This window comes from Gemmatimonadaceae bacterium, from assembly GCA_020852815.1.
GTDB lineage: Bacteria > Gemmatimonadota > Gemmatimonadetes > Gemmatimonadales > Gemmatimonadaceae > SCN-70-22.
Genome location: JADZAN010000017.1, coordinates 1 through 57671, shown reverse-complemented (window position 1 = coordinate 57671; position 57671 = coordinate 1). Strand labels below are relative to the sequence as shown.

At 69.0% G+C, this 57671-nt stretch carries 46 protein-coding genes (1 of these 46 running past the window's edge); 19 read left to right on the top strand and 27 right to left on the bottom strand.

Features of this window, described 5'->3' with window-relative positions; all coding sequences use genetic code 11:
- Positions 1-136, bottom strand: partial view of an HNH endonuclease gene (locus IT359_10040; protein MCC6929318.1) — the beginning only. The gene continues 602 nt to the left of window position 1, outside the view; the window shows 136 of its 738 coding nt (coding positions 1-136); it begins with the start codon at positions 134-136; the stop codon falls past the left edge of the window.
- Between the two features lie 193 nt (positions 137-329).
- Complete coding sequence (locus tag IT359_10035) at positions 330-590, bottom strand: DUF2442 domain-containing protein (protein MCC6929317.1); 261 nt, start codon at positions 588-590, stop codon at positions 330-332.
- 182 nt (positions 591-772) lie between these two features.
- Here IT359_10035 and ggt point away from each other — a divergent pair, with 182 nt between their 5' ends.
- Positions 773-2452, top strand: coding sequence for a gamma-glutamyltransferase (gene ggt, locus IT359_10030; protein MCC6929316.1), 1680 nt, complete (start codon positions 773-775; stop codon positions 2450-2452).
- A gap of 63 nt (positions 2453-2515) precedes the next feature.
- Here ggt and IT359_10025 read toward each other — a convergent pair whose 3' ends face one another.
- A complete protein-coding gene (locus IT359_10025; GenBank protein MCC6929315.1) occupies positions 2516-2737 on the bottom strand; it encodes a DUF433 domain-containing protein in 222 nt (73 codons plus the stop codon).
- A gap of 116 nt (positions 2738-2853) precedes the next feature.
- Here IT359_10025 and IT359_10020 point away from each other — a divergent pair, with 116 nt between their 5' ends.
- Both IT359_10020 and IT359_10015 read left to right on the top strand, forming a co-directional pair.
- Positions 2854-3102 carry a GlsB/YeaQ/YmgE family stress response membrane protein gene (locus tag IT359_10020; GenBank protein MCC6929314.1) on the top strand — a complete coding sequence of 83 codons (249 nt, stop codon included), beginning with the start codon at positions 2854-2856 and terminating at the stop codon, positions 3100-3102.
- A gap of 301 nt (positions 3103-3403) precedes the next feature.
- Complete coding sequence (locus IT359_10015) at positions 3404-5515, top strand: cation:proton antiporter (protein MCC6929313.1); 2112 nt, start codon at positions 3404-3406, stop codon at positions 5513-5515.
- Between the two features lie 12 nt (positions 5516-5527).
- On the opposite strand, the gene IT359_10010 is transcribed toward IT359_10015, so the two are convergent.
- The 3 genes from IT359_10010 to IT359_10000 form a co-directional block, all read right to left on the bottom strand.
- Positions 5528-7270 (bottom strand): DUF885 family protein, encoded by a 1743-nt coding sequence (locus tag IT359_10010; GenBank protein MCC6929312.1) that lies wholly within the window; start codon positions 7268-7270, stop codon positions 5528-5530.
- A 98-nt stretch (positions 7271-7368) separates the two neighbouring features.
- Positions 7369-7851, bottom strand: a complete 483-nt coding sequence (locus tag IT359_10005; protein ID MCC6929311.1) for a nuclear transport factor 2 family protein — start codon at positions 7849-7851, stop codon at positions 7369-7371.
- Positions 7852-7936: 85 nt separating this feature from the next.
- Positions 7937-8470, bottom strand: a complete 534-nt coding sequence (locus tag IT359_10000) for a DinB family protein (protein ID MCC6929310.1) — start codon at positions 8468-8470, stop codon at positions 7937-7939.
- A 105-nt stretch (positions 8471-8575) separates the two neighbouring features.
- Here IT359_10000 and IT359_09995 point away from each other — a divergent pair, with 105 nt between their 5' ends.
- On the top strand, positions 8576-9370 hold the full coding sequence (locus tag IT359_09995) for a carbon-nitrogen hydrolase family protein (GenBank protein MCC6929309.1): 795 nt from the start codon (positions 8576-8578) through the stop codon (positions 9368-9370).
- On the opposite strand, the gene IT359_09990 is transcribed toward IT359_09995, so the two are convergent.
- The gene (locus IT359_09990) at positions 9367-9969 is read right to left on the bottom strand and encodes a GNAT family N-acetyltransferase (protein ID MCC6929308.1); all 603 of its coding nucleotides are present in this window, start codon (positions 9967-9969) and stop codon (positions 9367-9369) included. The genes IT359_09995 and IT359_09990 overlap by 4 nt on opposite strands.
- Before the next feature lie 5 nt (positions 9970-9974).
- Positions 9975-11120, bottom strand: coding sequence for a DUF2911 domain-containing protein (locus tag IT359_09985; GenBank protein MCC6929307.1), 1146 nt, complete (start codon positions 11118-11120; stop codon positions 9975-9977).
- A gap of 232 nt (positions 11121-11352) precedes the next feature.
- On the opposite strand from IT359_09985, the gene IT359_09980 reads away from it, so the two are divergent.
- From IT359_09980 to IT359_09965, 4 genes are all read left to right on the top strand, one after another.
- On the top strand, positions 11353-13515 hold the full coding sequence (locus IT359_09980) for a beta-galactosidase (GenBank protein MCC6929306.1): 2163 nt from the start codon (positions 11353-11355) through the stop codon (positions 13513-13515).
- 5 nt (positions 13516-13520) lie between these two features.
- The gene (locus IT359_09975; GenBank protein MCC6929305.1) at positions 13521-14051 is read left to right on the top strand and encodes a twin-arginine translocation signal domain-containing protein; all 531 of its coding nucleotides are present in this window, start codon (positions 13521-13523) and stop codon (positions 14049-14051) included.
- A complete protein-coding gene (locus IT359_09970) occupies positions 14048-15649 on the top strand; it encodes a GMC family oxidoreductase (GenBank protein ID MCC6929304.1) in 1602 nt (533 codons plus the stop codon). Before IT359_09975 ends, IT359_09970 begins: the two co-directional genes overlap by 4 nt.
- A 251-nt stretch (positions 15650-15900) precedes the next feature.
- Positions 15901-16482, top strand: a complete 582-nt coding sequence (locus IT359_09965) for a hypothetical protein (GenBank protein ID MCC6929303.1) — start codon at positions 15901-15903, stop codon at positions 16480-16482.
- A 45-nt stretch (positions 16483-16527) separates the two neighbouring features.
- On the opposite strand, the gene IT359_09960 is transcribed toward IT359_09965, so the two are convergent.
- The 3 genes from IT359_09960 to IT359_09950 all read right to left on the bottom strand — a co-directional run bounded on the left by IT359_09960 (position 16528) and on the right by IT359_09950 (position 19900).
- A complete protein-coding gene (locus IT359_09960; GenBank protein ID MCC6929302.1) occupies positions 16528-17202 on the bottom strand; it encodes a hypothetical protein in 675 nt (224 codons plus the stop codon).
- Positions 17203-17432: 230 nt separating this feature from the next.
- Entirely contained in the window at positions 17433-19256 is a 1824-nt protein-coding gene (locus IT359_09955; protein ID MCC6929301.1) for a sulfatase, read from the bottom strand.
- Between the two features lie 230 nt (positions 19257-19486).
- Positions 19487-19900 (bottom strand): DUF488 family protein, encoded by a 414-nt coding sequence (locus IT359_09950; protein MCC6929300.1) that lies wholly within the window; start codon positions 19898-19900, stop codon positions 19487-19489.
- 73 nt (positions 19901-19973) lie between these two features.
- On the opposite strand from IT359_09950, the gene alr reads away from it, so the two are divergent.
- Positions 19974-21242: an alanine racemase gene (alr, locus tag IT359_09945; GenBank protein MCC6929299.1), complete on the top strand. Its 1269-nt coding sequence runs from the start codon at positions 19974-19976 to the stop codon at positions 21240-21242.
- 55 nt (positions 21243-21297) lie between these two features.
- Here alr and IT359_09940 read toward each other — a convergent pair whose 3' ends face one another.
- On the bottom strand, positions 21298-22302 hold the full coding sequence (locus IT359_09940; protein MCC6929298.1) for an alpha/beta hydrolase: 1005 nt from the start codon (positions 22300-22302) through the stop codon (positions 21298-21300).
- Between the two features lie 282 nt (positions 22303-22584).
- Between IT359_09940 and IT359_09935 the strand changes: the two genes are divergently transcribed.
- Positions 22585-24240, top strand: coding sequence for a hypothetical protein (locus IT359_09935; protein ID MCC6929297.1), 1656 nt, complete (start codon positions 22585-22587; stop codon positions 24238-24240).
- A gap of 75 nt (positions 24241-24315) precedes the next feature.
- Here IT359_09935 and IT359_09930 read toward each other — a convergent pair whose 3' ends face one another.
- Together IT359_09930 and IT359_09925 are read right to left on the bottom strand one after the other, a co-directional pair.
- A complete protein-coding gene (locus IT359_09930) occupies positions 24316-25557 on the bottom strand; it encodes a response regulator (GenBank protein ID MCC6929296.1) in 1242 nt (413 codons plus the stop codon).
- Positions 25554-28373, bottom strand: coding sequence for a PAS domain S-box protein (locus IT359_09925; GenBank protein MCC6929295.1), 2820 nt, complete (start codon positions 28371-28373; stop codon positions 25554-25556). The genes IT359_09930 and IT359_09925 overlap by 4 nt, the downstream gene beginning before the upstream one ends.
- A gap of 251 nt (positions 28374-28624) precedes the next feature.
- Here IT359_09925 and IT359_09920 point away from each other — a divergent pair, with 251 nt between their 5' ends.
- A complete protein-coding gene (locus IT359_09920; GenBank protein ID MCC6929294.1) occupies positions 28625-30331 on the top strand; it encodes a M28 family peptidase in 1707 nt (568 codons plus the stop codon).
- 35 nt (positions 30332-30366) lie between these two features.
- Here the strand turns inward: IT359_09920 and IT359_09915 are convergent, their stop codons facing one another.
- From IT359_09915 to IT359_09905, 3 genes are all read right to left on the bottom strand, one after another.
- Positions 30367-31053, bottom strand: a complete 687-nt coding sequence (locus tag IT359_09915) for a peptidylprolyl isomerase (GenBank protein ID MCC6929293.1) — start codon at positions 31051-31053, stop codon at positions 30367-30369.
- A gap of 23 nt (positions 31054-31076) precedes the next feature.
- The gene (locus tag IT359_09910; GenBank protein MCC6929292.1) at positions 31077-34352 is read right to left on the bottom strand and encodes a PD40 domain-containing protein; all 3276 of its coding nucleotides are present in this window, start codon (positions 34350-34352) and stop codon (positions 31077-31079) included.
- 84 nt (positions 34353-34436) lie between these two features.
- Positions 34437-35711, bottom strand: a complete 1275-nt coding sequence (locus IT359_09905; GenBank protein MCC6929291.1) for a hypothetical protein — start codon at positions 35709-35711, stop codon at positions 34437-34439.
- 401 nt (positions 35712-36112) lie between these two features.
- Between IT359_09905 and IT359_09900 the strand changes: the two genes are divergently transcribed.
- Both IT359_09900 and IT359_09895 read left to right on the top strand, forming a co-directional pair.
- Entirely contained in the window at positions 36113-37591 is a 1479-nt protein-coding gene (locus IT359_09900) for a right-handed parallel beta-helix repeat-containing protein (protein ID MCC6929290.1), read from the top strand.
- A gap of 148 nt (positions 37592-37739) precedes the next feature.
- Entirely contained in the window at positions 37740-39353 is a 1614-nt protein-coding gene (locus IT359_09895; GenBank protein ID MCC6929289.1) for a serine hydrolase, read from the top strand.
- A 97-nt stretch (positions 39354-39450) separates the two neighbouring features.
- On the opposite strand, the gene IT359_09890 is transcribed toward IT359_09895, so the two are convergent.
- Entirely contained in the window at positions 39451-40029 is a 579-nt protein-coding gene (locus IT359_09890; GenBank protein MCC6929288.1) for a hypothetical protein, read from the bottom strand.
- Positions 40030-40167: 138 nt separating this feature from the next.
- Positions 40168-41187 (bottom strand): hypothetical protein, encoded by a 1020-nt coding sequence (locus IT359_09885; GenBank protein ID MCC6929287.1) that lies wholly within the window; start codon positions 41185-41187, stop codon positions 40168-40170.
- 174 nt (positions 41188-41361) lie between these two features.
- On the opposite strand from IT359_09885, the gene IT359_09880 reads away from it, so the two are divergent.
- On the top strand, positions 41362-42462 hold the full coding sequence (locus tag IT359_09880) for a succinylglutamate desuccinylase/aspartoacylase family protein (protein MCC6929286.1): 1101 nt from the start codon (positions 41362-41364) through the stop codon (positions 42460-42462).
- A gap of 364 nt (positions 42463-42826) precedes the next feature.
- Entirely contained in the window at positions 42827-46807 is a 3981-nt protein-coding gene (locus tag IT359_09875) for a hypothetical protein (protein MCC6929285.1), read from the top strand.
- Here the strand turns inward: IT359_09875 and IT359_09870 are convergent.
- The 8 genes from IT359_09870 to IT359_09835 all read right to left on the bottom strand — a co-directional run bounded on the left by IT359_09870 (position 46761) and on the right by IT359_09835 (position 53764).
- The gene (locus IT359_09870; protein ID MCC6929284.1) at positions 46761-47546 is read right to left on the bottom strand and encodes a TIGR00730 family Rossman fold protein; all 786 of its coding nucleotides are present in this window, start codon (positions 47544-47546) and stop codon (positions 46761-46763) included. The genes IT359_09875 and IT359_09870 overlap by 47 nt on opposite strands.
- A gap of 3 nt (positions 47547-47549) precedes the next feature.
- The gene (locus IT359_09865) at positions 47550-47948 is read right to left on the bottom strand and encodes a hypothetical protein (GenBank protein MCC6929283.1); all 399 of its coding nucleotides are present in this window, start codon (positions 47946-47948) and stop codon (positions 47550-47552) included.
- On the bottom strand, positions 47945-48253 hold the full coding sequence (locus IT359_09860; protein MCC6929282.1) for a hypothetical protein: 309 nt from the start codon (positions 48251-48253) through the stop codon (positions 47945-47947). The genes IT359_09865 and IT359_09860 overlap by 4 nt, the downstream gene beginning before the upstream one ends.
- A 52-nt stretch (positions 48254-48305) precedes the next feature.
- Positions 48306-49070 (bottom strand): VOC family protein, encoded by a 765-nt coding sequence (locus IT359_09855; protein ID MCC6929281.1) that lies wholly within the window; start codon positions 49068-49070, stop codon positions 48306-48308.
- 66 nt (positions 49071-49136) lie between these two features.
- A complete protein-coding gene (locus tag IT359_09850; GenBank protein ID MCC6929280.1) occupies positions 49137-49487 on the bottom strand; it encodes a PIN domain-containing protein in 351 nt (116 codons plus the stop codon).
- Between the two features lie 26 nt (positions 49488-49513).
- Entirely contained in the window at positions 49514-49801 is a 288-nt protein-coding gene (locus tag IT359_09845) for a type II toxin-antitoxin system prevent-host-death family antitoxin (protein MCC6929279.1), read from the bottom strand.
- A 23-nt stretch (positions 49802-49824) separates the two neighbouring features.
- Positions 49825-50637, bottom strand: coding sequence for a hypothetical protein (locus IT359_09840; GenBank protein MCC6929278.1), 813 nt, complete (start codon positions 50635-50637; stop codon positions 49825-49827).
- Positions 50615-53764, bottom strand: a complete 3150-nt coding sequence (locus IT359_09835) for a CHAT domain-containing protein (GenBank protein MCC6929277.1) — start codon at positions 53762-53764, stop codon at positions 50615-50617. Before IT359_09835 ends, IT359_09840 begins: the two co-directional genes overlap by 23 nt.
- A gap of 193 nt (positions 53765-53957) precedes the next feature.
- Here IT359_09835 and IT359_09830 point away from each other — a divergent pair, with 193 nt between their 5' ends.
- The 4 genes from IT359_09830 to IT359_09815 all read left to right on the top strand — a co-directional run.
- Positions 53958-54974: an oxidoreductase gene (locus IT359_09830; protein ID MCC6929276.1), complete on the top strand. Its 1017-nt coding sequence runs from the start codon at positions 53958-53960 to the stop codon at positions 54972-54974.
- A 1177-nt stretch (positions 54975-56151) separates the two neighbouring features.
- On the top strand, positions 56152-56538 hold the full coding sequence (locus tag IT359_09825) for a hypothetical protein (protein ID MCC6929275.1): 387 nt from the start codon (positions 56152-56154) through the stop codon (positions 56536-56538).
- 41 nt (positions 56539-56579) lie between these two features.
- On the top strand, positions 56580-56921 hold the full coding sequence (locus IT359_09820) for a transposase (protein MCC6929274.1): 342 nt from the start codon (positions 56580-56582) through the stop codon (positions 56919-56921).
- Between the two features lie 11 nt (positions 56922-56932).
- A partial coding sequence (locus IT359_09815; GenBank protein MCC6929273.1) for a transposase occupies positions 56933-57671 on the top strand: 739 nt, incomplete at its 3' end.

The window sequence follows — 57671 nt, the reverse complement described above, 5'->3', positions numbered from 1 at the left end:
TCGTTGTCACCCGCCCCGGCATCGCGTATTGCGCGCGAAGCATTTCGATGATCGATGGCGCGATGCCGCGCTCGATGAAGGTGCGAAGTACCGCCTCGTATTGCGCGACCGTGGCGCGTTCAGGTGTAGGACGCATTCGCTCGATCTGGTGTCGCATTGTCTTGGGCAACCCCCGAAGACCCAACCTCCCAGCGGCATCAACCGGTCACATCGCGGGGGGGGGAGGCGATGCGACGTCCCGATGTACGACACGGCGGGACCGGCCGCTAGTTACGGTCGGCTACGCTTTCGTCACCCACCTTCGCTCGACGGTCTGCTACAGCGCCGGGTTAAGCGGCACCGTGCGCGGACAACCAGCGTTTGAGCGACGCCTGGCTCTCGAGCGAGCGGCGTCCGGCGACGAGCGCGTCCACACTGATGTCTTCGTCGAGGGCCGGCCAATGAATGCCCTCACCGTGGCCGATCAGGCGCCAGGCGGCCCGCTCCTCGGGAGTCGCGCCGAAGAAGTCATGCCACGCTCCGAGTAGGGTGTCGCGATGCTCTCGGCCTTCTTGGGAATAGAAGAAGAAGCGGTAGGGGCCGACCCGCAGGACCGTGGGCTGCCCGCAAGGTGCCGGCGCCGGGGCGAATCAGGCAAGCGCTCCGTGGGAGCGGCGGGAGCGGCGGGCGCGGCGCGCGTCGCCAGTGCAGCGCGCTCGGGCGTCGCGGCGTTTCAGGCGATAGAATCTCCTCGTCGCACCGTATCGCCCCCGCCCCCCATCGTCTCCGTCGCATGACCTCTCGCATCCTGTCGTCCCGTCGCGCCGTCGTGTATCGCTCCGTGGCGCTCACGTTTGCCACCGCAGTGCCGCTCGCCGCGCAGGTCCCGTCGATGCGCCCCGACATCATGGGACCGCACGCCGCGGTCTCGTCGGACCACGCGCTGGCAAGCGCCGTCGGCGCCGACGTCCTCAAGCGCGGCGGGAACGCAGTCGACGCGGCGATCGCAATGGCGGGCGTGCTCGCGGTGGTGCGCCCGCACATGAACGGCGTGGGAGGCGACAACTTCATGCTCATCCGCGACGGCAAAACCGGGAAGGTGTACGCCCTCAACGGCTCGGGGCGCGCGGGGAGCAAGGCGACGCCGGCCTTCTTTGCGGCGCAGAAGCTGGATCGCGTCCCGGGTTCAGGGATCCTCTCGGTCTCGGTCCCGGGCGCGGTGCGGGGATGGGAAGATGCGCTGCGCCGCTTTGGGACGACGACGCTGCGCCAGGCGTTGCAGCCGGCGATTCGCTACGCGGACGAAGGGTTCCCGGTCTCGACGCGCCTGTCGCTCGACATCGGCGCCGAGTTGAAGAAGGTCGCGGCCGACTCCGCCCTGGCGCGTACCTTCCTGGTGAACGGCGCGGCGCCGGCGCCGGGGACGCTCCTGGTGCAGAAGGAGCTGGCGGCGACGTTGCGCGTGATTGCGGCTGGCGGCGCGGGGGCGTACTACACGGGGGCGCCGGCGCAGAAGATTGCCGCCTTCATCAGCCGCGAAGGCGGACTGGTCACGGCGGCCGATCTCGCGAAGCACACGTCGACGTGGCAGGAGCCGATTCGCACGACGTACCTCGGCAAGCAGGTGCTCGCCTTCCCACCCAACACGCAGGGAGCAACCTTCCTCGAGATGCTCAACATCGCCGAGCATGAGGATCTCACGGCGATGGGGCGCGGCTCCGCCGATTACGTGCACACGCTGGTGGAAGGAGCCAAACTGGCGTATGCCGATCGCGACCGCTACATCGCCGACCCGGCCTTTGCCAAGGTCCCTGTGGACATGCTCCTCTCCAAGGAGCACGCGCGCACGCTGGCCTCGCGCATCAGGCGCGACACGATCCTCGCCGCGTCAGGCGACGACTCGCGCCACGGCACGGGCGACACGGTCTACCTCACGGTGATCGACAAGGACGGCAACGCGGTCTCGATGATCCAGTCGCTCTTTGCCTCGTTCGGGAGCGGGCGCATGGTCCCCGGCACCGGGATCGTCCTGCACAATCGCGGCTCGCTCTACTCGCTCGACCCCAATCACCCGAACATCATCGCCGCGGGGAAGCGCCCGTTCCACACACTCTGTCCGGCGATGGCGCTCAACGAGGACGGATCGCTCTTCGCAACGTTCGGCTCGCCGGGCGGCGACGGTCAGCCGCAAACGCTCATCCAGGTGCTCAACAACGTCCTCCGCTTCGGGATGACGCCGCAGCAAGCAGTCGAGGCGCCGCGCTGGCGCGTGTTCGGCGCCGGACGTTTAGGGGTGGAGCCGGGACTCAGCGACGAGGTGCGCGCCGAGCTGTCGCGTCGCGGCCAGAAAGTCGCCGTGCAGCCGCCGAGCGCGGAGTTCGGCGGGGCGCAGATGATCCTCGTCGATCCGCGGTCCAAGGCGCGCCTGGTGGGGTCGGACTATCGGCGCGAGGCGTATGGGTTGGCGTGGTGAACGGCGCGCGGCGAGTGGGGTGAGAGCCGGCAGCGCATTCCGCGGCGCTCGCGGCACGCCTCGCTACGCCGCCGGCGTGACAAGCGCGCGCTTGGCCAGTTCCAGCATCGCGATGGCGTGGGCCCGAGTCACAGCCGGGAACTCCTCGAGGAACTGATCGAGAGGATGCCCGGCCTCGAGATAATCGATCAGCGTCTGAACTGGGACACGAGTCTCGGCAAGGACCGCCGCCCCCCCGAGGCGTTCGGTCGAGGCGGTGATCGGAGGGGTGGGCAGGGATTCCACCTCATTTCCCCCCAGTTCACCTTGCCTTGAATCAAGCCGGGTGTAGCGTCCGTAGAGATGGTGCGACGGCGCGACGGCCCGGTCGCACGACCCTCAATCACGCTCGGGAGATCGTCATGGGACTCATCTTCGCCGCCTGCTTCGGCCTCCTTGTCGGTATCGTCGCCCGCCTCTTCTATCCGGGGCGCCAGGACATGGGGATCTTCAAGACGATGCTCCTGGGGCTGGGTGGCGGCTTCATCGCCGGCTTCCTGGGACGCGTGGTGGGATGGTACCCTCCAGGCCAGGGCGCTGGACTCATCGCCTCGGCGCTGGGCGCCATGCTCCTCATCTGGCTGTTCGGGAAGTCCAAGCAGGGGATCTGACGCAGGACCTCTGACACAGGGCGCCTGACGCAGCGCCACGCGCGCGACCCACACGTCGCGCGCGGCTTCCCGGGTGTTCGGGCGCCTCTGGCCCCGGACACCCGTTTGCGTCGCACCACGCCCCGTTCGCATTCGGCGTGACGCACTCCCGGTAGCGGCGAGCGGCGCGCGAGGCGGCGCAGCGTCCGCGCGAGGCAGCACCAACCCGCGATAAAGCGGTCGCCCAAGGTGCCGATCGGCTGCGCGGCGGATCATATTCGGACTCCAGCTCATCCCCCCTACACGCGTTCCCCCCAGACACGTGCAGGAAAGCCACGCCTATCTCCGCGACCTCGCCGTAGTGTTGTGCGCGGCGGCCGTTACGACGGTCGTCTCGCGCCGATTGCGGCTGCCGGGGGTCTTTGGCTACGTGTTGGCCGGGCTGGTGGTGGGGCCGCATGTCCCCATCCCGCTCTCGGTCGACCAGGAGATGGTGACCGAGTTTTCCGAGCTCGGCGTCATCCTCCTGATGTACGCCCTGGGACTCGAGTTCCGCCTGGGGCGCGTGATCCGCGTGGCCGCCACCTCGGGGCTCGCCGCGCTGGCCGAGACGAGCGTGATGTTCGCGCTCGGCTTCACGGCGGCAACGCTGTTCGGGTGGGCGTCGATGGAGGCGCTGGTGGCAGGTGCAATGGTCGCCATCTCGTCGACCACGATCGTGGCCCGCACCTTCGCCGAGCAGGGGGTGACGGGGACGGTGAAGGAGACGGTCTTCGGCATCCTGATCGTCGAGGACGTGATCGCGATCCTGCTCATCACGCTCCTCTCGACGCTGGCCTCGGGGAGCGGGCTGTCCGGGCTCGAGCTGGCGATGACCGGCGTGCGCCTGGTGACCTTCCTCGTCGTCCTCATCGCCGTGGGACGCATCGCGGTGCCGCCGTTCATGCGGGCGGTGAATGCGTTAGGCAGCCCGGAGACGACGGTCGTGGTGTCGATCGGCATCTCGTTCGCCGCGGCACTCCTCGCGCTGGGCTTTGGCTACTCGGTGGCGCTGGGCGCCTTCATCGCCGGGTCGCTGGTGGCCGAGTCGGGGCTGGGGGAGGAGATTGCACACCTCATCTCCCCGGTGCGCGACCTGTTCGTCGCCATCTTCTTCGTCTCGGTGGGGATGGCGATCGACCCGGTTGTCGTGCGCGAGCTGTGGATCCCGATCCTCGTCTTCTCGGCGGTAGTGGTGGCGGGAAAGGTGTTCGGCGTCTCGATCGGTGCCTTCCTCACCGGGCACTCGCTGCGCAACGCGGTGCAGTCGGGAATGAGCCTGGCGCAGATCGGCGAGTTCTCGTTCATCATTGCCGGCGTTGGTGCGGCCAACGCGGCGACGCGCCCATTCCTCTACCCGGTGGCGGTGACGGTGAGCGCACTCACGACGCTCGCGACGCCGTGGCTGGTGCGGCATTCGGGGCCATTCGCGGCGCGCATGGAACGCGGGCTCCCGCCGGCGCTGCAGACATTTGTGGCGCTGTACGGCTCGTGGTTCGCCGGGCTGTCCACGGGACGCGCGAGCGAGGCGCCGTCGCTCAAGCGTTCCATCTGGCTCATCGTGGTCGACGTGGCGCTCATTGCCGGGCTCATTCTCGCGGCGTACGCGGAGATGGGGCGGTTGGCGGTGATGGTGGAGGGGTGGTTCGGCTGGCAGCCGCCGGCGGGGCGCCTGGCGGTGATTGCGCTGTCATTCGTTGGAGCGGCGCCGTTTGCGGCGGGGCTGTTGCGGGTGACGCGCGCGGTGGCCTACGCGCTGGCCCGTCGCGCGCTCCCCACACCGGCGCGGGGGAAGCTCGACCGCGCCTTTGTCCCGCGTAACGCCTTCGTGGTGACGTTGCACCTGGCGCTCCTCGCGACCTGTTCGCTCCCCATCGTTGCCATCCTCCTCCCACTCCTCCCCGGTGCGGTCACGGGCGCCACGCTGGTGCTGATTGCGGTGGCGCTGCTGTTTGGCGTGTGGCGCAGCGCGCGCACGCTGTACGGTCACGCGCGCGCCGGCGCCGAGGTGATCGCGATGGCGCTCACGCAGCACGACCGCACGCGCGGGAGCGAGGAGGAGCTGGCGACGGCGATGGACCGCGTGGCCGACATGCTCCCCGGCCTTGGCGACCCGGAGTCGATTCGCCTCCTCCCTGGCGACCCGGGGGTGGGGAAGACGCTGGCGCAGCTCGACCTGCGCGGCGACACCGGCGCCGAGGTGCTCACCATCCTGCGCCCGGACGGCGGGACGCTGGTGTCGGTGATGCCGACCGGCAGCGAACGGTTGGAGTCTGGCGACGTGCTGGCGATTGCCGGGTCGCCGGAGGCGCTGCGCGCGGCGCGGAAGCGGCTGGCGCCGCGCGCGCTGCCGAAGGCGGGCGGGCACGGCCATGCACCGGCCACCGGGAGCTGACGGGCGCCATGCCTAACGCATTGGCGGGAGCGGACGCCCCTCCTTGAGTTCGCGCACCATCCGGTCGTCGCCCGTCACCTCCCAGTAGATCATCGACACGGGGATCATCCCGGCGGCATTGATCTCGTCCATCACGCGCTGCAGGGTGAACTGGTCGCCGAGCTGCCGCGCGCGCAGCGCTATCGTCTCTTCCATCAAGCGCCCGCCGGTGATGTACGAGGCACCATAACCCGGTTGCCGCAGGTACAGGTGCTGCTCGAAGCCGAGGAGGGGGTCGCGGCGCATCCAGCCCCGCGGCGTCCAGTTCATGTGGATGTCGCCGGCCTGCGCCATGGTGAGTTCGTTGGAGTGGGCGTAGAGGTTCCCCAGCCCGCGCGCGGCGCGATTGACCAGCATGATCCAGACAATCTCGCGCGAGCGCGGCGAGTCGTCGTACAGCCCGGCGTGCATCATCCACTCCTCGAACGACGTCGCCATCCCCTCGGCGCGACTCATCCAGACGTTGTAGAGGAGCGGCGTGCGACGGATGGGGCTCGCGTGCGGCGAGACGCGCATGCGCATGTTGTCCCACCAATGCGAGAGGTGCGTCCAGAGCGGGAGCGGGTCGCGCTGCGTGGCCTGCTGGAAGAAGTTGCGCGATGCCGCGGGGGCGAAGCCGGCGGTACGTTCGCGCAGCGCGCGCTCCATCCACGGCTCATAGGTGAGGATGCGGTTGTCGGCGATCCACTTGAGGTACCTGGGGATGGCGCGCGCCTGCAGTGCGGCGTAATCCTCGGGCGTGTCGGCTATCGGGAGTTGGGGGAGGTTGCGATTGCGGTTCTCCTCCAGCCGCAACGCGGCGCTCCCGCGCATCAGCTCGCGCCGGGTGATGGCCACCTCATCGTCCCACGAGAGGGGGACGAGGAGGACGTTGCGCAGGTACCACGTGTACTGCTCCTTTCCGATCCCCGAGGGGCCGGTCTTCTTCTTCGCCTCGGCGGCGACCCAGGAGGCGAAGTCTTCGCTGGCGGTGCGCGCCTCGCGGATGGACTGCGCCAGCGCGGCGTCGCCGTCGCCGACCTTCTCGCCGAGTTCCTTGAGCGCCTCGGCCTGTTCCTCGAAGGCGCGCGAGCCGCCTAACCAGAGGTCGCGCGCGTTGCCGGCGGCCAGGTTGCGCCTGGCGGCTTGCAGGAGCGGGGGAATGGTGCGCAGCTTCTTCGCCAGGTCGGCGCCCTGTTCGGTGGTGAGCGCCCTGGCGGTGTCGAGGCGCGTGCGCGGCCAGATGGGGTACTCGAAGAGCCTGATGGCGCCGTGGATGAGCGGCCCTTCCTTGGCCGGCGTGTCGCTCTCCTCGGTGACGACGGACGCGTAGTACGCCGGGTCGCGCGCCCACGGCTTGAGCACACGCTGGAAGTACTCCATCCCGTTCATCTCGGCGCGCACGAGGTGCCAGTCCACCTGCTCCTTGACCGACCACCCGGTGGTGTCGATGGCGGCGAGGCGCGCTTGCAGCCGGCGGAGAGCGGCGAGGCGGTGCGCGTTGGTGGCCGGCGAATAGTCGGGGATGCCGCTGGCCAGGCGCGGCGCGTCCTCGAAGGTGCGCCACTCGGTAAAGAGGCGCAGGAGCTGGTCGTAGGCGCGCGCTTGCGCCTGTGCGGAGTGCGAGGCGAGAGGGAGCGCGGCGAGGAGCGTCGCTGTGAGGAGGGCGCGCGCGACGGGAGCGCGGCGCGTGGCGGTGGCGATGCTCGAGGTGCGTGACGTGCGGTCGGGGCGCATGCGACGGAGAGGCGGGGAGAACGAAGGGCGGGGGCAGCGCGAGAATAACACGCGCCGCCCCCGCCTGCGAGTCGCCGGCTGCCGAGACCCGGCCGGGGCTACGAGAACTTCACGTTGTCCAGGTGCCACCCCGTGTGGATCCACCTTCCGTTGCGCTTGACGAAGACCTCCGTCCCGCGCCCGTAGGTCTCCTGCTTCTCGCCTTTGGGCCCCCGCAGGGCGACGTGGAAGTTGCTGTAGAGGATGATCACGTCGCCGTACTGCTGCCAGGCGTTCTTCACGAAGTGCAGCTCATCGAGCTTGAGCCCCGACTTGGCGAAGTCGGCCATCCCCTTGATGGTCTCGGCGCGGTCCTGCCAGGGGCCGCCGTCCCAACCGATGGCGAGAAGTTCGGCGGGGACCACCGCCTTGAAGCCCGCGGTGTCGTTGCTGAACCAGGTGCGCCAGGCGCGCTCGCGCAGCCTGAGAATCTCCTGCTGTGTTGCCGCGGCAGGGGACGGGCCATAGGCCGCCTGCGCCGCCGCGCGCGCCATGGGGACTGCCGAGAGGGCGAGTGCAACGGTAAACAGGACAGGACGCATGGAGGAACCTCGCGAATGAGGGGAGACGCGAATGGTGCGCATCTACAGGATGCGCCAGAATCGGAGCGGACGCGACATGCGTTCGTCACACCCTGGGCGACCCGAGAATGGAGAGGTACGCGGTCCACGGCCCCACGGCGGCTCGATACTGCCGCGCCATGACGCGCGCCACCTGGGCCACATGCCCAAGGTCGTGCGCCACCCACGTGGCGAGCAGCTGCGACAGCGTCACCACCCCCAGATCGGGATGCTCTCCTTCCAGCGCGAGCTGCGCCGGCGTTAGGCGCCAGCCGGCGAGCGTGGCCACGTTGGCGGCGCGCAGCTCGGCGAACTCGCCGAGGAGTTGGGCCAGCGACTTTCCCCTGGATTCGTGGAACTGCGCGAAACGATCGTACGGGGTGAAGCGACGGTTGTCGCCCTGCGCGAGGATTATCTGCGCGCGCGCAATCCAGTCGGTGCGCTCGCCGTGGTTGAGGTGCCCGACGATGGTATACGCGCTCCACGACTCGCCCCCCTCGGTGGCATCGGTCCATGCGGGAGAGAGTCCGTCGAGCATGGCGCGCAACGTATGCGGCGTCCGCTCGAGAACGGCCATGGCATTTGCGAGATCGAAATCCATCGGAACCATCGCGGTCGGGGGAGAGAGAACATTGCACCGCGCGATGGCATGCGCGCACCCCCTCGTTCCCTTGAGGGAGGAGCGCATGGCCGGCACATTTCCACCATGTCCACGCTCCGCATCACCCTCGCCAACCTGCGCCATCCGTCGTCGCCAGAGGAGTCGGTCGAGCTGGCCACGCAGGCCATCGCCGAGTCTGGGCGCGCCGGCGCCGACATCATCTGCTTCCCCGAGTGCTTTGTCCCTGGGTATCGAGGTTTGGGGTACGCACCGCCCGCTCCCGACAGCGTCTTTCTCGAACGCGCCTGGGGCACAATCGCCGATGCCGCGCGCGAGGCGAACGTCTGCGTGGTGCTCGGAACCGAGCGCGTGCACGACGATCGCCTCCTGATCTCGACGCTGGTGGTGAACCGCGACGGCACGGTCGCCGGTTCGCAGGACAAGGTGCAGCTCGACCCGTCGGAGGAGGGACCATACTCGCCAGGTGCAACTCGGCGCACCTTCACTTGCGGCGAGGCAACCTTTGGCGTCGCGATCTGTCACGAAGGGTGGCGCTATCCGGAAACGGTGCGCTGGGCGGCGCGGCGCGGGGCACAGCTCGTCTTCATCCCGCACTTCCATGCGGCTGAGGGGGATTCGTTTCGCCCCAGGTCGTTTGCCGATCCGGCGAACTCGTTCCACGAGAAGGCGCTGCTCTGCCGCGCCGCCGAGAACACCATCTATATCGCGGCGGCCAACTATGCGAGCGAAGGCGCCCCGACGACGTCAACCGTGGTGCGCCCAGACGGGACGGTGCAGGCGTGGCAGCCCTACGGCGCGGAAGGGCTGCTCGTGGCCGACCTCGACCTCGCCTTGGCCACGGGGTTGCTCGCGCGGCGCTATCGCCCGCTGGAGCCCTAACCGCCGCGTGCCAGCGGCATGGTCCACACCTGCAGCGCCACGGTCCGCTCGTGCGCCAGCACGCCGCTGGTCTCGATGGTCTCGGCCAGGGTGAAGCCGAGCCGCCTGGGGATCGCCACGCTCGGCGCGTTGCGCGCATCGCAGCGGATCTCGAGGTGCTGAAATCGCGCGATCGTCCGCGCAGCGGCGACGAGCGCCCCGACCCCCTCGGAAACCAGCCCCCGCCCAGTTGCGTCGGCGCGTATCCAGTAGCCGATTTCCGCCCGGTCCGACTCGCCTAACGGGACGCGCCCCTGCACCGAGCGCGGGAAGAGCGACAGCTCACCCAGAATGCGACCGCCGCGACCGCTTTCACCGTTGCGCTCGAGCATCGCAAAGCGCCACTCCCGGTCGTCGGCGAACGCCTGCGCATTGCCGACCAGCCGCTCGCGCAGTTCGGGGAGGGGCGAGGGGCTGGCCACGCGCGCCGGAATCCACGGCGACAGGTGCTCCCAGTTGGCCTCGAGGATCGGAAGCAACTCCGCCGCGTCGTCACCCTGCCACGACCGCAGCGCGAGGCGCGCCGTCTGCAGCTCGCGCGGGATCGTGACGGCCGGCATCGTGCCTAACGCCCCGCCGTGACGGCGAACGGCGCCGAGAGCACGCGGTCACCCCACGCCAGTTCCAGCACGCCGCGGTTTGGTGCCAGCGCACGCACGGTGTAGGTCAGCTCCTCCACGTGCGACGGCGCCGCGGCCGACTGCAGCTCGACACGCCCCACGTCCTGCGCGGCATCGTATTGCGTCCCCCACTGCCCAGTCTGCCGGTTGACGATGAGGTAGGACCCCTGCCGCGTGTGCTGCACCCAGAGCGTGTACATTCCGGGGGCGAGCGTGACGTTGCCGAAGGTCAGCGTGCGCGTGCTGAAGAGATGCGTCGCGTCGTTGGCGCCGGCGCGCCACACCGAGTCGAAGGGGACGAGCGTCCCGCCCCACACGCTGCGCTCGCGCACCTGCGGACGCCCGTAGTCGACGACGACGATCCCGCCGGCGCCGAAGCCGGCGCGCACATCCTCACGCGCCGAGAGCGTCCCGGTGGGCTTCATGCGTGCGGCGATCGCCGCCATGTCGAGCCCCCCGCTGCCGCGCTCGGCCACGACCTTGTTGGTGGTCCCGCGACCATCCACCGCCCGCAATCGGTTGTTGGCGTCGAAGCGCAGTACCATCGCGTAAGGATTCCCGCGCAGGCGAAGCGAATCGCCCCCCAGCGCGGTGAGCCCCGAGAAGCCTGGCCCCCCGGCGAGGCCTAACGCGGGGATCGACTCGCTCGCACTGGCCTTTCGTAGCGCGGCAAGCAGCTCGGTGGGGGCGTAGACAAACGTGGGGAAGTTCACTGCGGCGCGCGCCAGCGGGAATGCGCGCCGCTGCGTGCTGTCGGCAAAGACGATCTCGCGCACGGCGGAGTCGGCGCCGAGTGTGAAGCGATACTCGCGCGGGGCACCCGGTGCCGGTGTGCCGTCAGCCTGCGTCCGCGTGAGGCGCACCGCGGTCGCGCGCCCGTCCTTCCCCAGCGTCACCGTGTACGCGACGCGCGATACCGCAGCCCCCGAGCGCTGGACCATCTCGCCGGTGAGCGCGTTGGCGCTGCGCGTAAACTGCTCGATGGCGAGCGTGTCCTTCCCCAGCCGGTAAGTGAGCGACGCCGACTGCGCCGCAACGACCGCGGGGATGGCCAGCGGGAGCAACGCGAAACAACGGACGATCGGGCGCATGGGGAGTGGCAGAAGGAGGGGACGGCTCGGCGCGGACATCGACAGCTAGAGGAACACGCGGGGTGCGACGGAAGTTCGCGCCGCGCGAGTCGTGGCTCGCCTCGGCCAACGCCCCGTTCCGGTAGTTGCTAAACAACACCGGAGGGCGCCGCTCCGCCATCGCCACGTTGACATCGATCCCCGGCGGTCGGTAGCGTCTGCTACGTCACAGTTCTCCCGAACCGTTCCTCGCGTGTCGTCTCGTCCAACTCGTCTCCTGGCCGCGTTGCACCTTCACGTCGCAAGGCCGTTCGTCGCCGCGCGGCTGCTGACGGTCGCCCTCCTGGCGATGGCCCTTGGCGCGCGACTCGACGCCCAGACTCCGTCGCCACAGGGCGCCGCGCTGCTCGGCCAGCGCGAGGCGATGTCCATCGGCGTCTTCTACTACCCTGAGCAGTGGCCGCGCGCCCAGTGGGAGCGCGACATGCAAGGGATGAAGCGGCTCGGCTTCGACTTCACGCACATGGCCGAGTTCAGCTGGACGTATCTCGAGCCCGACGAGGGGCGGTTCGACTTCGCGTGGCTCGATTCGGCGATCGCGTTCGCCGACAAGGCAGGGCTGCGCGTGATCCTCGGGACGCCGAGTGCGGCGCCGCCGAGCTGGATGGGCGACCGTTACCCCGAGGTGTATCGCGTAGACGAGCACGGCGCGCGTCATGAGCACGGGATCCGCGCCGAGGTCTCGCTCGCCAACCCGGCGTACCAGCGCTTCGTCGATCGCATCGTGTTGCAGCTGGCCAAGCGCTACGGAAGTGACCGGCGCGTGTGGGGGTGGCAGGTGGACAATGAACCGGGAACGTTCAACGACTTCTCCCCCAGCGCGCGGCGTGCCTTCCAGCGTTGGCTTCAGGAGAAGTACCGGACCATCGACGCCATGAATGCCGCGTGGGGCGGGAGCTTCTGGTCCACCCGCTATCGCACGTTTGCCGAGGTGCGCCTTCCCAACGCCGTGCTCGCCGCCGAGGACAAGCTGTCGCCGCACGCGCTCCTCGACTTCGCGCGTTTCCAGGCCGATGTCACCGCGCGCTTCCTGGACCGGCAGGCGGCGACGCTCAAGCGTTACGCGCGCGCGGGGCAGTGGGTCACGACGAACTACACCAACATCACCACGAGCACCGATCCGCGCCGCAGCCGCGGGATGGACTTCGTGACGTTCACGCTCTATCCGGTGGCGGGGAACAACATCCTGGGGGGCGACTCCTACGCCGTCGGCGACCCGACACGGCTCATGGAGGCGGCGGCGTACTACCGACCGATTGCTGGAACATTCGGGATCATGGAGCTGCAACCCGGGCAGGTGAACTGGGCGGCGGTGAACCCGCAGCCGATGGACGGCGCGGTGGGGATGTGGATGTGGCATGCGTACGGCGCCGGCGCCTCGCTCCTGTCGACGTACCGCTATCGCCACCCGCTGCGGGGGAGCGAGATGTACCACGAGGGGATCGTGGGTACCGACGGGGTGACGCTGACGCGCACCGGCGCCGAGTGGGTGGCGACAATGCGGCGCATCCGGCAGGTGCAAGGGCAGTCGGCGCCGGGCGCGACGCTTCCCGCCAAGCTGGCGGCGCGCCGCACCGGCATCCTCTGGTCGCACGACAACTACTGGGATGTTGAGCTCCAGCCGCAAACGACCGAGTGGAAGACGTGGAAGCATCGCAACAGCTACACGATGGCGGTGAAGTCGACTGGCGCCCCGATGGACTTCATCGGCGAGGGGGACGACTTCTCGCGCTATCCGTTCCTCGTGGCCCCCGCCTACCAACTGGTGAGCGATTCGCTCGCCGCAAGGTGGCGGCGCTACGTGGAGCAGGGCGGTCACCTGATTCTCACGCCGCGCAGCGGGCAGAAGGACGAACGTGGTCACTTCCGCGAAGGACCATGGGCGCAGGCCGTCGCCGACCTCCTGGGGGCCGACATCCTGGGCTTCGACGCACTCCCCGCTGGCGTCACTCGGCATGTAGTGCGCGGCGACTCATCGTATGCGTGGCACACGTGGGGCGACGTCCTCTCGCCACGTGCGCAGAGCGAACTCCTCGCGCGCTATGCGGACGGCCGCTCTGCCGGGAGCGGGGCCGCGGTGACGCGCGCAGTGGGGCGCGGGACGGTGACGATGATCGGCGTCGCCACGGACGATGGCGCGCTGGAGCGCGCGCTCGTGCGCGACGTGTACCGGCGCGCCGGTGTCGCGATCGAGGAGTTGCCCCCTGGCGTCTTTGTCGAGTGGCGCGACGGCGTGTACGTCGCCGTGAACTACAACCCGGCCCCTGTCACCCTACCGCTCCCGCCTAACGCCGACGTCCTGCACGGGACGCAGCCGCTGGCGCCGGCGCAGGCGCTGGTCTGGCGCGAGCGCTGAGCCGCATGCCCATCACCCGACGCACCTTCATCAAGGCCGGCGCCATTGGCGGCGGAGCCCTGCTGGTCGCCGGCGCCTGGGGAGCCTGGCGCCTGCGCAGTTGCAAGGATGGCGGCAACGGTCTCTCCCCGTCCGGTCGCGCGCTCTTCGCCGCCGTCATCCCCGCCTTCCTCGACGGGGTGGTCCCTGCAGGCTCGTGGACCACCGCCACGATGGACACGCTGCTGGACGATGTGAATCGCACGGTGTCGCAACTCTCGCCGTCGGCGCGCGAGGAGCTGCAGCAGTTCTTCTGCCTCCTCGATAGGGGAGCGGTGCGGTTGCTCCTGGCGGGGACGGCGCTCCCGTGGCGTCGCATCGACGCCGCGCGTGCTGCACGGATTCTCGCCCGTTGGCGCCACGGGCGGACGGCGATGCTGGTGAGCGCCTACCAGGCGCTGCACGACATCACCTTTGCCGCGTGGTACGCCACCCCCGCACACTGGGAGGCGACGGGCTACCCGGGGCCGCCGCGCCTAACGCCGAGCGCCGCATGACGACGCAGCGCTCGTTTCCAGATCCCATCGCCGAGGGTATCGCCCGCGGATGGCGCGTGCACGACGGCGCCACGCTCGCCGACGGTTCGACCTTCGAGGGCGACGTCGCAATCGTCGGGACGGGTGCCGGGGGCGGCGTGACCGCCGAGATCCTCTCGGCCGCCGGGCTCAAGGTGATCCTGATCGAGGAAGGAGGGCTGCGCAGCACGCGCGACTTCCGCATGCTCGAGTCCGAGGCCTATCCCACCCTCTACCAGGAGTCGGCGTCGCGCAAGACGAAGGACAAGGGAATCAACATCATGCAGGGGCGCACCGTGGGCGGGACAACGGTGGTCAACTGGACGTCGTCGTTCCGCACGCCGCCGTCGACGCTTGCGCACTGGCAGGAACGGTTCGGCCTCACCGACCTCACCACCGAGGCGCTCACGCCGTGGTGGGAGCAGATGGAGCGGCGCCTCAGCATTGCACCATGGGGAATGCCTCCCAACCGCAACAACCAGCTTCTGGCCGACGCGCTCACCAAACTCGGCATTGCACCGCACGTCATTCCGCGCAACGTGAGCGGATGCTACAACCTGGGCTACTGCGGGATGGGGTGCCCGACCAACGCCAAGCAGTCGATGCTGGTGACCACGCTCCCCTCGGCGCTCGACCGCGGCGCCGAGCTGCTTTATCATGCACGGGCCGAACGCCTGGTCCTCGCGGGAAGTCGCGTGCAGGAAGTCGTCGTGACCCTCATGGGAAGCGATGGCTTCGAGCGCCGGCGCGACGCAGCGCGCGTCCGCGTACGGCACGTGGTCCTGTCGGGCGGCGCCATCAACACACCGGCACTCCTCCTCCGCAGTCGAGTCCCTGATCCCAACGCCCTCATTGGCACGCGCACCTTCCTGCATCCGGTCACCATCTCGCTCGCCCGCTTTGCGGAGCCCGTCGATGCTTTTGCCGGCGCGCCGCAGTCGGTGTACTCGGATCATTTCAACGAGGGGAGCGCCGACGGTCCTGGCTTCAAGCTCGAGGTGCCGCCGCTGCACCCGGTGCTGACGGCGTCGACGGTCACCGGCATCGGCGAGGAGCACGCCGCGGTGATGAAGCGGCTGCGGCACGCGCATGTCGTGCTGGCGCTGTTGCGCGATGGCTTTCACCCCGAAAGCGTGGGGGGGACGGTCGAGCTGCGCGACGACGGCTCCCCCGTGCTCGATTACCCGGTGTCGCGGTACCTGATGGAAGGCGCTCGCCGCGCGATGGGGGTCATGGCCGAGCTGCAATTCGCCGCTGGAGCGCAGCTCGTGATCCCGTTCCACGAGCGCGCCACGCCAGCGCGCACCCTGGCCGCCGCCAAGGCGCAGATCGCCGCCTTCACCATGCGCTCCCCGCAGGCCAAGCTCGTGAGCGCGCACGTGATGGGTGGGTGCGCGATGGGTGCCGACGACAGGCGCGGCGTCACCGACTCGCTCGGTCGCCTGCGCCACGTCGACAACGTCTCGGTGATCGACGGATCGCTCTTCCCCACGAGCGTCGGCGCCAACCCCCAGCTGTCGATCTATGCGCTGGCGGCGCGTTCGGCGACGGCGCTGGCCAGGACGTTCGGCGGCGGCTGACGCGGTCGAGCGCCGGCACTCGATGGGTCAGGTGACTCATGTGCGGCATCGCGCCCCCTGACATCGTAGAGCGTCGGCGCCCTGGTCCGGGGTGCTGGCCGGTGCGGCCGAGGTAGGGCCGGCGCTGCCCCCTCACGGATCTGGAGCCCTCCATGCGTTTCACTACCTCATTGCATAGCGCGCCCATTGGCGAAGCCCTAACCGCGCCCAGCCGCTCGGCCCTCACCGTGCTTTCGGCGGCACTCTGTCTTTTGTCCGTCGCCCCCATTGCCGCACAGCCGTCGCCGAAGGTCGAGCCGTCGCTCGCCGCGGTGCGCAAGGCCACCGAACGCTTTCGTGACGTGCGCACCGCGCTCGCCGAGGGCTACGTCCGAGATCCCGGCAACATCTGCGACAGCGCCGAGCTCATGGGGCGCCCCGCGGAGCTGGGGGCGATGGGGATCCACTTCTTCCGCCCCGACATGCTGGGGATCACCACCCCGCCATCGCCCAAGGTGAACGGGACGGGGACGCACACCGACTTCAGCAAGCCGGCCGTCCTGATCTACGAACCACAGCGCGACGGTTCGCTGGCGCTGGTCGCGGTGGAGAACCTCGTCTTCATCAAGGCGTGGGAGCAGGCCGGCAACACCGCCCCTCCGTCGTTCCAGGGGGTGCCGTGGGATCGCATGGAAGACGACCCGGCCACTGCAATCGACGAGGCGCACATGTTCGAGCCGCACTACGACCGCCACGTCTGGCTGTGGCGCGACAACCCCAAGGGGATCTTTGCGCAGTTCAACCCAAATGTGAGCTGCCGGTACCACACGCAGCAGGGCGGCCACAAGCACTGACCGCACGGTGCGATGGGGGGCTCACACGCCCCCCATCGTCGTGACCTACCCGGCGTAGCAGTACGAGCAGCCGTGTTCCTGCGCGCGGGCGACCGCCAGCACGCCCGACGGGACGACCGTGATCCCGGGGATGATCCCCGCCTCCCACTCGCGCTTGGCGGTCGCCGCGTCGACGCCCGCCTTCGCGGCGGCGCGCGCGCTCAGCACCGTGAGTGCCAGCCCGCATGCCACGAAGGTCGCCGGCATCGCCATGACCTTCTCGATGGAGAACTGCGGGAAGGGAACGTCGCCTTCGTTGGGCTTCCAGAAGATGTTGCGCCTGGCGGGTGCCTTCGTGGCGGGATCGGTCACGTCGAACATCGACCCGATGGCGTACTTGTTCCAGACCGCGTCGGTGAGCGCCATCGGCATCGCCCAGTGCCGCAGCACGACGATGGCGTGGGCGCCGCCGGGCGCGAGCTGGTACGACTCCGTCATCGTGCGGAGGTACGTCGCCGCGAAGACGGCCGGGAAGCCGCTGTTGTGCTCGGGGGCATCGAAGACCTGCCGGTGCTTGGCCGTGACCTTGGCAAGCCAGGGGTCGGCCGGGGCCTTGGCTTGCTGCGCGTCGGCGATCGCCGGGGTCGCGCCAGCGAGCATTGCCGACGCGGCAGCCAATCGTTGGAGGAAGGTGCGTCGCGGGGTGAGGGACGGATCGGAAGGATGGGCGATGAGGGGCATGCAAGGGCTCCGGCGTGCGAGGGGGGAGTGCAAATCCCGGCCAGGGATGGCCGGGACCGGATCCTCAGGTGCGCATCGCGCGCGCGGGACGACGCGCGACGCGCGGTGCGGTGCGGTGCGGTGCGGTGCGGTGCGGTGCGGGAAGCGGCACACAATGCGGCATTCCCGCGTGCGCGGCAAGCGTGTGGCGCGCAGTCCTCACCCACCCTAACCGCTAACGGCAGGCCCCGCTATCGCGCCCAGCGCTCGGGGCCGGTTGTGCGAAGGATCGAATCCAGCTGCAACGCGAGCAGGCGGGTCAGCGGCATCGTCGACGTTTGCCCTCGATAACTGCGCGTGCCGGGTGCGAGCGTCGAATCGTTTGGCAGGGCGATCAGCTCTTCGCGCCCCCCCTCGTGGCGGATGTACTGCAGGTCGCCGACGAGGAGGGTCCAGAGCTTTTCGTGTTTCGTCGTGATCGCTTCATGGAGCATGGCAACGTCGGCAACCGTATCCGGGATCGTGTCGAGGTAGGGCGCCAACGATTGCCCCGGCATGGGGCGGCGCCCGGACGACCCCGTGTATTCGTCGATAGTCGCCGCGAGCGATCGCGTGTTGACGCGCGCGTCCACGCGGCGCCCCGGCGGGATGCGTCCCGGCATGGAAACGATCAGCGGTACCTTCATCACCGGACGGTACACGCTGTTGCCGTGCACGAAGAGCCCGCGCTCGCCGAACTGCTCCCCGTGGTCGGAGGTGATGATGACGAGCGTGTTCTTCAGCACCCCCAGCGCGCGCAGCGAATCGAGCAACTGCCCGATGGACGCGTCCAGGTACGCGATCGATGCGTCGTAGTTGTCGCGAAGCCTGGCAATCTCGGCGGGCGTCATCGACTGCTTGTCCAGTTGTCGCGCACCGCGCACGCTCTGGTCGGTCACGAATCGATGGAGCGGAACGTTGCTCGCGAAGCGGCGCTCGTAGTCGGCGGGCGGTTCATACGGCTCGTGCGCGTCGTAGTAGTTCACGAAGGCAAAGAACGGGCGTCGGCTCTCCCGCGCCCCGGTGGCAATCCATCGCAGGAGCCGAGCGTTGAGGCTCGGAGCGCGCCGCCGTCCCACGATATCATGGTAGCCCACCAGCTCGCGCAACGACTCCTCGGTGACGAGGAAGCGGCCGAACGACGAGTTGAGGACCGCCTCACCCGGGGTGATGACGTAGTCCTCGTAGTGCTGGAAGCCGCGGTTGAGGCCAAAGTACGTGCTGCCGTAGTGCAGATTCCCGACAAAGCCCGCGGTGCGCCATCCCTTCCGTGACAGGCGCTCGGCGATCGTCTCATCGCGCCCGTCCAGTCGCACCGCAAGCCCCGCGGTCAGTTCATGCGGATAGCGACCGGTGAACATGCTGGCGTGCGACGACAGCGTCCACGACGACGGCGACCATGCCTTCGTGAACTGCACCCCAGTGGCCGCCAGCCGCTCGAGGTTGGGGGTGGTGCTGCGCGCGTAGCCGCTGACGCTCAGGTCGATGTCACGGACCGTGTCGAGCACCAGCAGGAGGACGTTTGGCGCACCGTCCGGCGCCATGGCCCCTCCGGCGGCTGCAATGGCGCGCGCCTCCTTGAACCGTTCGCGGGCAAAGGCGCCGGCGATGACGAGACCGAACAGCGCCACCAACGGAAGCGTCGTCAGCCGCACCAGCCGCAGCACCGCCGGAAGCCGGCGTGAGAGCTGTCGTCCCCCTTCCATGGCGATGCCGGTCGCAAGCATCGCCGCCGCCAGCGGATGAAGGCCTTTCACGAGAAGTAGCAGCGTGAATGTGCCAAAGCCGACAAAGCTGCCGAGCACGACTCCCGCGGGGAGTGCCGCTCGCCCCATGAGTCGTCGTAGCCCACTCACGGCCAGGAGGAGCAGCGCCAGGAGCGTGAACCAGACCAGGTCGGTGAGCGAAGCGAGCCAGGCATTGTGAATGCCCGTCAGCGTCTTGTCGCCGAGTATCAGGCGGCTGTACGTCATCCACGCCCCCTCAGCCAGCCCGAACGCGAGGGCGGTCCAGGGGACGAGCCAGAGCAGCTCCATACTGCGCAGGCGCGGCGCGATGTCGTCGTTTCGCTCAGCCCGTGCGTTCGCACGAGTCGGACGGTGCTCGAGGGCAGTCACGGTCATACGTGGCCCCTGTTGTGCCTGCTTAGCGGTCAAACAACACAATGCGGGAAACGCGGGGAGCTATCCTGCGATCGACCCGACAAAGCCGCAAGCTGGTTGCGCGCACGCCACACCCTTCTTAGCGCGATTCCTTGTGATATGCATCACACGGTGGGCGACGCTCGCGGCGCGGACGCGAGCGCCGCACCGCAATCCCGCAGCAGCTCCCGCAGTACCGAGCGGTGGCAGTGCCCCTCGTCGTCGCAGTAGCATCCCACCGAGAGGTTCGTCACGTGCGACAATGCGGCGAGGAGCTCCAGGTCGTGGCGTGCCGACGGTTCTTTCATCTCGGCGCGGTACTGTCGCGTAAAGCGCCCCCACTCGGCCGGCGTCTTCGCCGACAGCCCGAGCTTTATCGTCTCGGGACTCGGTGCGAGGTTGGGGAACCAGACGTCGTACCAGTTCTCGGCGGCGAAGCGCTCCTTGGGGACGCCGCGCGGAGGGCGCCTAACGGTTCCGATGCGGAGCCCCTCGCCCGGATGGCGGGGCGTACCCAGTTGGACGATGCGAATCGACATGCGCGCTCCGGATGGCGACGGCGGGAGGTTGGCGGTAGGATCCCTGTTTCAAACCTACCGACGGTTCTCGTTCATGTCGCTTTCACGTCGCCGCTTTCTCGCCGCCGCCAGCGCCTCGCCGCTCCTCGCGTCGCCTCTCCTTTCCTCGCCACTGCTGGCGTCGCCACTCCAGGCCGGCGAGGGCGACGACGGCGACATGCATGGGGCGCGCGACCATGCACCGATCGTCGCGCCGGCGCGCTTCGAGCCGTGGGTCGAAGTCACGCCATCGGCCATGCGCCACAACGTGGACGTGTTGTCGCGTCTGGCGGGCGAGCGCCCGATCATCGCCGTCATCAAGAACAACGGCTACGGGCTGGGGCTGCGCGAGGTGGCGCGCATCCTGGAACTCGACGCTCGCGTGCAGGGCTTTGGCGTGGTGAAAGTGAGCGAGGCGCTCGCGCTGCGGGAGGCGGGCATTCGCAAACCCATTCTCCTCCTCGCGCTGTTCGACGACACCGAAGGTGAGGCGTTGGTGCGCGGCGGAGTGACGCTCAGTCTCTGCGTCCCCGATGCCGCGGCGCGCGTTGCCCGCGCGGCGGCGCGCGCCCGTCGCGCGGCGACGGCACAGCTCTACATCGACACAGGAATGAGCCGGATGGGGGTGCCGTATCACCGCGCCCTTCCCATCATGCGCGAGATGGCGGGGGCGCCGCGCGTGACGCTGCGCGGGATGTTCACCGAGCTCACCGAGGACCGTGCCTTCGATACGGAACAGGTGGGGCGGCTCACGTCGCTCGCGGCCGAGGCGCGAAGTGCGGGGGTCACGATCGGCGGCCCGTTGCACGCGGCCTCGTCGCACGCGGTGTTCAACCACGCCGACACGCTCCTCGACGCCGTGCGCCCCGGCATTTCACTGTTTGGCGGCTACCCCACGGACGACGGGCGCGAACGGAGCATCGCCGCATTGCAGGTGGCGCTGGCCGTGCGCGCGCGCGTGGTGCGCGTGGAGCGCCTGCGCCCGGGTGACTCGGTGAGCTATGGGCGCCGCTTCACCGCCGAATCGCCCACGTGGACCGCCACCATCCCCGTGGGTCACGCCGACGGCTATCCACGCGGCGCCGTGAAGGGGTCACGCATCCTCATTGGCGACAGGACGTATCCCGTGATCGGTGCGGTGAGCGCCTCGCACTGCGTGGTGAACCTGGGGAGCGAGACCACGGTGGCGGTGGGGGACGTGGCGACGCTCATTGGCCCAGACCACCCCGATGTGCATCCCAACCAGGTGGCCACGGCGGCCGGCGTCTCGGTGTACGACGTCCTGATGCACCTCGGGATGGGGATGCCGCGCATCGTGGTGTGAGCGCGGCGCCAACCGAAGGTGTTCGTGCTGCGACGACGCGCGACGACCCGCGACGCTACGCCACGTGCCGTCGCAACCACGCGACGATCGTCGCCACCCCCTCGGGGTCGAGGACGGCATCGGCGGCGTTGTAGCTGAAGGCCGATTCCGCCGTCAGTTCGGCGCGCGGCCGCGTTTCGTGCTTGAGCACGTGGTTGGCGTCGGGCGGGAAGGCAAACGTCACCTGTTCCCGCCCGGCAGCCGCCAGTTGCAATGGTCCCCCATCGGCCCGCACATCCACCTGGACGTCCTTCTCACCGATGACGACGAGGACGGGGACGTTCACGTCGCGTAGCAGCGGCGCCGAGTCCGCCAGCCACAACTCGCGCGAGAAGGGGAGGTTGGCCGGGCTGGCCAACCCCTGCACGAGCCCGGCGATCCCCGGCGGGAGTGCGGGGTCGGGCGCGACCGGCTCCGACGCGAGGAAGCGCGCGATCGCTGCATCGTACATCGCGAGGATCGCCTCGCCGCCAGGGACGGGGGCAAGCTGCGCCGCGATCTGCGCGCGCGCCACCGCCCCCACGCTCCTCCCCGGTGGCGCGATGAGGACGAGTCCCGCCAGTGAGAGTTCCGGACGTTGCAGCTGATAGTGCAGCGCGTGCAACGTCCCCTCGCTGTTGGCCACCGCAAACAACCGGTCGCGGCGCACGCCGGGCTGCGCGGCGAGCGCGCGCACGGCACCGGCCAACTCGTCCAGGTGGCTCTGCATGCTCACCTTCCCCACCAGGCGCGGCATGTTCTCGCGCGCACGCACCCCAGCGGCGCGCTTGTCGTAGCGGATGGACGTGATGCCTTCCTGCGCCAGGACCTCGGCGAGCAACCGCGCGCTCCCGTTCGTCCCCGGCAGGAGCGGCGTGTTCCAGTCACGGTCGGTGGGGCCGCTCCCGCCAATGAAGACGACGCCTGCACCTGTGGCGTCCACGCCCTCGCGCGCGAACTGGACCGTCGCGTCGACCGTGGTATCGTCGAGCGACCACGAGAGGTCGCGCTGCTCGAGCGATGGCTGTCTCTCGTTCGTCATGCGTGTGGAGGCGGTGAGGCTCGCGAGTAGAACGTGCCGTCGCGCACGGAGCTCAGCGCACACGGCGACCCTGTCGCCGACAAGATGTCGCATGCGTGCGAGCGCGTCAGCCAGCCACGCCATCTTTTTGTGCGCGCATGGCGCCGAGCGAGGTCGCGAAGCTCGAGCTATTGTTGGTGCGACACGGTGAGCGGTGTCGAAGACGAGACCAGTGGACGGCGAGGCGCCATGGAGACGACGGAGGTGGGAGCGGTTCGCCCTTCGCTCGCACGATATGAAGCGATGGCGCAGGCTCTGCTCGACGCGTATCGCAGCGGGACGAGCGAGGCGATGGAGCGCCTGTACGCCTTCACCTGGCACCGGCGCACGTGGGAGGCCATGCGTCGCTACGTGCAGAGTGACCTGGGGCATCGCGAGTCGCCCGACGTGGAGATCGACCTCGACGATGCGCGATGGCTCGTCGCGCGCGAGCACGACTTCGACGACTGGACGGCGCTCGTCACCTTTTGTACCACCCTTCGCGCCGACGCCACGGTGCTGCGAAAGCCAGTCGGTGTCCTCTCGGCAGACGCGTCGGGCGTGCATGCCACCGAGCATTCGGCGCACGACTGGGCCACCGTGCTGGAGCGGCTCGCGTCGCCCACGGCGACGACGTTCGTGGGGAACGGGATGGCCACCGATGCCATGCTCTCCGACCTCGCGCGCTTCCGGCATCTCACGAACTTGCAGCTGGGAGGCTCGGCGGGTGTTTCCGACGACGGCGTGCGCGCACTCGCCGCGCTGCCGGGCCTGCGGCAGCTCGACCTGAGCGGGACGTCGGTCACCGATGACGGATTGCAGCTGCTGGCCTCGCTGCCATCGCTCGAGACGCTGTCGCTGGCGTGGACGCGCGTGACCGACGCCGGCCTGGGCGGCCTGCGCGGCTGCCAGTTGCTGGTTGACGTGAACCTGAGCGGGACGCACACCGGCGACGGCGCGCTCCGCGCACTCGCCGGGAAGCCACGGTTGTCGCAGCTGCACGTGGGACACGACGTGACCGACGATGGGATTCGCGTGCTGCACGAGCTTCCTTGCTTCACGACCTGGCAGGGCGGCGACGTGACCTCCGGGTTTCTGCGCCCAAGCGTGCCACCCAACCACCTCTCGCTGCCGCGCACCGTGACGGCGCGGGGGATCGCCGCGCTGCGCGGGCTCGACGGTCTCTACGCACTCGGCGTTGCGGCTGGCGACGTGCCGCGTGACGGGGCGTCGTTGCGACCGCTCCTCGACCTCCCAAGACTCGGCTGGTTGATGGTCGACATCGATGGCGACGCGATGAGCGTGATCGCCGAGTTGCCGGAGCTGCGCACGTTGAGCTGCCAGGACACGCCGGCCGGTGACGACGGCTGGATGGCGTTGAGCCGGTCGCGCACGCTGGAGTCCATCTGGGGGCGCCGCTGCCACAACCTCCAGCGCCGCGGTTTCGAGGCGCTGTCGCGCCTCCCGGCGCTGCGCGCGCTTTCCGTCAGTTGCAAGAACGTCGGCGACGCTGGGGTCGCCGCGCTTCCACACTTCCCTGCCCTGCGCGAGCTGATGCCGATGGACATCCCCGACGCGGGGTATCGGCACATCGCGCGGTGCACGGATCTCGAGGTGCTGACGCTCATGTACTGCCGCGACACGACCGACGCCGCCACCGAGCACCTGGTGGCGCTCCCGCGCCTCACGCGCTACTTCGCCAGCTACACGCAGGTCACCGACCGCACGCCGGCGCTCCTTGCCACCATCGACTCGCTGGAGTCGGTCACGTTCGACAGTTGTGCGCGCCTCACGAATGCCGGCGTCGCACAGCTGGCGCGACTACCGCGGCTGCGTGAAGTGCGCGTTTCGGGTCGCCGCATCACCGGCGATGTGGTGCGCGCCTTCCCCGACTCGGTCGCGGTGCGCTACGCGCGATGAGCGCATAACGGGCGCGCAACGGGCGCGCGACAGGCACGTGACGGGCGCACGACGGGCGCGTGACGAGCGCGCGCGTCAGTCGCCGCCCTCGAGCGGGATGCGAAAGCGGAACGTCGCCCCCTCTCCCGGCACCGACTCGGCGGTGAGCGTACCTTGGTGCGCCTCGACGATGCCGCGCGCGATCCAGAGCCCGAGCCCCGCGCCGTGGCGGTTGTGCTCACCATCGCGGCGCACGCCGGTCCAGAAGGCGTCGAAGAGGCGCGGAAGGTCGTCAGGCGCAATGCCGGGCCCGGTGTCGCCCACCTCGCCCTCGAGCGTCGCGTCGCGCACGAGGTACCGCACCGCGACGCGCCCGCCGCGCGGCGTGAACTTCACCGCGTTTCCCACCAGGTTCGAGAGGAGCTGCACCATCCGCTCGCGGTCGAGCGACGCGGTCACCCCGTCCGCCCCCGCGTCGCCGGCAACGGTGAGCGTGACCCCCGCCGACACGGCGAGCGGCGCCAGCATTGCGCGCGCACGCTCGAACGCGTCACCCACGCGATGCCGCGTGCGGTTGATTCGCAGACCGTCGCCGCGGATCGACGAGGCGTCGAGCAAATCCTCGACCAAGCGCTGCATCGCCACCGCGTTGGCATGGATCGTCGACAGCGCCGCGCGCCCCCACTCCGCGTCGTCACCGCCCTCGCCAGACCCGTCAGCTGCATCACCGCCCGGGGCGCACGAAACGGCCGGCGCCGCGCGCGCCACACTGGCCGCCGCTCCCGGCGCGAGCCCCTGCAGCAGCAACGTCTCGGCATACATCGAGACCACCGCCAGTGGGTTCCGCAGGTCGTGCGCGACCACCGCCAGCAGTCGCTCGCGCTCTCGCGTCGCCGACTCGGCGCGCTCGCGGGCGGCGCGCTCCGCCACGTGCAGCTGCCGAGTCTCGAGCAGGTTCTCCACCCGCAACAACACTTCGGTTGCATCGAACGGCTTGGTTACGAAGTCGCGCGCCCCCAGCGACAGCGCGCGATCGCGAACCTCCGACGTCACGTCGGCCGTGAGCACGAGGACCGGGCGGTAGTCCCCCGCGGGGGTCGCCGAGCGCAGGTCGCGCAACACGTCGAGCCCGTGCCGGTTGGGCATGTGCAGGTCCAGCAGGATGAGGTCGGGCGCGTGCTGCCTGACGAGTGGAAGGACCTGTCGCGCATCGCCGGTGCGCACCAACGACGTGAAGCCGGCCGACTCCAGCAACCCCTCGAGCAGGTCGAGGTTGGCCACCTCATCGTCGACGAGGAGGATCGTGCTGCCACGCAGGCCGCCGTCGGCGTGACTCACCCGGGCCCTCCGGGGAGGAACCCCTCCACCACCTCGAGGAACTCGTCGACATCGAGCGGCTTGGTGAGGTAGGCGTTCGCCCCCGTCACTCGCAACGTGTCGAGCGAGGCCCTGGTGGCGTCGGCGCTCACCACCACCACCGGGATGCGCTCGGTGCGCGGGTCGCTGCGCAGCCGGCGCAGCACATCGCCGCCAGGGATGTCCGGCAGATGCAAATCGAGCAGGATGACGTCGGGAAGGTGCTCGCGCGCCAGCTCCACGCCCAACTGCCCCTGCAACGCGGGGAGGACCTTCCACCCCGGGCGCGCCTGCAGGATCGCCTCGACCAGCGTCAGGTTGGCGAGGTTGTCCTCGATGTAGAGGAGCGTCGCCTCACGGTGCGCCGCGGAAGGGATGGCGTAGGTGCCCGTCTCATCCAGCCACTGCACCGAGTCGTGCGCGCCGTCCAGCTCCACGCGGAAGGTGCTCCCCTCGGCCGACGTCGACTCGAGAATGAGCGCTCCGTCCATTGCCTCGCACAGCCTCCGCGACAGCGCCAGCCCCAGCCCCGTCCCCTCCACCTCGGTCTGCTCGGCGCCGAGCCGCGCGAACGGGGTGAAGAGCTGGTCCAGTCGATCGGGCCGGATGCCGTGCCCGTTGTCGCGTACGCGGATTGCCCACCGCGCGCGCTCCAGCGGTGCGCAGTCCAGGTGCACGTAGCCGTTGGGGCGATTGTACTTGATCGCGTTGCTCAGGAGGTTCAGGATCACCTGCACGAGCCGCTGCCGGTCGGCGTGGGCAAACGCCCCCTCGGGGAACGCCCCCTCGCGCAGTTGCACCATGTGTTGCTGCGCCAGCGGGCGCACCAGACCAACCGTTTCGTGCAGGAGGGGACCCAGCGCCACCGGCTCCAGCGAGAAGCGCTCGCGCCCCGCCTCGATGCGCGAGATCTCCAGCACGTCGTTGATGAGGTGCAACAGGTGGCGCCCCGCCTTGAGGATGTGCTGGATCCCCTTCTGCTGCGCCGGCGCCAGCTCACCGCGGGCCGCCAGCTGCGCGAAGCCGAGTATCGAGTTCATCGGCGTGCGCAACTCGTGCGACATGCGCGACAGGAACTCGCTCTTGGCGCGATTGGCACGCTCGGCCTCTTCCTTGGCGCGTGCCAGCGCCTCCTCGGCCATGCGCCGGTCGGTGATGTCGCGCCCGAAGGCGATCACCCCCTCGTCCATCGTCGTGTTGGAGATCGTGCGCCCAACGTTCTCGAACACGCGATAGCTCCCGTCCTTGTGCCGGATGCGAAAGGTGGACGTGGTCGGTTCGCCCGGATGATCGCCTAACCATGCAAGGTCGGCCAGCGTCTGCGGCACGTCGTCCGGGTGCAACAGGTCGGTGGGACGCATCCCGGCGAGTTCCTCCGGACGATAGCCCAGCATGCGGAACGACGACGGCCCCACGTACGTCAGCGCCCCAGTAGAGTCGCACATCATCACGAAGTCGGCGGCGTTCTCGATGATCATGCGGAAGCGTTCGTCACCTTCGCGCAGCGCGCGCTCTGCGGTGATGCGCTCCGAGATATCGCGCGCATTGGCGATGAGCCCCTGCTCCACGCCGTGCGGCGACAGCGTGCGCGCCACTCCCTCGAACCAGAGCCACCGACCGTCCTTGTGCCGGATGCGATACTGGTTGGTGAACGACTGTCCCGGTTGGTCGATCACCTTCCCGATCGTCGTCATCACCTCCGGCACGTCGTCGGGATGGATCACGTCGCTCGGGCGCTGCCCGATCATCTCGGCCGGCGTGACGCCGAGGAGTCGCTCCACCGACGGCCCCACGAAGGTCACCGCTCCTGTCGTGTCGAAGATGAAGACCTGGTCGTTCGAGTTCTCGATCAAGCGACGGAAGTGTTCCTCCTGTTCGCGCAGCGCTTCCTGTGCCGCGGTGCGCTCGGCGATCTCCTGCGCCAGCGCCGCCGTGCGCTCCGCCACGCGGCGCTCCAGTTCCTCGTTCGCCTGCTGCTGCGCCAACTCGGCTGCCTTGCGCGCACCGATGTCTCGCGCCGTCGCCACCAGGCAATCGCGCCCGCCGATCGTGATCGCCGTCAGCCGCATCTCCTCCCACACGGGCGTCCCGTTCTTGTGGTAGCCCATCCACTCGAACTGTTGCGGCTCGCCGGCCGTGGCCTTGCGAGCGAACTCCCAGGCACGCTCCTCGGTAAAGCCGCGGTCGGCCGCCGTAAGCCCCGCCATGCCGCGTGCGCGCTGCTCCTCCGCCGTGTAACCGAACAGGTCGATCGCCGCTTCGTTGAGCTCCAGCAGTTCGCCCGTTTGCCGGTCGTGTACCCACATCGCGTCGAAGGCGTACTGGAAGAGGGAGCGATACGCCTTCTCCGACGAACGCAGCGCCAGCTCCGTCGCGCGCCGCTCGGTGATGTCGAGCGATGTCCCGAGGACGCGCGTGAATTGGCCGTTGTCAGCCGCAACCAGGAGGGCATGTGCTTGCAGCAGGCGGGGCACGCCGTCGGGGCGCACGACGCGAAACTCGGCGGTTTTCTGCGTGTAGGGGACGAGCGTCGCCATCCCCTCGTTCACGACGTGCAGGTCCTCCGGATGCACCATGCGGAGGAAGTCCTGGTGTGTCCTGGGCGCCGTGGCTTCCGTCACGCCATGGATCCGGCACTGCTCGCGCGACCAGTTGATGCGGTCGGTGGCGAGATCGATCTCCCAGCTCCCGATCCCGGCGATGCGCTCGATGAGGTCCTGGTGCGCCTCGCGCTCGGGCGAGGGACGATCACCCCCCGACGGCGGGGCGTCGGGGGCGTGGTTGAGCGGTGCGTTCATGCCAAGGCGCGGAGGGGCGCGCGGTTGGAGAGCCCGGTCGAATCAAAAGCCGCCGGTCACACTCCGGTATTCTGACGGGCGGGACGACGTGGCGCGAGGGAGGGTGCGGGGCGACCGATCCACCGCGATGGGTAACGGACCCGGCCCGCCGTTCAAGGGCGAGTTCGGCCCGCCACGCCACGGGTCGTCACGCGCGCATTGCTCGCGATACGTTCGGGGCAGATCGTTCCCCGTCTCTATCATTTCAACGCATGCCGATCTGTCGCTCGATTGTCTTGGTTCTCGCCGCGACCGGTGCGCTTCCGCTCGCCGCCGGCGCGCAGATCCCCCCGAAGCCGCTTCCGAGACGAAGCACCGGCCCCGCTGGGGCAGCGGCACCAGGAGTGACGACACGCGCCATCACGGCGGCCGACATGCGACACCGCCTCTTCCTCATCGCCGACGACTCGATGGGCGGGCGGGCGACCGGGTCGTGGGGGAACTATCAGGCGGCCAACTACATCGCCGCCGAGTTCAAGCGCCTCGGGCTCCGAGCTGCCGGAGAGAACGGCGGCTGGTTCCAGGTGGTCCCGTTCTTCCGCCAGGCCGCAGATCCCAAGGGGACGCTGGTGACGGGGAGCGCGACGCTGCGCATCGGGCACGACTACATAGTCGCGACGTCAAGCACGATCCCGCGATCGCTCGAGGGGAAGCGCGTGGTCTTCGGCGGATCGATGACCGACTCGTCGACCTGGATCAGCGCCGACAGCGCACGCGACCGCGTCGTGGTCCTATCCGCACCGCCGCGGACCAACTTCCTCGTCGCGCTGAGGGTCGCCCGCGAGGCGCGCTTCGCCGGGGCGGCAGCCGTCGCGCTCCCGGTCCTCGAGTCGCTCCCCGCCGAGTTCGCGGCGGCGCTGATGGCCGGGCGGGTGATGACCGACACCACACGCACGGCCGAGGGTCCGGGGCGTCTCTTCGTCTCTGCGCGCGCCGTCGAGCAGCTGCTCGGCCGTTCGCCCGAGGGGCTCACCCCGGGCACGTTAGGCGATGTGGTGCATGGCGCGGGGACGGTTGCCTTTACCCCGCTCCCCTATGCGGCGCGCAACGTCGTCGCCATCCTCCCCGGGCGCGACCGCAAGCTCGCCGGAAGCTACGTCGCCCTCACGGCGCATAACGATCACGTCGGCTTCGACTTCTCGCCGGTGGATCACGACTCGCTGCGCGCACGCAACCTCGTCGTGCGCCCCATGGGGGCCGACTCGCCCGAGCGCGAACCGACGGCGCTCGAGTGGGTGACGATCCGCCAGTCACTCGACTCACTGCGCCGCTTGCGTCCGCCGCGCCTCGACTCCATCCGCAACGGCGCCGACGACGACGGGAGCGGGACCGTGGCCCTCCTCGAGGTGGCGGAGGCGCTGTCGTCGGGGGCGAGTCGTCCGCGCCGATCGATCCTTTTCGTCTCGCACGCCGCGGAGGAGGAAGGGCTGCGCGGGAGCCAGTGGTTCACCGATCACCCCACCGTGACGCGCGACTCCATCGTCAGCGAGTTCGACATGGACATGGTCGCCCGCGGCGGCATTCGCGATGTAGAGGGCGGCGGCCCGGCCTATCTCGAGGTTATCGGGATGCGCCGCCTGTCCAGGGAGTACGGCGACATCATCGAGGCGGCCAACGCCAGGCAACCGCTCCCGTTCGCCTTCAACCGCACCTTCGACGCCCCGGGGCACCCGCTGCAGTACTACTGTCGCGCCGATCACTACAGCTACGCGCGCTACGACATCCCCTCGGTGGCGGTCTCACGCGGCGAGCACGCCGACTACCACCAGGTGACCGACGAGGCGCAGTACGCCGACTTCGACGGCATGGTGCGCGTGGCGAAGCTCGCGGAGTCGGTGATGCGCGCGGTGGGGAACCTCGACCATCGTCCGCGCGTCGACTTCGCGCGTCACGATCCCAAGGCACCGTGCCGGCAGTGATCTCCTGGCCTAACGCGTGATGTGGCGGGCGAGTGTCAGTCGCGCACGCGTTCGAGCGTCACGCGGATGATGCGGTCGAGCCTGGGATACGTGCGATCCATGTACGCATTCCCGCCGCGCTCGAGCGCCCCCTGCTTCCCCTGTCGCACGCCGCCTCCCGACTCCTCGCCATAGCCGGCGTACAGCGCGTCGACCACCGCCATCCCCTCGATCACCGTCCCCAGCACGGTGAACGGCTCGGCGTCGTTGCGCGCGTTGTCGCCCAGGTTGATATAGATCTGCGTGTTGCGGGTGGCGGGCTTGCCCGGCCCCTCATAGGCAAAGGCGAACGTACCGCGCCGGTTGTGCGATCGCGGCGGGTCATCGGCGAGGTAGCGCCCCTTCCACGCCGCGTTCACCGCCGAGTCGCCGTGCAGCCCAAACTGCGCGATGTAGCCGGCGCGCACGCGATGCAGGCGCGTGTCGTCGTAGTATCCCAGGCGCGCCAGGTTGTAGAGGCGGTCGGCGCCGATGGGCCCCCACGCGCGGTGCAGCTCGAGCGTGAAGTGCCCCTTGGTGGTCTCGAAGCGCAGCCGAGACACGGCAGGCGCCGGGCGCGTCCACTCGGCGTTGGCCGGGTCGAGGAGGAGCGCGCGCGACGCTGTCGCCAGCTGCACACCGTTGGAAGTCGTGCGCGCGCAGGCGACGGACATTGCCGCCGCCAGCGCCCAGCGCGCACTCACGGTCACCCTTCGCCGGACGAGCTTCACTGTTTCCGCAGCGCCTCCAAGCGCTCGCGCTCCTGCACCCAGTATGGCTTGGGGAACGGCCTTGCGCTCGGCCACACGCGGTTGAGCGTCGCCCCCTCGTACACCTCGCCGTTCTTCACCACGTAGCGGATGTCGAGCGAGTTCTTGATGTTGTCCAGCGGATTGGAGTTGAGGACCACGAGATCGGCCAGCTTTCCGGGTTCGATCGACCCCAGGTCCTTGCCGTATCCAATCGACTCCGCCCCGTAGATCGTTGCGATGCGCAGCGCTTCCATCGGCGTCATGTCGCCGCTCTGCAGCATCCACAACTCCCAGTGCGCGCCGATTCCGTCCTGCTGCCCGTGTGAGCCGAGGCCGGCGCGCCCGCCGGCGCGCACCACGTCGCGCACCCCGCGCGCGATGGCTGGGAAGTTGTAGTCCTCCTCGATGATCAACGGCCGGCGACGTGCCTGACGAGTCAGGATATCGCTGGGCGTGAAGTACGACGTCTTGGGATCCTTGTCGAGGTCCGTGCGGGCGCGCCAGTAGCCGTCGCCGCCGGGGGCGCCGTAAGCCACCACAAGCGTTGGCGTGTAGGTGATGCGCGCGTCGGCCAGCACCGTGATCACGTCCTTGTACAGCGGCACCTGCCCGATGGAGTGTTCGAGCGCCGTGTAGCCGTCGATCGCCATCGTGATGTCCGCCTTGAGGTCGGCGGCCCCCTCGTTCGTCGCGTTGATCCCCTCTGCCTCGGCGGCTTGCAGGATCCACTGCCGCTGGATGCGGCGCGGCTGCAGGTACTGCTTGAGCGAGTTGACCCCTTGTCCCTTGTAGCGCCGCACCACGCTGAGTGCGTCCTGGTACGAACGAATCGGCGTGTTGTTGCTGGTGAGCGGGAAGCCGGTGGCGTAGATGCGCGAGCCAACCATCTCGCCGGCGTCGATCAGTTCGCCCCAGGCCACATTCCACCGCGTCCCGCTGGGGCTGCGCGTGGTGGTGACGCCATAGGCGAGGTTGGAGGCGATGGACCATTCCTGGTCCGGCGCCATCTCGCGCCCCGTTCTCGGGTGGGCGTGCACGTCGACGATACCGGGAATGATGGTCTTCCCCGCCGCATCGATCACTGTTGCGCCTGGCGGCGCGGCGATGCTCGCCCCCACTTGCGCGATGCGATTCCCGGTGATCAGGACGTCGCCGCGCTCGAGCACCTCGTCCCCCTTCATCGTCACCACGCGAGCGCCCTTGAGCAGGACGCTCCCTTGCGGCGCACTGCGCGGGACGGTGAGCGTCACCACGGCGTGCGACGTCCCCCACTTCGACGGCTCGGCGTACTTCATCACCGTGTCGAGCGGGGCGCGGTAGTAGTGGTTGGCGAACGACCAGGTGATCGTCTTCCCGCCATCGGCGAAGCCGGCATAGTTCGCCCCTTCCGTGGTGAGGCGGCGCAACGGGACCGACGGCGCGGCGAAGTTGATCGTCAGCCCGTCGCCTCCCACGTCCACCAGCGGGAAGGCGTAGAGGTCGTCGCGGTCGAGCACCACCGCGTGCTTCCCGTCAGGCGCAACCTGCACCGTGATCCCCAGCGCCTGGTTGGTCGTGACTTTGGCGTGCGTGCGCTTGTCGGTCCCGTCCAGCCGCACCGAAACGAGCGCGCTGGTGGCCGTCGCGTTGAAGCCCGGCGTGGCGTTGGGGACGTTCTCCGTGAAGAAGACGCGCGTCGGTCCTGCGCTGGATGGTGAGACGCCCGCCACCGTTGTCCCACCGGCGCTCGCCAGCGACGTCACCTTCGCCCACGCCCCGCCAGCTGCAGGCACGACGCGCACCTCGGTGATCGCCGCCACATCGTCCGCCCCCAGCCCCACCGCGCGCGGGAGCCAGGTATACACGATGCGATCGCCCTCCGGCGTCCACGCCGGCCCGGTCACCCACCCGCCATCGAGGGTGAGCGCCACCGGCTGCCCGGTGCCGTCGGTGCGCGCCTTCCACAGCGCCCCGCCGGCGGAGTCGGACCAGGTCACGTACGCCACCCACGCCCCATCGGGGGAGAAGGCGGGGAAGAACTCGTGTGCCACCCCCTTCGTCAGGCGCCGTGGCGTCCCGATCGTTGCCCCGTCGCGCGGCGCGACATGGATCCTGCCTAACGCCGAGAAGGCGATCGCCTTCCCGGTGGGCGCCTCGCGCACCGATTGCAGCTGCGTGACCTGCAGCGCCGCGTCGCTTACAGCCATCGGGACAAAGTGGCGCTTCGCCATCCCCAGCTCCACCTCGGCGGTGAATGGGATCACGCGCACCTGCTTCGTGGCCAGGTCCACGCGCTTGATCTTCCCGCCACCGTAGAACACCACGCTCCGCGAGTCCGGCGTGAACGCATACCCCGGAAAGACGTCGTTCGGCGCATAGCCCTCGGCGTCGTCGCGCTGCGTCTCCCCCACCAGCCAGTCGTCCTCCTGCGTGGCAAGGTCGCGGATGCGGAGCGCCGTCTTCGTCCCGGCGCGCGTGGCGTACACCAGCCACTTCCCGTCGCGCGACGCCACGGGACGAAACGCCCCGCCCGCGCTCGCCGTGAGCGCCGTCTCCGTGCCGCTCCGCCGGTCAAAGGCCAGCAGTTGGTACGCCGCGAAATTCTCGCCCGTATAGCCGCCAGCGTGCGTCGACACGTACATCACCGCCCCGTCCGGCGCGAAGGCGACGCCCGTGTTCGTCGACTTGCGTGTTGCGGCTGACGGGAACAGCTGCACCCCGCTCCCCCCGTTCACGTGGTACATCCAGAGCGGGACGTTCGTGAGGTAGTTCTCGGCGCTCGGATAGGGACCGAAGCGACGCACCACCAGGTACTCCCCGTCCGGCGTCCACTGCGGCGAGGAGAGCGCGTTGTCCACTTCCTTCGTGATCTTGTGCGCACCGCTCCCGTCGGCGTTCACGAGCCAGAGGTTGTCGCCGCCGTCGCGGTCACTGATGAAGGCAATCGATCGCCCGTCGGGCGACCAGCGCGGCATCGCGTCCCACGGCATCCCACTCGTCAGGCGCGTCGCCTTCCCGCCGTCGATGGGAATGACATAGAGGTCACCCAGGAGGTCGAAAACGATGCGCGTTCCGTCAGGCGAGACATCGAGCGAGATCCACGTCCCTTCGTCGGTGGTGAAGCGCAGCGTGCGCTCGGCCTGGATGGGGAGGGCAATCGCCGTGTCCGCGGGGACGCTCGTCGATTGCTGGGCTGAAAGCGGACGATGGCCCAGTGCGCCGAGGGCGCCGAGGACGATTGCGAGGGAGATGAGCGAGCGGCTGGCGGACATGTGGGCTCCACACGGGAATGGCGACGAGCAAACGTGCCGCCCGTCGCCATCGATCGCAATTCGCCCGCTCCCGCTTGTCGTCGCCTACGGCGCGACGATCGACAATACCTGCAGGCCGGCGCGTCCCTGCGCCACGAACAACGCCTGGTCATCCGAGGCCACGAAGTTGGCCGAGCCGGGGAGGAGGAGCCGCCCCAGCGGGATCAGCCGCGGCGTCGCGCCACTCTTCGTGGACTTGTAGTCGCTCCACGTCACCGCGATCCCGGCGCCGCCGTCAGCCGCAAGCACGAGATCGTTCGCCAGGCTCACCGCATTCGTCACCGCATCGAGCGACGGCACCCCCGCGACGTTGGGGCGCGGGACCACGGCGCGCACCTGCCCCGCTGGGAGGTCGACCACCTGCACGCCACCGTCACCGGTGGCCACGAAGCCCCAGTCGTTGAAGAGCGCAACCGCCGACTTCGAGTCCGGAATCGTCCCCCCCTGCATCGGGACGCTGCTGGTGAGGACGCCGCTCTTGGCGTCGTACAGGCGCAACCGCGCGGGCCCGCCCTGCGACACTCCCACATACTTCCCCGCCGCACCGGTGACCGCGCGTGCATCGAGGAAAACATCCGTCGTCACCTTCGTGAGCGAGTTGCGTTCGAGGATCGTCAGTCCGCCAACGCCTGCGCCGCCGCTGCCCGACGTCACGTAGATCCATTTCGATGACAGGTCTACGCCCGTCGCCGCGTAGCTGGGGAGTGCCACGCGCGTCGTGGTCGTCGTCAGGCGCCCGGACTTGATCCCGATGCGCACGAGCATCGCCCGCTCGCTCTGCGCCGGGTCGTCGCTCGACGTCGCCAGGTACACGTAGCTGTCATCGACGGCGAGGGCGAGCACGTCGGACGTCTTGAGCAGCGCCTGCGATACCAGCCGCGGCGCGGACGGCACGTTGATGTCGAAGACTTCAACCGCCCCCTGCGTCGCTTCGCCCAGCGTCATGTAGCCCACGTAGGCGTAGCCGTCCTTGACCACCACGTGCGAGGCTTGCAGCACGCTGCCGTTCATCGTGGGGGGCGACACCACCGCCGAGCGAATGAATGTCGTCGCCGACGATGGGTTGGGCGACACCGAGGCGAAGGCGCGCGCGCTGGACGCTTCGGACGCGCTGTCCTGCGCCAGCGGAATGGTGTCGCTGCCGGTGATTTGCACGCGCCCTGCGAAGTCGGGCGAGTCGTTGATGACCTCGATGCGCTCATCGCTCGCTGGAGGGGCGAGCGCGTTGCCCGCGGAATCGGCGCCGGAGCACGCCGCCAGAGTGGCGATGGTCGCGATTGTTGCGCACGTGACGAGGGTGCGTGTCGATGGGCGTAGCATGGTCACTCGGCGAAGACATGTGGGGCGACAGCGTCACTGGCGGAGGCCAGCCTCCGCACGGCCGCAACGTCTCCTCGAGGTGGCAATCGAAGTGCCCGCACACTGCCGGTGGTGCAACCCGCGTGACACCAACGACTTGGCCCACGCGCTCGGCAATGATTGCCGGAGGCTTTGACGCGCGCGCCCTCGCAGCGCGCCGCGCTCGTGGCGCTCTGCGCAACCGACTGGCTCGGAAAGTGAATGAACCAGCGGGTACCGCCGCCCTCGCCGGGGGGTAACTCTAGGCAGCTCCTGATCCGTCCCCGTTCGGTTCACGCATGTTCGCAACGAGAACGTTGTTAGTCGCCCGTCGCATCCGCTCCGGAGCGCACGTGGTATCGCGAAACGCTCGAGCGCTCACCGTGGCATGCGTCTTCGCTGCTGCGACTTCGCTCGCCGGCGCTCTCGCGCCCTCGCTCGCCGCGGCGCAGGGCGCGCCCGAGCTTCCGCGCGCCGTCCCGCGCGTACCGGCGACGCTCGCCATCGCCGCCTGCACGCAGAAGGTGTCGGGCTCGGGGCTGCAGTCGGCGGTGCGGCGTGCGAAGGGCGGGGCGGTCCTCTGTCTCGACGCGGGCGAACGCTTCTCCGGGCAACTCCTCCTCCCCAATCGTGGCGACGAGGGGTGGGTCGTGATCAGGACAGCGCCGGCGTCGGCGCATCCCGCTCCCGGCGCACGCGTGCGGCCGTCGCAGGCGGCGTCGCTGGCCCAACTCGTCACAGCAGGCGGCGCACCGGCCCTGGCGACCGAACCTGGCGCGCGCGGGTGGTACCTGGCGCTCCTCGACATCACCATCGAACCCAGCGTCACGAAGGTCACCTCGACCATCGTGAACTTCGCGCGCGGCGCGCGCGACCTCGTCCTCGACCGCACCTACATCCACGCCGGGACCGAGCAGAACGTACAGCGTTGCGTGGTCGTCAACAGCGCCAGCACGAGTATCGTGTCATCGTGGCTCGACGAGTGTCATGGCAAGGGGTTCGACTCGCAGGCCATCCTGAGCTGGGAGAGCGAGGGCCCCGTCCTCGTGGACAACAACACGCTTGCCGGTGCCGGGGAGAACGTGATGCTCGGCGGCGCCGATCCGAGGGAGGCGGGCGCACAGCCCACCGATTTCACCTTCACGCGCAACCACATCGTCACCCCCCCCGAGTGGAACCGGAAGTGGACCAAGAAGAACATCTTCGAGACCAAGAACGCACGGCGCGTCCTGATCGAGGGGAATGTGCTCGAGGGATCCTGGTCCGATGGGCAGATCGGCTACGCCTTCGTCCTCAAGACGTCCAACCAGGGCGGACGTTGCACCTGGTGCTCGGTCTCTGACGTGACTATCCAGCGGAACTACATTCGCCGTGCGGCCGGCGCCTTCGGGATCACGGGCAGGGACGGCGGCCCGGGGAAAGGGGTCGATTCGCTGGCGCGCCGCTTCCTCATCACCGAAAACTGGGCCGAGGAGATCGGCGCCGGGATGTACAGCGGCGCGCAGCAGCTCGTGAGCATCATGCAGGGGGCCACCGATTTCACGATCGAGCGGAACACGATCCTCGGCAACAACATCAAGAACGACTTCATGGTCGCCCCGCCGGCGCCGAGCGGCATTCGACTCACATTTCGCCGTAACGTCCTCACCCGCGGGCGCTACTCGCTGCACGGGTGCGGCGGCCCGATCGTGAACTGCCTGCCGGGGGCGAAGCTCAGCGGCAACCTCCTGGTGGGACCCGGCGGCGGCGCCCTTGTGGCAGGCTTCAGCACCGCCGGTTCGCTGGCCGGCGCGCTGGGGAGCGCGGGCGTGCAGCGCAGCGTGGTGGACGCGGCGACCAAGGGCGTTGTGGTCGCCCGTTAGGCGACTCTCGCCCCCTTCCAGAGGCCGCGGTTGGCCGCGGCGCGAGGGCGCCCACCCCATGCATTGCGGTTGGCGCCGCCAGCCAACATTGTATACAAATTGCCGCCCCCCGGTTACTCGGCGCACCCACCACTCGCCGCCCCCCGTCATGTCTCCAACCCATCCGTTGCTCGCCCGGCACCCACGCCGGATTGCGGTCGGATTGCTCGCGATCGCCGCACTCGTCGCCGCACCGCGCACACTTTCCGCTCAGGCCCGCGCTCCGAAAGGTCCCTCCGCTGCCACACCGGCCGTCGATACGCGCGCCGCGCTCCAGGATCTCGATCGCTACATCCCCAAGGCGCTCGCCGACTGGAATGGCGCCGGCGTCGCGGTCGGCATTGTCCTCAATGACTCCCTCATCTACGCCAAGGGCTTCGGCGTGCGCGAGGTCGGGAAGCCCGAGTTGGTCGACGATCGCACCGTCTTCGCCATCGGCTCCAACTCCAAGTTCTTCACCGCCGTCGCCGCCGGCATGCTCGCCGACGACGGCAAGCTCACGCTCGACGACAAGGTCACGAAGCACCTCCCCTGGTTCCAGCTCTACGACCCGTGGGTCACGCGCGAAATCACCCTGCGCGACGTGATGTCGCACCGCAGCGGGCTCGGACGACGCGGCGACAACCTGTGGTACGGCACGCCGTACTCGCGCGACGAGGTCATTCGCCGCGTACGCTACCTGGTCCCCAACTCCTCGTTCCGCACCGAGTTCGGCTACCAGAACATCATGTTCCTCACCGCCGGCCAGGTCATCGCCGCCGCCGCCGGAAAGTCGTGGGACGACGTGATCCGCGAGCGCATCTTCGAACCGCTGGGGATGACATCCAGCAACACCAGCGTCACGCAGCTCGCCGGGATGCCTAACGTCGCGCAGCCGCACAACCTCGACCCCACGGCCCAGCGCCCGACGCCGATTCCCTACCTCAACATCGACAACGTCGCCCCCGCCGGCTCCATCAACTCCAACGTGCAGGACATGGCGCGCTGGATGCGCTTCATCCTCGCCAACGGAAAGGCCAACGGGCGTGAACTCCTCAAGCCGCTCACCCTCGCCGACATCGAGACGCCACACACGATTGCCGGACGCGTGGTCGGCGACACGATCAACCCCACGCGGCACTTCTCCACCTACGGGCTGGGGATCGGGCTCTCCGACCTGCATGGCGCCAAGGTGCTGCAGCACACGGGCGGCATCGATGGGATGCTCTCCTTCGTGGCGATGGTCCCCGAGCGCGGGCTCGGCATCGTGGTCCTCACCAACGTCGCTGGCCACAACGCGCTCTACACCGCGCTGGGAACACGCATCCTCAACACCTTCCTGGGTGGCGCCACCCGCGACTGGAGCACCATGTCGCTGGAGCAGGCGCGCAAGGGCGAGCAGGCGGCCGCCGACGCCGCGAAGAAGCGGTGGAACGCGCGCGTGCAGGGCACCTCGCCGTCGCGCCCGCTGGCCGAGTACGCCGCGACGTACCGCAGCCAGATGTACGGCGATCTCACCGTGTCGCTCGAGGACGGAGCGCTCGTCCTGCGCTACCCCAACGCCATCACGCTCCGCCTCACGCACCTCAACTACGACACCTTCCTCGGCGCCGCGCCAACCGCCGGCCCGCTCACCGAGCAGGGGCTCACGGTGCGCTTCACGCTCGACGCAAGTGGCAAGGTGGCCAGCGTGAGCGCGGATGGGATGGACGAGTTCAAGAAAGTGAACGGCGCCAGTCGTTAGGCACGTCGTTGAAACGCGCTGCCCTGCGCGGCGCTGACACGGCTCGACCGGTCAGCGCCGCGCAGGGCACGACGTTACTCGAACTCAGCGGTGCGGATCAGCGCGGCCAGAGCCAGCCAAAGACGCCGGCGGTGAGGAGCGCGTACACAAGCCCGTCCACCATCGTGCGCAGCGTCATCCCCCAGTTCCGCCCCCACCAAATCGAGTTCTGCGCCAGGGCGAGGGCGTAACCGGCAAACGCCGTGGTGCCGGCAAAGCGGAATACCTGCAGGTAGTCCGCTCCCGCGGCGAGGGCGCGCGACGCCACGTATGCCGCGAACAGGGAGACCACGAGCGCGTAGAAGAACCAGGTGCCGAGGCTCGTCCCCATCGACATCGGCCCCGATGGGCGCACCGTCATGTGGACGACGGGGCCTTCATTCATCTTCGCCAGGAAGTCCGGCGACTTCATCGCCTCCATCGAGCCCGCCATGGGTAAGGCATAGTCGCCGGGCGCAAGCTTGAACGGGCGAAGCGCCCCCATCACCCCATCCTCATCGCCGACCTTGCGCATGTCGTTCTTGTGCCAGGGTGTCGCCATGTGGATCACGGAACTGGCGAGGAAGACGACAACCGCGGCGAGCACTATGGGGAGTAGCAACGAGGCGAGCGAAACCATGGCGACAGCCTCCAGCATGAGGGGAAAGTGCGAACAGGGGGTCTGCGCAGTACCACACGCGGCGCGACAAACGCTACCCTAACCGCGATAGCTGTCAAGGAACGTTTGGAACCGGTGATCCCCTCTACCCGACTCTACAGATGCGCTGACGGAGGCTCAGTGCGTCTCCTCGCTCGTCGCGCGTCGCGTCCCCGACGCTCCCGTGGTCTTCACCTGCATCACCTTGTTGAGCGCGTCGAACCAGAAGGGCGCGCCGAGCGTGATGGCCAGCGCCGTGAGCAGGAGCCCCACGACCTGTTGCACAAACCAGGAGAAGGGGGGCCCGACAACGGGCGCCATGTGTTCCCACCCGATGGGGAGCTCGAGCGCGGCCAGCGCGGTAAGCCGCGCGTCGAGGTGCGCCAGCGTGGGGTCGATGGGAGTGGGTGCGTTTGGCACTCCCGCCGCGGCGGCGCGCGCCAGGCTATCCGCGACGATTGCGGACGCCTTGCCCACGACCAGCTCGCGGGCTGCCTTGGATCGCGCGAGATGTTGCGCGATGGCGATCGTGTTGACGTTGAGGGCCAGCGTGGACGCCACACCAATGAAGAGCAACCAGTAGTGCGTGCGACGCCGGTACCACCCGGACACGCGATCCATGGAACGATCGAACCACTGCTCGATGTTGGCCTTGGCCCTGTCGAGATCCCCCTTCGCATCATCCAGCGCGAGAAAGAGCGCGCGTCGCACGTGCGGTGAGTCGATCAGCTCCACTCCCGTGCGCAACGAGTCGAAGGTGAGTGGGGCGCGTTGCAGCTCCGAGTCGGGGCCGGACGCCGGCCCCCGAACCATCAGGTCGATCAGCGCTGCCGCGAAGGATGGTGCCGGGATGTAGGTCGGGAGGTTCGCCCCGGTGAGACGCTCTCGCACGGGCGCGTCTGCGGGGGCCTGCGGGTCCGAAGCCGGGTCATACGGGCCGATATAGAGCGAGGCGATCAACGGATGCTCGTACAACTGCCGCGAGAGACCGCGCCCGCGCCGGTCGTCGAGCAATTCGCGGACACCGGTCTCCAGGAAGACCGCGCGCGTCTTGAAGACCGACTCGAGCGCCTCACGCACCGCCGTCGCGAACAGCGACAGGAGGAGATAGACCACGACGAGGCCGATTGCGACGTCCAGGACTTCGGAGCCGAACATGGGTGAGCCGCCAGTCTCGAGGGTCCGCGAAGATGACGCACGCATCGCCAGAGCGCGAGACGCCTGACGCGACGCGCATGACGTGACGCCGGCGCAAAGCTCCGCTCCCTTGTCCAGCCCGGTCGTTGGCGGCATGTTGGCGCCACCGACGCCCACGCCCTCCATCTCCGCGCCATGTCGACCCGTCTCGCGATCGTTTGCCGAGCGACGATCTCCACCGCCCTCCTCGTCGCCACGCTGAATCCCGCCGCCGGCTCGCGCTCGTTAGGAGCGCAGGCGCCGGCCGACCGGCATCCCACGCTCACGGTCGGTAGCGCCACGGCCCAGCGAGGCCAGAAGGTGAACGGCCTGCTCAAGGTCCCCGCGGGGAGCGACGCGGCGCTCGACATCCCGGTCACCGTGGTACACGGCGCCGCGCGTGGGCCGGTGCTCGCTCTCGTCGCCGGCTCGCACGGCACCGAGTACGCATCGATCATCGCGCTGGAACGACTCATCACGACGCTCGATCCGGCCAAGGTGCGCGGCAGCGTCATCATCGTCCCGTTGGTCAACATCCCGTCGTTCGAACAACGGGTGGCGCACCTCAATCCGGTCGACGGGAAGAACATGAACCGCGAGTATCCCGGCAAGCCCAACGGGACGCAGACCGATCGCGCCTCGTTTGCGATCACGCGCGAGGTGATCGAGCAGGCAGACCACGTGATAGACATGCATGGTGGCGACACCGACGAGTCGCTCTTCCCCTTCAGCTACTGGACTCCAACGGGGAACGCGGCGCAGGACTCGCTCTCTCGGCGGATGGTAACCGCCTTTGGTGTCCCGCACATCGTCGTCTCGCGCGACCGCCCGCGCGACCCGGGTGCGTCGCGCTACCTGGAGAACACGGCGACCACGCGAGGGAAAGCCTCGTTCACGGCCGAGGCCGGCTATCACGGGACGGTCATGCCGCAGGATGTCGACACCCTGGTGAACGGCACGCTCAAGGTGATGGCGGCGCTCGACATGTACGACCGCAAGGTGCCGCGCATCAACCCCACCTGGCTCACCGCGATGCACACCGTGGTTGGGCAACAGCGCGGGATCTTCCACCCGCTGGTGTCACGCACGCAGCGAGTGAGCAAGGGCGACAAGCTCGGGGTAACCACCGACTGGTGGGGCAAGGTGCTGGAAACGGTCGTCGCGCCAGCCGCCGGGATCGTGCTGTATGTCCGGCCCATCCCGTCGATACTGGCCGGCGAGACCGTCGCGGCCATCGGGGTGCCCGGCACGCCATAGCGGTTCGCACCACAGCGCACCTCGTTACCGCACCCCTCCCCGCGCCAGCGCTTCCATGCTGGCGCGGTTTTTTCGTGTCGGCATCCCGTTCCGCTCACTGCCTAACAGTGCGCATGGATGAGTGCGCCACGAGGGGGTGCGCGAGTCCGGTGCGAGGGTCGTGCACCCCTACTGGCGCGCAGCCATCACGCGCTGTCGGATTGTGTCGGCCTACAGCGGTTCTGCAGGGTCACGTCCTCGTCCCCCTCCCCCCTCCCTTCTCCCGAACCCGTCGCATGCAGGTCTTTCGCATCGCCAGGCAGCACGGCCGCCGCCGCGTCGAGCCGCTCGCTCGTTCGGCCGACCATTCGTCGCAGGGGCGGTCATGAGCGGCGAGAACCGCTCGTCAGGCACCACGGCCGCCACCGGCGTGGGAGGGATCGGGCTGCTCGTCGCGCTCTTTGCGCTCCTCTTTCGCGGCGGATCGTCGCCCCCGGTGGCCGCTCCGGTCCCCGGCCCCCCCATCGTGCAAACCGTCCCGTCAGGCGCAAGCAGCGACAAGCCGACCCCAGAGGGGGCCGTGGCCGACTTCGACCGCGGGCGACGCCTCGTCGCCGACTTTTTCGGGACACAGTGGAGCTCCATACGCGCGCTGGGACGCGATGCCGCGCTCGCGCGATCGCCGTCACCGGACTCGGTGGCGCGCATGCCGCTGCGCGTCACCATCGCCACCATCCCCGACCCCACCGACTCGCACCTCGACTGGTCGTACGATGCGGTGCTGGAGGCCATCCGGCGTGCGATGGGGACGGCCGCGCTCGTCCCGCAGGGCTACTGGCTCCCGCCGCGCACCGACAGCATGACGCTGAACATCGGGAGCGGAACCGCTCGTTATGCGGTGCACGACTTCCAGCCCGGCGTGCTCCTCTTCCGATCGGCGGACATGCAGGCGCCGGCGCTGCACGTGGTCTACCTCGTCCCCGAGATCCCCACCTCGGGGGTCCAGTACTACGCCTTTCGCGCGGCTCTCGCCGATCGCGCCGCGCTGATCGCCGAAGGGAGCGCGCTCCTCGACACCGATCCCCGTGAGCGCGACGAGCTCTCCGTCCTTGGTCCGACCTTCAGCGGCTCGTCGTTCTCGCTGCGCATGCTGATCGACGAGGCGCTGGCGCCGAGGGCCTCCGCCCTCCCCGAGGCGCGCGACCCCGCGCCGAGGACGGCGCGCGTCATCTCAGGCTCGGCGACATCGTTCAGCAACCTCTCCGTCCTCACCGACTCGACCTGCGTGCGCCTGCCGAGGCGCGAGAGCGCGACGGCCGACTCGGTTCGCATTGCCCGCATTCGCTTCTCCGCCACGGTGAACCCGGACAACGCCATGGACGACGTGCTGGCGCGGCTCGTGCGCGTGTTGCGCGTGCGCCCCGACCAGGTCGCCGTCCTCACCGAGTCGGGCACGGCATACGGCGCCGTTCGGCCAACGGGCAAGGACTCAGGACGCTCCAACAATCGGCAGCAGGCGCGCCTGTGCGGCACGTCCGAGGCGGGGAGCGGTGCAGCTGGCGAGAGCCGGCCCACCAGGGAGGACGAGGCGAAGCCGTCGGGAGAATCGAGCTACCTCACGGTCCCCTTCCCGCTCAACATCGCCTCGCTGCGCAGCGAATTCGAGAAGGCGCCGACCGCGCTGGAAGCCTCGCCCAACCTGCCCTCGCTCACCGACGCACCGCGCACCAAGCTGTCGCTGGACGAGAAAATGCGCCCGCGCGAGACGCCGGCGCTTACCTCCTCCTTGAGCATCCCCTCGCTCGACGTCGTCCTCGACCACCTGATGACGTCGCTCGACGAACACGACATTCGCGTGGTGCTCGTGAAGGCCACCGATGTGCGCGACAAGCTCATGCTGGCGCGCGAGGTGAAGCGCCACCTTCGCGACGCGATCATCGTGAACTACGAGGCGCACGTCCTGCTCGCGCGCCCCGAGTACTCCGATGCGCTCATCGGTTCGCTCGTCCTCAGCACGTATCCGCTGACGTTGGAGAACCAGTTCTGGTCGTCGGCCGAGCGCAGCACCAAGGCGGGGAACGACTCGTCGTACACGCGCATGACCGACCTGATGGCCTTCTCCAACGCCGCCGCCATCGGCGTGTACAACGCGGCCGTCACGCGGCTGGGGTTGCACGAGCGCCAGGAGGAGTATTCGATCCGTGCGGGAACGCGACGCGGGACGACGATCCCGCCCATCTGGGTCTCCGTGGTGGGGCGCGGGGGCTTCTATCCGCTCACGTACCAGATGCCCGGGGCGCAGTGGCAGTCGTACCTCAACGTAGGCCCCTCCGACACGGCGCGCAGCGCGCGCATCCCCGCACGCCTGCACGAGCATTCCTTCACGCACGACGCGATGCTCTCCGTCGCCGTGCTCCTCCCGTCCATCCTCATCGCCGTCTTCGCCATCCTCACGCTGCTCGATCGCCAGTGGCTCCTCAGCACGGGCTTCATCGTCCCCGACGCGTTGGCGCAACCGCGGACGAGCAAGGAGGCGCTCTACCTGGGGCTCTTCATCATCTCGCTCAGCGCGACCTATCTCCCCTTCTCCGTAGCCGTCGATGCGCGACGCGTGGTGGCCTCGGTCGACGAGTACAGCGGCTTCCCCTCGCTCGCCGTGATGATTGTCCTCGCGCTCTCGGCGCTGGAGATCGTCCTCGGTTTGTCGCTGGCGTTCTATGGAATTGGCGGGCTTCTCTTTCCGAGGATCAAGAAGGTGCGGGGGAGCGAGGCCGGCGCACCGGACGCCGGTGCTGCGGCACCTGGCGACGTCGCGGCGCCTGACGACGCGTCGTCCGTGCCAGTGGCGGCGACACCTGCAGCCTCGTCGCCGCCGGTTGCAACGACCGGGCCGACGGCAACCGCGGCGCCCGGCGGCGGCGCCCGCTCGCTCCTGGAGCGGATGCGCGCATCCACGCGCCTGAGCGGCGAGGTACCAGCCGTGAAGGACAGCGACGACCTGCGGGAGTACCGGCAGCGCACCGAGCGCCGCGAGGCGCCGCTGATCGCGCGCGCCGGAGACCTCATCGTCTCTGTGGTGAGCGCGCTGTTCGTGGTGAGCTCGCTCGCCTACACGGCGCACCTGCTGCGCTTCGCCAGCCGTGGCGGGAGCGAAGCGACGCTGTCGATGTATCGCGCCTTGCATCTGGCGAGCGGCGTGTCACCACTCATCCCGCTCGTCCTGCTCGGCGCCACCTTTGCCATCTGGACGTGGTGGCAGCTGCAACAGGCGCGCGGCATGGACGCGCTCCTCCCCATCGAGAACGGGTTGCGCACCCTGGCGGACACGCGCACCAGCCCCGCCATCTGGCGGCGCGCCTATCGATCGGCGGTGGAGGCGCGGCGCGGCCTGGCCTGGTTCGCCCCCAGCATGCACGTCGCCTGGATCATCCTGGCGGCACTCACCGCCATCTGGATCATCGTACGGCGTCGGTTGCCGTCGCTGGAGTCGCTGGCCCACGGCGGGCGCGGCGCCGACGTCTGGTTCGACGCCAGTCTCTGGGTCGGGCTCGTCGCCGTCCTCGTCTCGTCGTCGTGGGCGATCTATCGCCTGGTGCACACCTGGCACGGCCTCGAGCGCTTCCTCGACATCATGGCGGGGACGCCGATTGCCGACGCCTTCGCGCGACTCCCCATCGACATCATCCGCCTTACCGATGTCGGCTTCCTGGGGATGCGGCGCGACGATCACGGCGCCGATCGCTACGTGGTGGAGCTGTGGGAGCGGGTGCGCCAGGATGCGAGTGACGCCGCGAGTGTCAGCCCGCCCGGCGTGCTGGAGGTCTCGCAGCGCGAACAGCGCGGGTCGGCCAGCGTGGCCTTGTCGCTGCGAGTGGCGCGCGACCTCTGGACCATCCGCCGCGGCGATGCACCTGGCGGTGCCTCCTCGCTCCCCCCTCCCACGGCGCGCACGCTGGCCTCGATGGAGGAGTACCTGGCGTGCGAGATCATCGCCTTCGTCGACACCTACCTCCGCAACCTGCGCGGGCTCTGCTTCTTCCTCTTTGCCTCGCTCCTCATCCTCGTCAGCGTCGGGATGCTCTATCCGTACGTCCCGCACAGCGTCATCAACATGTACGCCATCGCGCTCCTGCTGGGGACGGTCGTCTCGGTCTTCTTCGTGATGGTGCGCATGAATCGCAACGAGATGCTGAGCCGAGTGTCGCGCACTACACCGGGAAAGCTCACGTGGGACACCGCGTTCGTCCTCAACGTCATCACCTTCGGCGCCGTCCCGCTCCTCACGCTCGCCGTGTCCGAGTATCCGGGCGCGCGGACGCTCATATTCTCGTGGGCTGACCCGCTGGTGCGGATGGTTGCGAAGTAGGGCGACGCCCCTCGAGGAACCACCACCGCGGCACTTCGCGCCCCTTCTGACGCTCCTGCCACATCGCCACCAGGCGATCCTGCAGGAGCGTCGTCGCTTCCTCCACGCTGTCGGCCACGAAGACGAACGACAGCTCCTTCTGCTTGAGCGTCCCCTCGGCCACCATCCGGTCGATCTGCGCCAGCGTAGGCCCCCAGTACTCCTTGCCGTACAGGAGGATGGGGAAGTTCTCCACCTTCCCCGTCTGAATGAGCGTGATGGTCTCGAACAGCTCGTCGAGCGTCCCCGCGCCGCCCGGCATCACGACGAAGCAGATGCTGTACTTGAGGAGGAGGACCTTGCGGATGAAGAAGCGATTGAAGTTGAGGGCAATGTCGCAATACGGGTTGAGCGCTTGTTCATGCGGAAGGACGATCCCGCAGCCGATGCTGAGCGCACCGACATCCCGGGCCCCGCGATTGGCCGCCTCCATGATCCCGGGGCCGCCCCCGGTCATGATCGTGAACCCTACACGTCCGATGCGTTGCGCCAGCTCGCGTGCGGCGCTGTAGTACGGATGGTCTTCCTTGAAGCGCGCCGAGCCGAAGAAGGTCACGCACGGACCCACGAAGTGCAGCGCACGGAAGCCGCGAATGAACTCGCCGGCAATGGAGAAGACCGAACCGAGTTCCTTCCAGCGGGAGCGTGGTCCCTCGAGGAAGGAGAGGTCGATGTGGCGGGAGTCGTGTGGGGAAGACATGGGTCAGCCGAGTCGCTGTGCGCCCTGGAGTCGCCCGAGCGCACGATCGAAGGTCGCGACCGCGAGTCCCTCTCGATCATAGTCGCCATGGATCAGCCGATCCATGAGTCCGGGCTGCGACTTGGCACTGCGTCGCGACTCCGGGTCGGCGAGAATGGAACGCGCCACGCCGGTGCCCCTGATGCGCGGATCGGAGAGTAGCGCGTGCAGGACGCGCGTCGCCTCGCCATGCGGCACGCCATAGTGATGGCGCAGGGCAAGGTACGTCTCCCCGACCACGAGGTCGGAGATGGCGACAGGCGACGGTGACGACGCGACCAGCCGGCGCGCGACATCGGCCTGTGCCTCGGGCACACCGGTGAGCAACCGGAGCGTGAGCGACGTGTCCAATCCGATGGTCACGACTTTCGCTCCTTCCCTCGTGCGCGCCCTTGCTGCTGTCGCCGCGCGCGCGCCACGCTCTCGCGGACTGCGTCCATCGAGTGGTCCTCGATCGCGCTCCCGTAGCGCTGCAGGGAACCCAGCCACGCGGGATTCCACGGCGCGGTGGTCGACGCGGCCTCCCCTCGACCAGCGCTCCCGTCCGGGGCGTCGAGGATGTATCGCACACCCTCGGCGACCAACTCCCGCACCGTCCGCCCACGCCGCGCCGCCTCGATCTTGAGGCGGCGATACAACGCTTCGTCGAGGTCGATGGTGGCCTTCATGCAAGCAAGGTAGCAAGCTTGCTTGCCATCGCACAGGGCGGGGGCGGTTGACCTACCCCCCAATCAACCCCATCGCCGTCCCGGAGGGATCGGTGAAGTAGCCGAAGGTCGCCATGCCGGGAATGGCCATCGGTTCGCCCATGCGCTTCCCTCCCGCCGCCTCGATTGCGGCGAGCGTCGCCGTCACGTCGGCGGCGTAGAGATAGGCGAGCCCACGGGTGGCCGGCGTGTGCGACTGGAAGACACCGCCGATGCCGGCGCCGGCGTCGAACATCAGGTACTGCGGCATGGTGGGGAGCGTACCCCAGCCGAACTGCGCGCCGAAGAATCGCGCGGCGACGTCCAGGTCACCGGCGTGCATCTCCAGCGTGCAGACCGTCCCGTTAGGCGGACGGCGCGCGTCGCCGAAGGGGGCGGGAATGTGCGGCGGTGCCGGGCTCGGCGCGCTGGCCAGTCCGTACACAGTCCCCGCGGGGTCGGTGAAGCGGGCGAGCGTTCCCGCCATCGGCATCGCCCACGGTGCGCGCTCGACCGCGCCGCCAGCCGCAACCACCTGCTGCAACGCCGCCGGCACGTCGGCTACGGCGATGAAGGGGACAACCCCCTGGAAGCCATCGGGTGTCTTTGCGCGCAGCGTGACCGCCGGCCCGGAGGCGAGCGCGGTCGCTGCGATGTCGGCGGTGATCGTCATCAACTGCCACCCGAAGACGGCGTGATAGAACGCCGTCGACGCCGCGAAGTCGTTGGCGGCGATGGTGATCATCGCGATCGGATGCTGGCCGGTTCCCTTCGGGATCGGCGGGAGTGCGCTGCCCATCGTTGGCTCGGCGGGTCGGGGGAGGGGGGAGGAAGGGGGAGAAGTGCCGGCGCCCGCGGGCGTCGCCTACGTCGCGAACCCGAGCGCTTTCGCGACCTTTCGCTGCGGAAGGTCCAGCGTGAGGAACGTCACCTCGCCGGAATCCTGGGCGAGGTAGAGCGCGCAGGCGAGGTGCCAGCAATCGGCGCCGCGCACGCAGCCCGCGTCCAGCACGCGCTCCACTTCGTCAGTCAACGCACGCGACGGCAGAATCCACTGAATGTCCGAGAGGTCGAGCTCCGCGTCCGGGAGTGCTTCGCGGCGCAACGCAGCTCTCAACTCCGCTTCGAGGAGCGGCGACGCGAAGATCCTGTCGAACTCGACGAGACGCGCTCGGACGGCGTGACCCGTCCGCTCATCGAGCGCGACGGCGACAATTCACGAGCTGTCGACGATGGCGACCTTCACTCGCGTTCCTTGAGGAAGCGCTTCAGCGCCCCAGGGCGGCGAGCCAACCGCCGCAACGCGACCGACGCCCCGGACCTGCGCGTCGGCGCGGACAGCTCTCCACGGGACTCCAGTTCCTCCACTCGCTCCGCGAGTGACTGCTTCCGCGCACCTCGCTCGATGGGGCGAAGCTCCGCCGCCGGTTCACCATGAACGGTGATGACGATCGTCCGTCCCTCCCGCACCTGACGAACAAGTGCCGAGAGCTTCGCTTTCGCGTCGTAAAGAGAGCACTCGTCTGCCATGACTTCAATGTAGTCTGGTCAGACTAGTCAGACAAAACGCCTTCGGTCACCTCCAACACCCCACCCTTCTCACCCCCCACCTCCGCCGCCGCGATCTTCCGCTTCACCGCCCCCATCACGTGCACGTAGTCACGCGCTTCCTTGAGCCCCAGCCGCTTGCGCCGGCCGTCGTACACCAACTCGTTGAGCACCACGCCGTACGCCAGCGGCGCAGCGCTCGACGCGGTGATCGTCTTGTCCTTGTTGACCGAGAGCGCCCCCTTGGCATCACCAATCGCGGCGACGTCGGCATGCAGGTCGATGCTCGCTGACTTCTTGTCGAGCGCCTCGAAGGTCAACGACGCGCACGAATGCACACCGCGCGCGATGTAGTACCGCGCATCGTCGCGCATCGCCGACTTCGCGCGGTCGAAGTCGAGGTCGGCCAGCCGGTTCTCGAGGTCAAAGGCATCGGTCACCGAGTCGAGCGTGCAGCCGTCGAAGCGGAACTTGAGTACCGACGTCCCGGTGCGCTCGAAGGCCGCCCCCATCGAGACGCCGATCGCTCCCCCAATCGTGGCCAGGAATCCCTTCAGGAAGTTGAGCGCCCCACTCCCCGACGTGGCGCTCGAGACGGTGGTCGAGATGTCGAGCACCGGTTCCCCCTTCGTGATGTCCGGCGGATCGAAGGGAACGCGCAGCAGCGACGTCAGCGCTCCGCCCAGGTAGACCTTGTCATCGCGCACGGCAAAGACGGTGAGCACGGGAAGCGCCGCACGCGGTCGGCTCAGCACGTGCACGTCGTACTTGTCGAAGAGGAGGCGGGCCAGCGGGTCAGCGCTCGTACGGTTCCACATCGTCACTCTCCAGGGAGCGTTGCAGGGTGTTGATCCACTCCAACAGTTCGTCGTCCTCCTCGGCGCGCGCCATGCGTCCGGCAGCCGCAAGGAGCCGCCCGGCGCGACGCGACACGCGCGCGTGCGCGGTGAGGTCGGCCCCCTGCAGCATGCTGTCGGCCATGAGGACGTAGGCGCGGGCGCGCGTGACGCCATCCGAACGCTGCGCCAGCGCCGTCGCGTCGTCCAGCGCGTCGCGCATCCTGCCAGAGCGCATCGCCTCCACCGCCGAGCGCAGGCGCATCTCGTTGTCGACCACGCGGTCCATGGCGCCGACGCAGGCGCCTGCCGGGAGGTGCCAGCCGCTTCCGAAGATGGCCGTCGCTCCCCAGAAGAAGGGGTGCGCGAACGGCGTCGGCGAGTCGCTGTCATCGACCCAGTCCATCAGCGTGCGCGCCCCCACCAGCGCCTCGGGCGCCGCCTTGTGCGCCTTGAGGCGATCGTAGTGCAGGCGGCAGGCGGCCACCGCCTCGTCGTGCGTCATGCGCCGCAGGTCGCGCACAGCGCGGAACAGTGCAGCTGACGGGCGAAATCCGCGGTGCGCCAGGTGCACCAGGAAGCGGTCGAGGAGGATGTTCGCCGTGACGTCGACCACCGGCCAGAGATTGGCCAGCACAGCGCTCGCGCCTGCGTTCACCAGCGCCCCGGGAATGCCCCACGACAGCGCGTCGTCCGGCGTGAGCGCCACCGCGCCCGCTTCGCAGGCAATGAGGACCAGGAGCGCGCGCTTCTCCAGTGCCGGCAGGCGCAACATCTCGTCCAGCGACCACGGCGCGTCGTGCATCACCAGGTGCGAGGCGCGCAGGTCGCCGGCCACGAAGTGCCCATGCGTCCCCAGCACAACGAGGTCGGCGGTGCGGATGGCCTCGCTCACCGCCTCGCGCGTCATCTCGGCACCCGTCGCCAGCGACCATCGCGCCGCGTGGCCGCCGGCGGTTGCCCGTGCGCCAAACGCCTCCAGCTCGGCGCGTACTCCTGCCAGGTCGCCATTGGGATCGGCAAACCCAGCCACGGCGCCAATGGCGCGCGGGCGCACGAACGCCTGCGACGCGGCCACCGCCTGCACCGCGGGGGCGTACTCGACCGGCATCACTTCGCACAGGAAGTTGGCATCCGACGTGTCGATCCCCGTTATCGCGACCTCCTTCCCGCACACCATCGCCAGATGCAAGGGAATGGCGCGCGTGAGCACGTCGGGGACGAGGATGAGCTGCGTGACGCCGCGCTCGGAGAGCGAGCGGGCGAGGAAGCAGAAGAAGTGGTCGTGCAGGATCTTCGCGATGTCGAGCAACGCCTCGGTCTGCGCCCCGCCAAGGGCGTTGGAGAGGTTGCCCGCCTGCTGCAACTCGGTGAGCGCGCGCGCCTCACGGGCGGTGAAGGTGGGGGCATGCAGGAGCGTGGTCACGACGCCGTCGGCACCGCGCGTGTAGATCACCCCGTCGGTCGCGTCGCGCCCCACCAGGAAGTCGACGATCGCCACGCCGCCGTCGATGGGGAGGGCGTCGACCAGGTCGCGCGGATACACGCCAAATCCCAGGCGCGCGTGCAGGAGCGGGTCGCGCGCGCGGATGCGCTCGCCCGCCTCCCGCAGCTGCAACGCCGAGCGCCGCACGCCATTGACGGCGCGGATGAAGTCGGGCTGCGCCACGCCGGCCATCGCGTCGACCGACTGGGCCAGCGCGCGCGCCGCATCGGCCACCGCACCCAACTCCGGGTGCGCCGGGGGAGCCTCCAACAACCGGTGCAGCGTCGCCGTGCAGAAGGCCGGCGCCTTCCAACGCTGTAGCAGGTCGCTCGCCGCATCGTTGCGGTCCATCTCCACCAGCAGGGCAAGCGTGTCGCTCACCACGCGCAGGTCGAGCCCCGCCTGCTGCAACACGTCACCACCAATCATGCGCGCCCACTCCCGCCCACCGCGCAGCGCGAGCGCCAGGCGCACGTCGCACACCAGGTGCGCCGCCACCAGCGCCCCATCGGCATCGCGCGCATCCACCGCACGCGCCATCACGTGCGGCAACCAGAGATCGAGCGCACACGGACCGTCGGTGTTGGGCGGCATGGTGCCAAGGCGAGCGAGCTTCGCGCGCGTTTCCCGCACCCGGCGCGCGAACTGTTCGGCGAACGGCCTCCCCTTCCCCAACTCGGCGATGCGGTCGGCGACGCGGATCCCATCGATTGCCGCCAGCCCCTGATCATAGAGCGACAGCGACTCGTCCAGCGCCGTGAGCTGGGCCGTCCCCGACAGCTCGCCAGCCAGCGCCTCCAGCCGCGCCCCACCCTCCTCGAAGCGCGCGGCTCCATGATACGCGCTGGCCAGCGCGCGCAACGTCGCGGTCACATGGTCGTCGCCGTCGAGCTGGCGCGCTGCGGCGAGCGCCGCTTCGTAGCAGGCAAGTGCGTCGCCGAAGCGCTGCCGGCGCGCGCAGGCATTCCCTGTGTTGCGCGCCCAGGTGTCGACCGCATCCCATTGCTGCATCGACTGCGCGTGGCTCCACGCGCTGCGATAGTGATCCTCCGCGCCGTCCTCGTCGCCACGTGCGGCGCAATCGCGCCCGAGTTCCCCCTCGAGTTCCACGAGCGTCGTGACCTGCTCGGCGTCGAACAGGTTCACCGCGCCGAGTCGCGCTCGCCGGCCATTGGTTGATGAGGGAGAGCGCAGCAGCGCCTCCGCCTTACGCGCCAGCGCCCCTCCCGCCTCGGCGTCACCCCCGGCGCGGAGCGCAGCGGCGCGTCGCACCATCCAGAGTACCTGCGCCACGCGATTACCGGCGCGTTCGGCGGCTGCCACGGCCCGCTGGAAGTGCTCGATTGCTTCGGGGAGCTGCTTTCCGCGCCGCAGCACGCGCCCCTGCCCGCCGATCGCCGCGTGCAGGCGGGGGCCCTCGCCGCGACATTGGCGCTCGGCCAGGCGGTAGTGCATCATCGCCAGGGCGGGGTCGCGCTCCAGCGCGGCATCACCGATCGCCAGCAGCGTGTCGATCTCGTTGACGATGTCGCCGTCGCGCTTGGCGGCGACGAGGTCTTGCTGGAGCTTGTCCACGCGCGCGGAGTAGCGCGCGAAGCCGTCCTCGCCCACCGAAGTGCCCATGCCAGCCTCCGCACTCGCGCCGTTCCTTGACTGCAGCCCCGTGAGTCTGGTGACGCTAACGCGCGCGGGCCGGTTGGGCAAACTGTGGCGTGCAGGATACATAGCGCTCAACCGGGCCGAACCGTACGGCAGGCGATAGGCGCTCGTGGAATCGCCGGACGAATCTGTTTGTGGAACTGGAGTAACACGGTCAATGAACGAAACGATCAACGTCGCCCTTGTCGGCTTTGGCTTCGCCGGCCGCAGCTTTCACGCGCCGCTCGTCGCGGCGGTCGAAGGGCTTCGCTTGCACACCATTGTCTCCAGCCAGGGGGCGCTTGCCCGCGGTGCGCACCCAGACGCCCGGGTGGTCGGAGACTACGACGAGGCGCTCACCGATCCCCACATCGATCTGGTTGTCCTCGCCACGCCCAACGCCGTTCACGCCCGGCAGGCGCACGCCGCTTTGAGCGCCGGCAAGCACCTCGTGGTCGACAAGCCGTTCACCGTGACCGTCGAGGAGGCCGAGTCGGTCGTGGCGCACGCCGAGCGTGCGGGGCGCGTGCTCGCTGTGTTTCACAACCGGCGGTGGGACAGCGAGTTCGTGACCGTGCGAAAGCTGATCGGCGACGGCGCGTTAGGCGATGTGCGCTACTTCGAGTCGCGCATCGATCGTTATCGCCCCGTGGTGCGTGACCGCTGGCGCGAGCGCGCCGGCGCGGGGGCGGGTTTGTGGTACGACCTGGGGCCGCACCTCGTGGACCAGGCGTTGCAGCTGTTCGGCCAGCCGCTCGGTGTGGAGGGCGACCTGGTCATCCAGCGCGACGGGGCGCAGGTGGACGACTATTTCCACGTCGTGCTGCGGTACGAGCGCCTGCGCGTCGTGTTGCACGCGTCGATGCTCGCGGCGGCGAACGACCTGCGGTTTGTCGTGCACGGGACGCGTGGGAGCTATGTGAAGTTTGGGACCGATCCGCAGGAGGAGGTGCTGCGCGGCGGTGGCGTGGTTGGCGGTGCGGAGTGGGGGGTGGATCGGCAGCCGGGGGTGCTCACGTCGTACGAAGGGGAGCGGCGCGTGGAGCGGGTGGTGGAATCGGAGCGGGGAGATTGGCGGGCGTTCTACGAGGGGGTGCGGGATGCGGTGAGGGGGATTGGTGGGAACCCGGTGCCGCCGAGTGAGGCGGTGGAGGTGATGAGGGTGGTGGCGGGGGTGGAGCAAGGGTGTGGGTGAGGTGCTTGCAACCGTAGTTGCATGCAACTATAGTTGCAGGCATGGCCGCTCGTACCGCGCGCAGGATTCGCGAAGGCGCTTCGCGCTACGTTGCGCAGACCGACTTGCTGGTGGACAGGGAGGAGGAGCGCTCGGAGCTCTCCCGGCTACTGAAGCAGGCCGAGGACCGTGGGCGCCCGATCGCTGCGCTCCTCACGGGACGTCGTCGTGTGGGGAAGACCTTTCTCCTCACCCACGCGTGGCCGCAGGAGCGGCTCTTCCTCTTCACCGCCTCGCGCACCACGCCGGAGCTCAACAGGCGGCAGCTTGTCCAGGACTTCGCCGCGTGGACTGGCGCAACGCTCGTTCCGGACGACTATCCCACCTGGCGCACCATCTTCCAGCTCCTCCTGTCGCCCGCTCGTGCGAGTTTGGGCAAAGCGTCCGCTGGGCGCGTCGTGGTACTCGACGAGTTCCAGTATCTGGCGGAAGGGAGTGGCGGTCTCGCCGAGGTTGCATCGGAACTCAACGCGGTGCTGGAGCAGCGTAGCGGCCCCTCGACGAGTCCCGTGCTCCTGATGCTCGCCGGATCGGAGGTCACCACCATGGAGGCGCTCGACGCGGGAGGAGCGCCGCTGTACGGACGTTTCGCCTGGCGACATCGACTGGCGCCGTTCATCTACTGGGATGCCGCGCAACTCGCCAGCTTCCGTGCGCTGCGCGATCGTGCGCAGTCGTACGCGATTTTCGGGGGGACTCCGCGCTACCTCGCCGCCGTTGACCCGTCGCGCACGCTGTCAGAGAACGTCATCGAACTCGTTCTCTCGCCACGCGGCGAGGTGCGTGCATTGCTGGAGACGGCGCTCGATCAGGAGGAGGGGCTTCGCGACGCGAACAAGTACCGCGCCATCCTCGGTGCCGTGGCCAACGGATGCACCGAGCGCAACGAGATCGCGCAGCGCGTGGGGCTGGCCAACGACCATGCCCTGCGCGAGAAGCTGTCCACCCTCGTCGAGCTGGGTTATCTCGAGGCGCGTGCGAATGTGGATGCCAGGGCCAACGATGCGACGCGTTACGTCGTGGCCGATCCCGCCATCCGCTTCTACCACCGCTTCGTGGTGCCTAACGTGTCGGCACTGGCGCGCTATCCTGCCGAGTCGTGTGGGAGGACGCCATCGCACCGCACCTGGACACCTTCATGGGGCTGGCGTTCGAGCGCATGGCCGCGCAGGCATACGATCGCGCCAGTGGCACGACGCGGAAGCCGGCGTTGCCGCTGGTGGAGCGCTGGACGCACTGGGAGGGGGTCGATCGTGCGCGTCAGTCATTGGAGATCGACGTCGTCGCGCCGTTGGTAGGCGGCGGCGTGATGACTGGCGCGGTGAAGTGGGATCGTACGCCTATCGGCGCCCGGGTGCATCACCAGCACATGGAGATGTTGACGCGTGCGGCGGACGCTGGGCGCGCGTGGGCGCACGCGGCGTTGGAGAGGCGCTCGCCGTTGTACTACGTGGCGGCTGGCGGGTTTTCGCGGGCGTTCGTGGGTGCGGTGGAGGGGAGCTGTCCTGCCTCAGTTGAAATGTGACTCCCAACCGCTCACTCTATGCAGTGAGCTCGGAGGAGTCCATGAGTCGACGCAACGGCAAGCAGAAGACCCGACGACAGTTCACGCCCGAGGAGAAAGCGACGATCCTGCGGCGCCATCTCGTCGACAAGATCGCCGTCTCGGACCTGTGTGACGAGTACGCGATCCAGCCCACGCTGTTCTACCTGTGGCAGCGTCAGGCCTTCGAGCAACTGGCCGCCGCCCTCCAGGACGGGCGCACGCAGCGGGGCGCAGCGCAGGCTGGAGCGGCCGAACGGGCGCGCGTCGCCGCGCTCGAAGCCAAGCTGGCGAAGAAGGATGCGGTGATCGCCGAGGTGTCGGAGGAGTACCTCGCCTTGAAAAAAAAGCTTGGGGCGCCCTGAGGGAGCGATGGGTGCCGCCAGATCTCCGCGATGCGGTCGTCGATTTCGTGACGGCATTCAGTGCGCGTACCGAGCAGTCGGTGCGCTGGGTGCTGGCCCGCCTGGGCGTCGCCCCCGCGCAGTACTATCGCTGGACCGCACGCTACGGCCAGGCCAACACACCCAACGGCCCGGTGCCGCGCGACCACTGGTTGCGGCCGGCAGAGCGGCAAGCGATCCTCGCGTATCACGACACGCATGCGCCGGAGGGCTATCGCCGCATGACCTACCTGATGCTCGACGCGAACATCGTGGCGGTGAGTCCCGCGACGGTGTATCGCGTGCTGCGCGCGGCCGGGGTGCTGGACCGCTGGAACCGTACGCCGTCGACGAAGGGCACGGGGTTCGTCCAGCCCGTCGCCCCGCACGAGCACTGGCACATCGACATCAGCTACGTCAACCTCGCGGGGACGTTCTACTACCTCTGCGCGCTCCTCGACGGCGCGACGCGCTATCTCGTGCATTGGGAGCTCCGCGAACGGATGACGACCGCCGACGTCGAGACGATCCTGCAACGGGCGCGCGAGCAGTACCCCGACGCGCGGCCGCGGATCATCTCGGACAACGGGCCGCAGTTCCTCGCGCGCGACTTCAAGGAGTTCGTGCGGCTGGCGGGGATGACGCACGTGCGGACGTCGCCCTACTATCCGCAGTCGAACGGCAAGCTCGAACGCTGGCACCAGACGCTCAAGGTCACCACGATCCGGCCGC

Bases quoted from the DNA above. Each gene is read 5' to 3' on its own strand.
- IT359_09985 (MCC6929307.1), bottom strand. From the start codon at position 11,120: ATGCGCCCGATCGTCCGTTGTTTCGCGTTGCTCCCGCTGGCCATCCCC.
- IT359_09820 (MCC6929274.1), top strand. From the start codon at position 56,580: ATGAGTCGACGCAACGGCAAGCAGAAGACCCGACGACAGTTCACGCCC.
- IT359_09885 (MCC6929287.1), bottom strand. From the start codon at position 41,187: ATGTTCGGCTCCGAAGTCCTGGACGTCGCAATCGGCCTCGTCGTGGTC.
- IT359_09940 (MCC6929298.1), bottom strand. From the start codon at position 22,302: ATGACGAACGAGAGACAGCCATCGCTCGAGCAGCGCGACCTCTCGTGG.
- IT359_09860 (MCC6929282.1), bottom strand. From the start codon at position 48,253: ATGAAGGCCACCATCGACCTCGACGAAGCGTTGTATCGCCGCCTCAAG.
- IT359_09960 (MCC6929302.1), bottom strand. From the start codon at position 17,202: ATGCCCCTCATCGCCCATCCTTCCGATCCGTCCCTCACCCCGCGACGC.
- IT359_09895 (MCC6929289.1), top strand. From the start codon at position 37,740: ATGTCTCCAACCCATCCGTTGCTCGCCCGGCACCCACGCCGGATTGCG.
- alr (MCC6929299.1), top strand. From the start codon at position 19,974: ATGTCGCTTTCACGTCGCCGCTTTCTCGCCGCCGCCAGCGCCTCGCCG.
- IT359_10000 (MCC6929310.1), bottom strand. From the start codon at position 8,470: ATGGATTTCGATCTCGCAAATGCCATGGCCGTTCTCGAGCGGACGCCG.
- IT359_09830 (MCC6929276.1), top strand. From the start codon at position 53,958: ATGAACGAAACGATCAACGTCGCCCTTGTCGGCTTTGGCTTCGCCGGC.
- IT359_09840 (MCC6929278.1), bottom strand. From the start codon at position 50,637: ATGTGGAACCGTACGAGCGCTGACCCGCTGGCCCGCCTCCTCTTCGAC.
- IT359_09935 (MCC6929297.1), top strand. From the start codon at position 22,585: ATGGCGCAGGCTCTGCTCGACGCGTATCGCAGCGGGACGAGCGAGGCG.
- IT359_09995 (MCC6929309.1), top strand. From the start codon at position 8,576: ATGTCCACGCTCCGCATCACCCTCGCCAACCTGCGCCATCCGTCGTCG.
- IT359_09950 (MCC6929300.1), bottom strand. From the start codon at position 19,900: ATGTCGATTCGCATCGTCCAACTGGGTACGCCCCGCCATCCGGGCGAG.
- IT359_09875 (MCC6929285.1), top strand. From the start codon at position 42,827: ATGAGCGGCGAGAACCGCTCGTCAGGCACCACGGCCGCCACCGGCGTG.
- IT359_09880 (MCC6929286.1), top strand. From the start codon at position 41,362: ATGTCGACCCGTCTCGCGATCGTTTGCCGAGCGACGATCTCCACCGCC.
- IT359_09905 (MCC6929291.1), bottom strand. From the start codon at position 35,711: ATGCTACGCCCATCGACACGCACCCTCGTCACGTGCGCAACAATCGCG.
- IT359_10010 (MCC6929312.1), bottom strand. From the start codon at position 7,270: ATGCGCCCCGACCGCACGTCACGCACCTCGAGCATCGCCACCGCCACG.
- IT359_09910 (MCC6929292.1), bottom strand. From the start codon at position 34,352: ATGTCCGCCAGCCGCTCGCTCATCTCCCTCGCAATCGTCCTCGGCGCC.
- IT359_09970 (MCC6929304.1), top strand. From the start codon at position 14,048: ATGACGACGCAGCGCTCGTTTCCAGATCCCATCGCCGAGGGTATCGCC.
- IT359_09955 (MCC6929301.1), bottom strand. From the start codon at position 19,256: ATGGAGCTGCTCTGGCTCGTCCCCTGGACCGCCCTCGCGTTCGGGCTG.
- IT359_10005 (MCC6929311.1), bottom strand. From the start codon at position 7,851: ATGCGTCCTGTCCTGTTTACCGTTGCACTCGCCCTCTCGGCAGTCCCC.
- IT359_09855 (MCC6929281.1), bottom strand. From the start codon at position 49,070: ATGGGCAGCGCACTCCCGCCGATCCCGAAGGGAACCGGCCAGCATCCG.
- IT359_09870 (MCC6929284.1), bottom strand. From the start codon at position 47,546: ATGTCTTCCCCACACGACTCCCGCCACATCGACCTCTCCTTCCTCGAG.
- IT359_09825 (MCC6929275.1), top strand. From the start codon at position 56,152: ATGGGGCTGGCGTTCGAGCGCATGGCCGCGCAGGCATACGATCGCGCC.
- IT359_10020 (MCC6929314.1), top strand. From the start codon at position 2,854: ATGGGACTCATCTTCGCCGCCTGCTTCGGCCTCCTTGTCGGTATCGTC.
- IT359_09845 (MCC6929279.1), bottom strand. From the start codon at position 49,801: ATGGCAGACGAGTGCTCTCTTTACGACGCGAAAGCGAAGCTCTCGGCA.
- ggt (MCC6929316.1), top strand. From the start codon at position 773: ATGACCTCTCGCATCCTGTCGTCCCGTCGCGCCGTCGTGTATCGCTCC.
- IT359_09975 (MCC6929305.1), top strand. From the start codon at position 13,521: ATGCCCATCACCCGACGCACCTTCATCAAGGCCGGCGCCATTGGCGGC.
- IT359_09920 (MCC6929294.1), top strand. From the start codon at position 28,625: ATGCCGATCTGTCGCTCGATTGTCTTGGTTCTCGCCGCGACCGGTGCG.
- IT359_09990 (MCC6929308.1), bottom strand. From the start codon at position 9,969: ATGCCGGCCGTCACGATCCCGCGCGAGCTGCAGACGGCGCGCCTCGCG.
- IT359_09835 (MCC6929277.1), bottom strand. From the start codon at position 53,764: ATGGGCACTTCGGTGGGCGAGGACGGCTTCGCGCGCTACTCCGCGCGC.
- IT359_09925 (MCC6929295.1), bottom strand. From the start codon at position 28,373: ATGAACGCACCGCTCAACCACGCCCCCGACGCCCCGCCGTCGGGGGGT.
- IT359_09890 (MCC6929288.1), bottom strand. From the start codon at position 40,029: ATGCTGGAGGCTGTCGCCATGGTTTCGCTCGCCTCGTTGCTACTCCCC.